Below are 56,099 nucleotides of genomic sequence, written 5' to 3' on the forward strand. Positions count from 1 at the left end.
AAACAGTAACTCCATCGTTTTGTGTGCGTAACTCGCTCGACCGTGTTGCCTGATCGCGCATCTGCAAGCGACCGCGACACCGCTTCGCCGCATCGATCGCCGACCCGCCGCCGCCGCGATGCAACGCAAACGGCGATTCAAAAACATTCGATGAAATAAGGATTTTTTGCGGGTCGTGCGCCGCTCCGATTTCGATCGGCGATAAAATACTTTTGTGCGCGGCGCGCGTCGGAAAGCGTGCGCGAATGGACGAAGACGGTGTCATTGCGCTGTGAAAAAATTTTCAGCGAAAACGCCCGTGCAACGGTATCGACAAGCCGAAATCGATCAAAAACGTGCGAATCGGGGTCCGGTGATTCGCGCCGGCGCGCCTCTTCGCATGCTCGACGGGACGTCGAATGCGTCCGTGTGCGATGCCGCGAACACGTGTCGCGACATCGATGGACGACTTTGGATGCACCGCGGTGAACGCGCGCACTGACCGATCGACCCGCGCGTTATCCGCCGTGCATCACAAACCGAGTTTGGTTTTTAGGAGGTCGTTAACCGCTTGCGGGCTCGCCTTACCGCCAGACGCCTTCATCACCTGGCCGACGAACCACATCATCGCTTTCGGATTGGCCTTGGCCTGTTCGACCTTGTCCGGATTCTTGGCGACGAGGTCATCGACGATGCCGCCGATGGCGGAAAGATCGGTCACCTGCGCCATGCCGCGCGCCTTCACCACCTCGCGTGGGTCGCCGCCTTCGGTCCAGATGATTTCGAACAAGTCCTTGGCGATCTTGCCGGAAATCGTTTTGTCGCCGATCAGGTCGAGGATACCACCGAGCTGCGCGGCGGACACCGGTGAGGATACGATGTCGTGGCCATCCTTGTTGAGGCGGCCGTTGAGTTCGTTGATCACCCAGTTGGCGGCGAGTTTGGCGTCACGCCCGTTCGCCACGGCCTCGAAATAGTCGGCGGTGTCGCGCTCGGCGACTAGATGGCTCGCATCATAGGCCGACAGGCCGAGTTCGCGGATGAAGCGCGTCTTCTTTTCGTCCGGCAGCTCCGGCAGCGCCGCCTGCAGCGTGCCAACCATGTCCTCGCTCAGTTCCAGCGGCAGCAGGTCCGGATCGGGGAAGTAGCGGTAATCATGTGCCTCTTCCTTGGACCGCATCGAGCGCGTCTCGCCCTTGCCCGGATCGAACAGCCGGGTTTCCTGGTCGATCGTGCCACCGTCCTCGATGATCTCGATCTGCCGGCGGGCTTCGTGCTCAATCGCCTGGCCGATGAAGCGGATCGAGTTCATGTTCTTGATTTCGCAGCGCGTACCGAACGGCTCGCCGGGGCGGCGCACCGAGACGTTGACGTCGGCGCGTAGCGAACCCTTCTCCATGTCGCCGTCGCAGGTGCCGAGGTAGCGCAGGATCGAGCGCAGCTTGGTCAGGAAGGCCATGGCCTCTTCCGACGACCGCAGGTCCGGCTTCGACACGATCTCCATCAGCGCGACGCCGGAGCGGTTGAGATCGACCGCCGACATCGACGGATGGCGGTCGTGAACGCTCTTGCCGGCGTCCTGCTCGAGATGCAGGCGTTCGATACCGATGCTGACCGCCTCGCCGCTGTCGAGATCGACGACGACCTCGCCCTCGCCGACCACCGGCTGCTTGTACTGGCTGATCTGGTAGCCCTGCGGCAGGTCCGGATAGAAGTAGTTCTTGCGGTCGAACACCGAGCGCAGATTGATCTTCGCCTTGAGGCCGAGACCGGTCCGCACCGCCTGGCGCACGCACTCCTCGTTGATCACCGGCAGCATGCCGGGCATCGCGGCATCGACCAGCGACACGTGGCTGTTCGGCGCGCCGCCGAACTCGGTCGACGCCCCGGAAAACAGTTTGGACTTCGACGTGACCTGGGCATGCACCTCCATGCCGATGACGACTTCCCAGTCGCCGGTCGCGCCTTTGATGAGTTTGGACGTCGTCATGGTCACCACCACGGCTGCGCGACGAAACGGCCGGCAGCCTGCTCGATCACCTCGCCGAGTGCGAACAACGTTTCCTCGTCGAATGGCCTGCCGATCAGTTGCAGGCCGAGTGGTAGCCCCTGCGCGTCCGAGCCCGCCGGCACGGCGATGCCCGGCAGGCCCGCCATGTTCACCGTGACGGTGAAGACGTCGTTGAGATACATCTCGACCGGATCGGCGCCGCCCTTCTCGCCGATGCCGAACGACGCCGACGGCGTCGCCGGCGTCAGCATGGCGTGGACACCCTGGGCGAAGCATTGCTCGAAGTCGCGCTTGATCAGCGTGCGCACCTTCTGTGCCCGCAAGTAATAGGCGTCGTAGTAGCCGGCGGACAGCACATAGGTGCCGATCATGACGCGGCGGCGCACTTCGCCGCCGAAGCCAGCGGCGCGGGTCGCCTCGTACATGCCGGTGATGTCTTTGCCGTCGACGCGCAGGCCGTAGCGGACGCCGTCATAGCGCGCGAGATTGGATGAGGCCTCCGCCGGCGCGACGATGTAATAGGCCGGCAGCGCGTATTTGGTGTGCGGCAGCGACACGTCGACCAACTCGGCGCCGGCGGCCTTGAGCCATTCGCGGCCTTGTTGCCAGATCTTCTCGATCTCGGCCGGCATGCCGTCGAGCCGGTACTCCTTCGGAATGCCAATGCGCAGACCCTTCACCGAGCGGCCGATGGCGGCCTCGTATTCGGGAACCGGCAAATCGACACAGGTGGTGTCCTTGGCATCGGGCCCGGCCATCGAGCGCAGCATGATCGCGGCGTCGCGGACCGTCTTGGCCATTGGCCCCGCCTGATCGAGCGACGAGGCAAAGGCGACGATGCCCCAGCGCGAACAGCGGCCGTAGGTCGGCTTGATGCCGACCGTGCCGGTGAAGGCCGCCGGCTGACGGATCGAGCCGCCGGTGTCGGTTGCGGTAGCACCGAGGCAAAGCTGTGCGGCGACCGCCGCGGCCGAGCCGCCGCTTGAGCCGCCCGGCACCAGCGGCGCGTTCAAGCCCTTGCGGCGCCACGGCGACTGCACCGGGCCGAAATACGAAGTCTCGTTCGACGAGCCCATGGCGAACTCGTCATTATTGGTCTTACCCAGCATCACCGCGCCGTCGCGCCAGAGCTGCGACGTCACCGTGGACTCGTAGGTCGGCACGAAGTTGTCGAGGATGTGCGAGCACGCCGTGGTGCGCACGCCCTTGGTGCAGAACAGATCCTTGATCGCCAGCGGAATGCCTTCGAGCGGACCGCCCTCGCCTTTGGCAAGACGCGCGTCGGAGGCTTCCGCCATCGCGGTTGCCTGCTCCGGGGTTTCCAGTACGAAAGCATTCAGCGACCGCGCCTTCTCGATCGCGCTGACATGCGCGGCGGTGAGTTCGGCCGAACTCAACTCCTTCTTGCGCAGGCGGTCACGCGCCTCGGCGAGCGTCAACGTGGTCAGTTCGGTCATTTCGGGCTGTCGCACTCAAAGGACTTGTTGTTCAGCGCCGCGATTTCGGCCGGCGAGCGCTGGCGGATGAGCACCGTGCCGTCGGCCTGCGTCTCGCGATAGAGTTCGCCGGGCAATGGCAGGCCCATGGCGCGCAGATCGTCGGCGCTGTGGCCGTCAGGCAGCTTGCCGGTCGAGATGATGTTGATCATCTCCCAGCGCTGCTCCATCTCGGCCATTTCGCAGGCCTGGCACATTTACTCGATCACCTTCGGCACAAGGTAGAAGTCGTCTTCGCTCTTCGGCGCATTAGCCATGACCGCTTCCGGATCGCCCCCGTCGGTGACGACGTCCTTTCGGGTCTTCATCGCCATCGGCGTCACGGAAGTCATCGGCTCGACGCCCTCGACGTTGACCTCGCCGAGTTGCTCGACGAAGGCCAGGATGGCATTGAGCTCGCCGCGCAGGTGATCGACTTCGTCTTCGGCGACCGCGATGCGGGCGAGACGGGCAATGCGGCGAACGGTGCTGGCGTCAACAGACATTGAAATTGCTACGCTTTTTCTGGCGGCTCATGGGCTCACAGCCGCGAAGCGGCTGGCCCCGCGTATAGCAGAGGGGCGGATTCAACGGCAACCGGCGGCCCTGAGAGGCCGCGGCACGCCGGATCGGGCGATCGTCAGCCGGGCTGGCGCTCCACAACAGCCCAACCGAGCGCCTTGAGCTGACGCTTGGCCAGCGCGGTCGCCTGGCCGGTGATGCGGATTTCGCCGGTCGATTTCGCCACCAGTTGGTTGCGCGCCTTGGTGAAGGCCTCGAACCGTGTCGCGCTCTGCTGCGTCCACGACAGGGCGTCAATCGGCGCCACGGTCACGAAGCGGCCGTCCTTGGCGACGAGGAACGGCAGCCCGCCGAGAGTGACGATGTGTTCAAAGCCGCCATGCCGCTTGTATTCGGCCGCCAGCAGTTCAGCCTGGCGGCGCATGAAATAGGCGTTGGAGCGCTCGTCCGCGGCGGCGGCGGCGTCGAAGAACACCGCGCGGCCCCTCACCGTCTTCATATTGTCGATGGCCGCGACCATGGCCGCCATGTCGATCGGCGTGTAGTTGCGGTTGGCGAGCAGGCTCTCAGTCAATTCCTTCGACACGCCCATCTCGGTGAGCTTCTTGCGGTTGAGATCGAGAATCTGCGCCGCGCTGTACTGCCGGGCCACATCCTCGATCGACATATTGTTGAACCGATTGGCGGTCGACAGATTGGAGGCGACGATGCCGGCGGCGCCTGGTACCGCAATCAGCGCGCCCGTCACGGCCAGACCGCCGAGCGCTGCGGCTTCGGACAGTTGCTTGAGCTTGGCATCGAGCGGCGGGAAATCGGTGTACGGGTCGACGCCGTAAGTGGCGGCCAGCGTGCGGCGCTCGCTGGTGACGCCGATCAGGCTGCCGAGCGCACTGTCTTGCGTCTTGCCGGCGTTGTTGAGGCCGGAGCCGATGCGGTCGAACATGCTGCCGATGCCCGACAGCGTACCCTTGATGGTGCCGATCGGATTGCTGATCAGCCGCCCGGTGTATTTCAGCGGGTTGAGACCGGCATTGACCAGCGACTTGGCAAAGGTCTCCGAGCTCGCAACCTTTTCCAGCAGCGCCAACGCCCGCAACTCATTGATCCGCATCTGCGCGATGGCGTCGCCCTGGGCCGGCACCTCGCCGTAGGGCGTGGCGATGTCATAGAGACGCATCAGGCCATCGCTGGGCACCGGAGACTTGACGGTGTAGTTCTCACCGGACGGGGCGATGCCCTTGATCCGCGCCGCGTTAAAGGACGGTGGCGCCTCGAAGGCTTGCGCCATCACAGCCACCGGCAGAACGATGACGCCGAGTGGCATGAGCAGGCCCATCAGCCTGTTTGCGATAACCGTCATGATTTCCCCCAATACGACTCCGCCGACAGTTTTGCATTATCGGCACGCCGGACCAAGCGCCGATGTCGGCGCGGGACAATGGCGCTGCGTTCGCGCGCATGCTACGGCTCCCGGCATGCCCGCTGTGATCCTGCCACTGGTGGAAGCCGCGCCCTATTTCGGCGCGCGCGGCGCGTTGATCGGCCTCGATCTCGGCACCAAGACCATCGGCGTCGCCGCCAGCGACCCCGATCGCAGGCTCGCCACCGCTGTGGAAACCGTCGCCCGCAAACAGTTCACCGCCGACGCGCAGCGCGTCATCGCGCTTGCGGCCGAACGCAAGGCGACCGGCTTCGTGCTCGGCCTGCCGATCAACATGGATGGCTCGGAGGGACCGCGCGCGCAGTCGACGCGCGCCTTCGCCCGCAATTTCTCGAAGCAGACGGAGTTGCCGATCGCGCTGTGGGACGAGCGGCTGTCGACTGCCGCCGTCGAGCGCGACCTTATCGCTGCCGACATGCGGCGCGAGCGGCGCGCCGAGGTGATCGATCAGCACGCCGCGATGTTCATTCTGCAGGGCGCGCTCGACCGGCTGGCCGTGCTGTCGCGAACATGATGAAAAGGGCGGACCTTTTTTGGTCCGCCCTCTTCATCGTCATCCGTCAGTGAGCGGCTTAGTTACTGCCGCAGGGCACGTAATTCGACTTGCCCGGACTGCCACCGCAGGTCTTCTCGTAGGTATTACCGGTGCGATACCGATAGCGCGGCGCCGGGCCGTACACGGGAGCAGGCTCATAGGCGTAGTCGTCGGCATAAGCCGGCTGATACGCATAGCCCGGCTCATAGGCGTAGCCCGGCTCATAGTACCCGGAGCCGTAATAGCCGTTGTTCGCCGACGATACCGCCGCCGCGCCAACCAGGGCACCCGCGCCGAAACCGATCGCTGCCGCAGTGTTGCGGCCGTCACGCGCTTCACCCGGGGTCGCCGTCGCCAAAGCTGCGGCGCCAACCAGGGCGACCGCCACTGCAATCCTGCCAAAATTCTTCATAGATGCCTCCATCGCCCGCCTTTCGGGCATTCGCAGCTTCAACTCGTGAGACGGCGCGGAAGTTCCGGCAGAATACATTAACGACGGCGTGAGCGGGCCCTGTGGACGGGACGGAACCGGCCTTGCCGGGGCCCAGCCGCGCGCCTATAGAACTGCCTTTAATGACCAGCACGCCGAAATCCTCATTCGTTCTCAGCCATCGTCATTTGCTGGGGATTGAAGGCCTTTCGGCCGCCGAAATTACCGGCCTCCTCGACCTGGGCGAGGAATTCGTCGCCCTCAACCGTCAGATCGACAAGAAGCAGGCCTCGCTGCGCGGACGCACGCAGGTCAACATGTTCTTCGAGAACTCGACGCGCACCCAGGCCTCGTTCGAGCTTGCCGGCAAGCGGCTCGGCGCCGACGTCATGAATATGTCGGCCTCCTCGTCCTCCATGAACAAGGGCGAGACGCTGATCGACACCGCGATGACGCTGAACGCCATGCACCCCGACATTCTGGTGGTGCGCCATCACTCTTCCGGCGCGGTCGAACTGCTCGCCTCCAAGCTCGACTGTTCCGTGATCAATGCCGGCGACGGCACGCACGAGCACCCGACCCAGGCGCTGCTCGACGCACTCACCATCCGCCGCAACAAGGGCCGCATCGAAGGCCTGCTGGTCGTCATCTGCGGCGACATCCTGCATTCGCGCGTTGCGCGCTCGAACATCATCCTGCTCAACGCCATGGGCGCGCGGGTCCGCGTCGTTGCGCCTTCGACGTTGCTGCCGCCCGGCATCGAGCGCATGGGCGTCGAGGTGGCGCGCGACATGCGCGAGGGCCTGGCCGGCGCCGACATCGTGATGATGCTGCGGCTGCAGCGCGAGCGCATGAACGGCTCCTTTGTGCCGTCGGTCTCCGAATATTTCAATTACTGGGGCCTCGACGAAAAGAAGCTGGCCTACGCCAAGAAAGACGCGCTGGTCATGCATCCCGGGCCGATGAACCGCGGCGTCGAAATCGACTCCATCGTCGCCGACGGCGCGCAGTCCGTGATCCGCGAGCAGGTCGAAATGGGCGTCGCCATCCGCATGGCGGTGCTGGAAGCGCTGTCGAGGAATTTGCCGAATGCGTGAGGCGCGCCCCGTCCTGCTCGCCAACGCCCGGATCATCGATCCGTCGCGCGATCTCGACATCGTCGGCGACCTGTTGATCGCCGACGGCATCATCCGCGAGGCCAAGAAAGGCATCGGCGCGGCCGGCGTGCCGGAAGGCACCGAGGTGGTCGATTGCCGCGACAAGGTGATCGCGCCGGGCCTCGTCGACATGCGCGCCTTCATCGGCGAGCCCGGCGCCACCTATCGGGAGACCTTTGCCTCAGCGAGCCAGGCGGCTGCCGCCGGCGGCGTCACCACCATCGTTTGTCAGCCGGACACCTCGCCCGCGATCGACGATCCGGCGACCGTCGACTTTGTGCTGCGCCGCGCCCGCGACACCGCCATCGTCCATGTCGCGCCGATGGCGGCGCTGACCAAAGGTCTCGAAGGCCACGAGATGACCGAGATCGGCCTCTTGAAGGCCGCCGGTGCCGTCGCCTTCACTGACGGTGCCAGGAGCGTCACCAACGCTCAGGTCATGCGCCGGGCGCTGACTTACGCCCGCGACTTCGACGCGCTGATCGTCCATCACACCGAAGACCCGGATCTCAACGGCGACGGCGTGATGAACGAAGGCGAGTTCGCCGCCCGGCTCGGCCTGCTCGGCATTCCGTCCGCGGCCGAGACCATCATGCTCGAGCGCGACATGCGTCTCGTCGCGCTGACCAAAGGCCGCTATCACGCCGCGTCGATCACCTGTGCCCAGTCGCTCGCCGTGCTGCGCCAGGCCAGGGAAGCCGGCCTCGACGTCTCGGCCTCGGCCTCGATCAATCATCTAACGCTCAACGAAAACGACATTGGCTCCTACCGCACCTTCCTCAAGGTGACGCCGCCGCTGCGCACCGAAGACGACCGCAAGGCGCTGTTCGCCGCCCTCAACGAGGGCCTCATCGACGTCGTCATGTCGGACCACAACCCGCAGGACGTCGAGACCAAGCGGCTGCCGTTTGCCGAAGCCGCCGCCGGCGCCATCGGCCTGGAGACCATGCTGTCGGCGGGCCTGCGCCTGGTGCATTCCGGCGACGTGACGCTGCCCGTGCTGCTGCGCGCGATGTCGACGCGGCCGGCCGAGCGGCTCGGCCTGCCCGGCGGCACTTTGCGCGCCGGCGCGCCGGCCGACGTTATCGTCATCGACACCGATGTGCCGTGGATCGTCGATCCGAACGAACTCAAGTCGAAGTGCAAGAACACGCCGTTCGACGAAGCGCGCATGACCGGCCGCGTCGTGCGCACCATCGTCGCCGGCCGTACGATTTATGAGTCGCTATGAGCGCTCCGGTCGTCCTCCTCCTCGCCTTGGCCTTCGGCTATCTGCTCGGCTCGATCCCGTTCGGCCTGATCTTCACCAGGCTCGCCGGCACCGAAGACCTGCGCTCGATCGGTTCCGGCAATATCGGCGCTACCAATGTGCTGCGCACCGGCCGTAAGGGTCTCGCCGCCGCGACGCTGCTGTGCGATGCGCTCAAGGGCACGCTGGCCGTGCTCGCCGCGCAGCATGCCGCCGGCCACGACGCCGCGCTGATCGCGGGCCTCGGCGCCTTTCTGGGTCATCTCTTTCCGGTGTGGCTCGGCTTCAAGGGCGGCAAGGGCGTCGCAACGTATATCGGCCTGCTCATCGGGCTCGCCTGGCCGGGCGCGCTGATCTTCTGCGGCATCTGGCTCGTCGTCGCCTACCTGTCGCGCTACTCGTCGCTGTCGGCGCTGGTCGCCTCGGCGCTGACGCCGGTCGCCCTGCTCGGCCTCGGCGAACCCGGCCCGGCGGCGTTGTTCTTTCTGCTCGGCATTCTTCTCTGGATCATGCACCGGGCCAACATTCAGCGTCTGTTGAATGGCACGGAAGGCCGGATCGGGAAGAAGGCGTGAGCGGCATCCGCCGCTGCCCTCAACCGACCAATACAACCTCACCTAAACTTCTGATTGTAGGCTGACGCGCGGCGCGCGACACTCTCCCGGGATCTCTGGGGGCACCGTGCCGTCCAAAACCAAGCTGACCGACGAGCAGCGGCTCGACTGGCTGCGGCTGATCCGCAGCGACAATGTCGGACCGCGCACCTTTCGCGAACTGGTCAATGCCTATGGCGGTGCCAAGGGCGCGCTCGCCGCTTTGCCCGGCCTCGCCCGCCGCGGCGGTGCCGCGCGCACCCATATCTGTTCGCGCGAAGAAGCCGAAGCCGAACTCGACGCTTCGCGCGCCCGCGGCATCGATCTCATCGCGCTTGGCGAACCCGATTATCCGCCGCGCCTGCAGACCATCGACGACGCGCCGCCGCTGATCGCCGTGCGCGGCGACATCGCCGCGCTGTCGCGGCCGCTCGTCGCCATCGTCGGCTCACGCAACGCCTCGGCCGTCGGCCTGAAATTCGCCGCGACCTTGGCGCGCGATCTCGGCCAGGCGGGCTACGGCATCGTCTCGGGGCTGGCGCGCGGCATCGATGCTGCCGCGCATCGCGCCTCGCAGGACACCGGTACGGTCGCGGTGCTCGCCGGTGGTCAGGCGCACATTTACCCCGCCGATCATGGGCCCCTGCTCGAAGCGCTTCTGGCGCATGGCGCCGCCATTTCCGAAATGCCGCTGACCTGGGAGCCGCGCGCCCGCGATTTTCCCCGGCGCAACCGGCTGATCTCCGGGCTCGCGGTCGGCGTCGTCATTGTCGAGGCCGCCAAGCGGTCCGGCTCGTTGATCACCGCGCGGATGGCGGGCGAACAAGGCCGCGAAGTATTCGCCGTGCCGGGCTCGCCGCTGGATCCGCGCGCCGATGGCACCAACGGCCTGCTCAAGCAGGGCGCCATTCTGGTTACGGAGGCCGACGACGTGATCAACGCCATCGAGCCGATCCTCGGCCGCGGTATCGAACCGATCGAGGAGCCGTCGCGCGACGAGCCGCTGCCGCCGGATCACGAGCCTGCGGCCAACGAACGCGACCGCGTCGTCGGCCTGCTCGGTCCCGCACCGATCTCGATCGACGACCTGGTCAGGCTGTCCGGAGCGTCCCCGGCCATCGTCCGCACGGTGCTGCTGGAGCTCGAACTGGCCGGCCGCCTCGAACGCCACGGCGGCGGCCTGGTGTCGCTGGTGTAGAATGCCCGCAGCCGAATCGAACCGCCGGATGGTGTCTTGGCCCTCGCCCGCGCCTTGCTGATCGCACTCCTGACGCTGGCGGCGATGCCATTGGCGCACGCGCAAAAGGCCGCCGACGATCCGTCCTTCGCCGCTTTCGTCAAGGCGCTGTGGCCGGACGCGCAGGCCAAAGGCGTCACGCGCGCCACGTTCGACACTGCGATGGCCGGCGTCGCGCCCGACAAACGCGTCATCGCCGCCACGCAGCGCCAGCCCGAATACGGCAAGCCGGTCGGCGAATACATCAGTGCCCTGGCCTCGCCCGGGCGCATCAAGCGCGGCCTGGCGAAAGCCGACGAGTGGTCGAAAACGCTCAACGACGTCGAAAAGAAATTCACGGTCGAGCGCTGGATCCTGGTGTCGCTGTGGGGCATGGAAACCGACTACGGCGCGGCGAAAGACAAATGGGATGTGTTCCGCTCGCTGGCGACGCTGGCCTACATCAAATATCGCCATCCCTATTTCCGTAACGAGCTCATCGTCGCGATGGGCATCATGCAGAAGAACGGCTTTGCCCGCCCGCAAATGGTGTCGTCATGGGCCGGCGCCATGGGCCAGAGCCAGTTCATGCCGTCGAACGTGGTCGATTACGCCATCGACTTTTCCGGCGATGGCCGCGCCGACCTGTGGAACAACGTGCCCGACGTGCTCGCTTCCACCGCCAATTATCTGCACGCCTGGAAGTGGCGCAGCGATCTGCCCTGGGGTTTCGAAGTGACGGTGCCGAACGGCTTCGACACGATGAAGAGCCGCGCCAGCTTCGCCGAATGGAAGCGCCTCGGCGTGCGCCGCGCCGACGGCAAGCCGTTCCCGCGAGACGATCAGACGGCGATGCAGCCCGTGCTGTTCTTTCCCAGCGGCGCCAAGGGGCCGGCCTTCGTCGTCACCGAGAACTTCCTGGTGCTGAAGGAGTATAACAACTCCGATGCCTATGCGATTGCGGTCGGTCACCTCGCCGACCGGCTGCACGGCGGCATTCCGATCCGCACCGCCTGGCCCAAAGACGATCACCCGCTGTCGCGTGACGCGCGCATTGCGCTGCAGAAGAAGCTCGCTGCGCTCGGCTACAAGGTCGCCGACTTTGAAGGCCACATCGATTTCGACATTCGAGACTTCATCCGCGCTGAGCAGAAGAAACATGGGCTCGTGCCGGACGGCAATCCGACCACCGCGCTGCTGGAGAAGCTTTCGGTGACGCCGTCGCGCTGACGCGCTCTGGCAAATGCCCGCCCCTACCTCCGCCGACCATTGCCGTTGTGCCGGGTCAGCGTTTCCGCTTCGAGCCGGACCATTTCCAGGAGGTACCCCAGTGTATCGAGCCCGTTGCGGCGGGCGAGCGCGGCCAGATCGTTGGAAAGAGTGGCTACGTAATGGGCGACCGCCGTCCGCTGATCCGGCGTTGTTTCTGGCATGTCTCTCGTCCGCAGACCATTTCGCTTGGCTTCGCGTTAAAATGGCACGGGAACGTCGAAATAGTAATATTAATAATAGAGTACTTCATAAATACATCTTTAGGTTGCATTTCGGCGTGACTTTCGAACGTCCATTTTTGCGCCTGAATTCATTGATTTGACGCCTCCGTCAGCCTCGGCCGGCCGGTCCCCTATTTGACAGGGAGGACCTACTTCCCCATGTTCCGGCCAACGCTAACGGACGATTCAAGCCCAGTCCGCTACGGTCCGGGCGTGTAACCCATTGGATTCAAATGAAAGTTGTCGTTGTCGAGTCGCCTTCCAAGGCGAAGACGATCAACAAGTATCTCGGCTCGGGGTTCGAGGTTCTGGCCTCGTTCGGCCATATCCGCGACCTGCCGGCCAAGGACGGCTCGGTCGATCCGGACCACGGTTTCAAGATGCTTTGGGAGATCGACCCGCAGTCGCAGAAGCGGGTCAACGACATCGCGCGCGCTCTCAAGGGCGCCGACACTCTTATCCTGGCGACCGACCCTGACCGCGAGGGCGAAGCCATCTCCTGGCATGTGCTCGAGGCGCTGAACGAGAAGAAGGCGCTCAAAGGCCAGAAGATCGAGCGCGTCGTCTTCAACGCCATCACCAAGCAGTCGGTGACCGAGGCGATGAAGAAGCCGCGCGAGATCGACCATGCGCTGGTCGATGCCTACCTCGCCCGCCGCGCGCTCGATTACCTCGTCGGCTTCACTCTATCTCCTGTGCTGTGGCGCAAGCTGCCGGGCGCCCGCTCGGCCGGCCGCGTGCAGTCGGTGGCGCTACGCCTCGTCTGCGACCGCGAACTGGAAATCGAAAAGTTCGTCGCCCGGGAATACTGGTCGATCGTCGCCAAGTTGAAGACGCCGCGCGGCGACGAGTTCGACGCCCGCCTCGTCGGCGCCGACGGCCAGAAGCTGCAGCGTCTCGATATCGGTACCGGCGTTCAGGCGACCGACCTCAAGACCATGCTCGACGGCGCCAGCTTCACCGTGACCTCGGTCGAGGCCAAGCCAGCGCGGCGCAATCCGCCGCCGCCTTTCACCACCTCGACCATGCAGCAGGAAGCCTCGCGCAAGCTCGGCTTCGCGCCGGCCATCACCATGCGCCTGGCCCAGCGCCTATACGAAGGCGTCGAGATCGGCGGCGAGACCGTCGGTCTCATTACCTATATGCGTACCGACGGCATCGACATGGCGCCGGAAGCGATCACCGACATCCGCTCGATGATCGGCAAGAACTACGGCAAGGAGTACGTGCCGGGTTCGCCGCGCACGTATCAGAACAAGTCGAAGAACGCCCAGGAAGCGCACGAAGCCGTGCGCCCGACCTCGGCCGGCCGCACCCCGCAGGAAGTCGCCAAATACGTCGATCGCGACCAGGCCCGGCTTTACGAGTTGGTCTGGAACCGCGCCGTCGCCTCGCAGATGGAATCCGCCGAGCTCGAACGCACCACGGTCGATATCGTGGCCAAGAACGGCTCGCGCGTCGCCGAGCTGCGCGCCTCCGGCCAGGTGGTGAAGTTCGACGGCTTCCTGACGCTCTACCAGGAAGGCCAGGACGAGACCTCCGACGACGATGAGTCCAAGCGCCTGCCCGCCATGAGCGAGAAGGAAGCGCTGGCGAAACAAGCCATTGAGGCGGCGCAGCATTTCACCGAGCCGCCGCCGCGTTTCTCGGAAGCCGCGCTGGTCAAGCGCATGGAAGAGCTCGGCATCGGCCGGCCGTCGACTTACGCCTCGATCCTGCAGGTGCTGCAGGACCGCGGCTATGTGCGTATCGACAAGAAGCGCCTCATTCCCGAGGACAAGGGCCGCGTCGTCGTCGGCTTCCTGGAAAGCTTCTTCCATAAATATGTCGAATACGATTTCACCGCCTCGCTCGAAGAGCAGCTCGACAAGGTCTCGAACAACGAGATCAACTGGAAGACAGTCCTCGAGAACTTCTGGACCGACTTCATTGGCGCCGTGAACGAGATCAAGGAAATCCGCATAACGCAGGTGCTGGATGCGCTCAATGATCTTCTCGAGCCGCACATCTTCCCGGCGAGAGCCGATGGCGCGCCTGTGCGGCAGTGCCCGCAATGCGGCAATGGACAATTGTCGCTGAAGGTCGGCCGCTTCGGCGCCTTCATCGGCTGCTCGAACTATCCGGAATGCAACTACACCCGGCAGATGACGCCGGGCGCCGCCAGCGCCCAGGCCACCAAGGTGCTGGGTCAGGATCCGGAGACCGGCCTCGACGTCACGTTGCGCGGCGGCCGCTTCGGCACCTATCTGCAGCTCGGCGAAGAGATCAAGGCGCCCAAGCGCAAGAAGGGCGAGAAGAAAGACCCGGACGCGCCGGAACCGGTCAAGCCGAAGCGCGCTTCGCTGCCGAAAGGCATCGCTCCGGACGAGGTCACGCTCGAACAGGCGCTGGCGGTGCTGTCGCTGCCGCGCGAAGTCGGCATCTCGCCGGAAGACGGTCAGCCGATCCTGGCCGGCATTGGCCGCTTCGGTCCTTACGTCAAGCACGACAAGACCTATGCCAGCCTCGAGGAAGGCGACGACGTTCTGACCATCGGTCTCAACCGCGCGATGCATCTGATCGCCGACAAGATCGCCAACCCGAAGAAGGGCCGCCGCTTCGGCCCTGCCCCCGGCAAGACGCTCGGCGATCATCCCGACAAGGGCGGCGCGATCGTCGTCAAGAACGGCCGCTTCGGCGCTTATGTGTCAAACAACGGCGTCAACGCCACGCTGCCGGCCGACAAGACGCCGGACACGATCACGCTCGATGAAGCCATCGTGCTGCTCGACGCCAGAGCCGCTGCGCTCGGCAATTCGCCGCGCGCCGCCAAGAAATCCGCCGCGGCCAAGAAAACCGCAAAGACCGCGACGAAGGCCGATACTGCCGGCGACAAGCCGGCGGTGACGGCCAAAGCCCCCGCCGCGCGCAAGAAGCCGGCCGCCAAGCCTGCGGCCAAGCCGAAGAAGCCGGCCGGCAAGGCGACGCGGAAAGTCTCGGCGGCGGAGTAACGACTCCGCCGCGGCCGGGCCCATATTCGGCGCGGTGGCAAAAACCGATAAAATCACTACATTAAACCCGTAGCGCCGCTTCGGCGCCGGACATGACTTTTGAAGAAACCAACTCAACACGATCCCGATACCCTTCCCTCCAAGGCCGCCATTCTCGACTTCATTGCCGCCAATCCCGGCAAGGTCGGCACCCGCGAAATCGCCCGCGCCTTCGGCCTCAAGAACAACCTGCGCGCCGAATTGAAGCGCCTGCTGCGCGACCTCGCCGATGAAGGCGCGGTGGCCCGCGGCGGTCACAAGGGCAAGAAACTGCATCACCCCGGCGCGCTCGCCTCTACCCTGCTCGCCGACATCGTCTCGCGCGATCGCGACGGCGACTTCATCGCCGTACCCGACGAATGGGATGAGGACGAGCACGGCGCGGCGCCGAAGATCCGCATTTTCTCGCCGCGCAAGCCGCGCCCCGGCGAAGCTGCCGGGCTCGGCGACAAGGTGCTGCTCCATGTCGATGAGGTCGAGCCTGAGGATGGCATCTCCCATCGCGGCCGCATCATCAAGATCGTCGAGCGGCCGAAGCATCGCGTGCTCGGCATCTTTCGCGCCAATCCGAAAGGCGGTGGCCGGCTCGAGCCGGTCGACAAGAAGATGCTCGGCCGCGAGATGCAGATCCCGCAGGGCGCCACCGGCGACGCCGAGGATGGCGACCTCGTCGCTGTCGAAGCTCAGCGCATCTCGCGCTTCGGTCCGCCGAACGGCCGCATCGTCGAGCGCCTTGGCTCGCTGAAGAGCGAAAAGGCGGTCAGCCTCATCGCCATTCACGCGCATTCGATCCCGGATGTGTTCCGCCGCGAGACCATCAACGAGGCGGAAGCCGCAAGGCCCGCAAGGCTGGAAGGCGGCCGCGAGGACTGGCGCAAGCTGCCGCTCATCACCATCGACCCGGCGGACGCCAAGGATCACGATGACGCCGTCCATGCCGAGGAAGACAGCGATCCCTCGAACCGGGGCGGCTACATCGTCACCGTCGCCATTGCCGACGTCGCGCATTACGTCACGCCCGGCTCGGCGCTCGACCGCGAAGCTCTGGTGCGCGGCAACTCGGTCTATTTCCCCGACCGCGTCGTGCCGATGCTGCCCGAGCGCATTTCCAATGACCTGTGTTCGCTCAAGCCCAACGAAGACCGCGCCGCACTCGCCGTGCAGATGATCATCGGCGCCGACGGCCGCAAACGCGACCACAAATTCCACCGCATCATGATGCGCTCGGCGGCCAAGCTCGCTTACGAGCAGGCGCAGGCGGCGATCGACGGCCGGCCCGACGATACGACCGGCCCACTGGTCGAGCCGATCCTCAAACCGCTCTACGCCGCTTACGAGGCGCTCAAGCGCGCCCGCGACGAACGTGGCCCGCTGGATCTCGATATCCCCGAGCGCAAGATCGTGCTCAAGCCGGACAGCACCGTCGACCGCGTCATCGTGCCGGCACGGCTCGATGCGCACCGTCTGATCGAGGAAATGATGATCCTCGCCAACGTCGCCGCCGCCGAGTCGCTGGAAAAGGCGCGCACGCCGCTGATCTACCGCGTCCATGACGAGCCGGGCATCGAAAAGGTCAACGCGCTGCGCGAGTTCCTTGCCAGCCTCGACATGCCGCTCGCCAAGGCCGGCGCGCTGCGCGCGTCGAACTTCAACGCCATCCTTGGCCGCGTCAAAGGCACGGAGCGCGAGACCTTGGTCAATGAAGTGGTGCTGCGCTCGCAGGCGCAGGCCGAATATTCCGCCGAGAACTACGGCCACTTCGGCCTCAACCTGCGCCGCTACGCGCACTTCACCTCGCCGATCCGGCGCTACGCCGACTTGATCGTGCATCGCGCTTTGATCCGCGCGCTGCACATGGGCAAGGACGGCCTGCCGGAAAGCTTCGCCCTCCCCGAACTGTCGGAGATCGCCGCGGAAATCTCTGCCACCGAGCGCCGCGCCATGCTGGCCGAGCGCGAGACCAAGGACCGGCTGATCGCGCATTTCCTCGCCGACCGCATCGGCGCCACCTTCGAGGCGAAAGTCGGCGGCATGCATCGCGCCGGCCTGTTCGTCAAACTCGCCGACACCGGCGCCGACGGCTTCGTGCCGGCGCGCACCATCGGTGACGAGTATTTCCGATACGACGAGGCCGGCCATGCGCTGACCGGCAGCCGGAGCGGCGAGAGCTTCCGGCTGGGTGACAGCGTCACCGTGAAGCTGGTAGAGGCTGCTCCGGTTGCCGGCGCACTGCGCTTCGAACTGTTGTCGCACGGGCGGCGCGGTACGCCGCCGGCCGATCGCGGGCGGCGTTTCGATCGCGAGCGGAGCGGCGGCAAGAAGTTCAAGGACTACGGCGCCAAAGGCCGGGATGACAAGGGACGAGACGCCAAAGCCGGCGCCTTCAAAAGCGATGCCGCCAAAGGGCACGACGAGAAAAAGCGCAGCGAAGAGCGCCGCCGCAAATTTGGCAAGAAGAACAGCCGCCACAAGGTTCGCAAGAACAAGGGCAAAAGAAAGTAACAAGAGAAAGTAAGGGCGGAAGTACGCGATGGGCAGCAATGATAGTGACCGCCTCCTCACCCGCATGAGCACGCAGGAGCGCGATCAGTCTTTCCCCGACTCGGAGCCGCGCGACGCTGCGACCATCATGCTGATCGACCGCGCCGGGCCTCAAGCCAAGGTGCTACTCGGCCGCCGCCATCACAGCCACAAATTCATGCCCGGCAAGTTCGTCTTCCCCGGCGGTCGCATCGAGGCGCACGACCGCACCATGCCGGCGGTCAGCGAACTGCATCCCGAAACGCAGGCCAAGCTCATCGCCGGCGTCGCCGGGGCGAGCCCCGATCTGGCACGCGGCCTTGCGCTGGCCGCGGTGCGCGAACTGGCGGAGGAGACCGGCCTGCTGCTCGGCGTCCAGGGCGACAAGCCGCCGGAAACGCCCGGCGAGATCTGGTCAGAATTCGCCAAGGCCAGCATCTATCCCGACCTCGGACAGTTGCACTTCATTGCCCGCGCCATCACGCCGCCGAAGCGGCCCAAGCGGTTCGACACCCGTTTCTTCACCGCGGACGCCACCGCGATCGCGCACCGCATCGAGGGCGTCGTCGGGCCGGATTCAGAACTGGTCGAACTGGTCTGGGCCCCGGTCGAGGAAGCCGCGCAGTTCGACATGCCGACCATCACCAGCGTCGTCCTGGAAGAACTGGCCGCGCGCGTTGCTGCCGGCATGGGCTACGGCCTGCCGGTGCCGTTCTACTACATGCAGGACCAGCAGTTTCATCGCGAGCTGCTGTAACCCGCAAACCATAGGACCGTAACGCGGCATCGCCGGGAGGTTCGCCATGATCGACCACGTCACGCTCGGCACTTATCTCGCGGTGCTGATCGGCTTTGTCTTCATTCCGGGGCCCGCGGTTGTATTGACGCTGACGCAGGCGTTGAGTTCGGGAACGCGCGTCGGCATTGCCACCGGACTTGGCATTGCCGTCGGCGACCTGGTGCACACGGCGATGGCCGTGTTCGGTCTTTCGGCGGTGCTGCTCGGCTCGGCGCTGCTGTTCGAGATCGTCAAATATGTTGGCGCCGCCTACCTCGTCTATCTCGGCATCCGCGCCATCCTGGCGCGCGACAGCGGCACGGTCCTGCAGCGGGCAAAGCCGATGTCGAGCGCGCGGGCCTTCCGTCAGGCCGTGCTGGCGGAGATGCTCAATCCCAAATCGGCTTTGTTCTTCCTCGCCTTCCTGCCGCAGTTCGTGCAGCCGCAGAATGGACTGGTGCCGCTGCAACTGACGCTGCTCGGCGCGATTTTTGTCGCCGTCGGCGCCTGCAGCACGATGGTCTACGCGTTTGCCGCCGGGCCGATCGGCCGTTGGCTGGCCCGGAACCCGGCCATCGCCCGCTGGCAGGGCAAGATGGTTGGCGCCATATACTGCGCACTGGGCGTGCGTTTGGCGCTTCAGGACCGCTGAATCGGCGCATAGCCGTTTCTTGACATTTGACGCGTTGTGGCTAGTTTCCGCGCCATGTGGTCGCAGCGCGACCCTCGATATCCCGATTCCAAGGACTAAAATCATGGCCAAGGCCGTCAGCCTCAAGATCAAGCTCGTGTCGAGCGCCGACACCGGTCACTACTACGTGACCAAGAAGAACTCGCGCACCCAGACCGACAAGCTGGTGAAGAAGAAGTACGATCCGATTGCCAAGAAGCACGTCGAATATCGCGAAGGCAAAATCAAGTAAGCCTGCGATTCCAGACGATCCTTTCGCAATGCCCGGCCCGCGCGCCGGGCATTTGCTTTTTGCGGACCAGCGCGCCCGCCGAGCATGGCTTTGCCAACACCCGCGCAACTTTGGAACAGCCGCGCTGCGCCCGGAATATTCAGCCTGCCGGTGACCTGATAGGATCGCGGCCCGGGAGACATTCATGACGATCCATCGCCGCGCCTTCACCACCGCCCTGCTCGCTTTGCCCGTTGCGCTGCCGCTCGTCGCGGCGCCGGCGCTGGCCAGCGACAAGCCGCATCGCCTCGCCCTGCAGATAAGCGACGGCGACGAGCACAAGATGAACGCCGTGCTCAACGTCGCCGCCAACGTGTCGCGCTACTATTCCGACAAGGGCGAGGAAGTCGAAATCCGCATTGTTGCTTTCAATGCCGGTCTCGACATGCTGCTGGCCGACCGTTCGCCGGTGCTGACGCGGCTGAAATCGTTCAAGCAGGGCATGCCGAACGTCACCTTCGATGCCTGCGTGAACACGCTGGACAGCCTCACCCGGAAGGAAGGCAAGGAGCCGCCGCTGGTCGAGAACGCGAACCGCGTGCCGGCCGGCGTCGTCACCTTGATCGAGCTGGGCGAAAAAGGCTGGACCATCGTCCGCCCGTGACCGAACGCGGGAGCGCCGCACGCGATGACGAAATATGACGTGATCGTAGTGGGCCTCGGCGCCGTCGGCGGCGCCGCGACCTGCCATCTGGCCAGGTCCGGCGCCAAGGTTCTCGGCATTGACCGCTTCTCGCCGCCGCACAGCCACGGCTCCTCGCACGGCGACACCCGCATCACCCGCTCGGCCATCGGCGAAGGCGTCGAATATTCCGAGCTGGCGCTGCGCTCGCATGCGCTGTGGCGCGAATTCGAAGCGCTGACCGGACAGACCCTGTTCGTGCGCAACGGCTGCCTGACCATTTCCGGGGCCGACGCCGTGGTGATGCACGACGTCGATGATTTCTTCGCCAATGTCGAGACCGCCGCGCAGCGCTTCAATATCCCGACGCGCACCTTCGGCGATGCGGCCGCCATCAGCGCGCGTTATCCGCAATTCGCGGTACAGCCCGGCGACAAGGCCATCCTCGATGAGGAAGCGGGTCTGCTCTATGTCGAGCGCTGCGTCACGGCCACGCTGGAGCTGGCGGCGCAGGCCGGCGCCCAGCTTATGCGGGACACGCAGGTGATGCAGATCGAGCCTTCTAGCTCGGGCGTCGAGGTCGCGACCGGCGACAACCAGCGCTTCACCGCCGACCGCGTTCTGATCGCTGCGGGGGCCTGGCTGCCCGGCTTCGTTGCCGCCGAACTGTCGCGCCACTTCACCGTGACGCGACAGGTGCTGCACTGGTTCGAAATCGAGAGTAACCCGGAGCGCTTCCGGCCGGAGAATTGCCCGGTTTTCATCTGGCAGTTGCCCCGCCGCGGCGGCGTCGCCAGCAGCATCTACGGCTTCCCGCTTGAGGGCGACGCCAGCAACGGGCTGAAGGTGACGCACGAGGAAAGCGGCCCTGCCACCGATCCCGATCACGTCAACCGCACGGTCGATCCGGTGACCGAAACGGAACGCACTTACCGCGCCTATATCGAGCCGTTTCTGCCCGACCTCGGCCCGCGTTGCGTGCGCACCGCGACCTGCCTCTACACCCGGGTCGATCGCTCGCGTTTCGTCATCGATCACGACCCGCGCAGCGAACGCATCCTGTTCGCCTCGCCCTGCTCCGGCCACGGCTTCAAGCACTCCGCCGCGCTCGGCGAAGCGCTGGCCGAGCAGCTCACGCGCGGCCAGCCGCAGCACGTCGATCTGTCGCCGTTCCGGCTGGAGCGTCTGGCCGCGTATTTGCGGTAGGCGCGCAATCAATAAATATTCCTAGGACTATTGACTCTGTCCCGGGCTTAGCCCTATATTCCCATCCATCCCGCCCCATGACGAGGGGTGTCTGTACAGCATCTTCAGATGCGGGGCGGGGAGCGGTGGCCGGGCAAGGGGCGTCGGAGATGCGACGCGGTTTCCCCTCCCCGGCGGTCCAAGCCGCGCCGGTCCCAGCATGCCTGACGCATGTCCGGGTCCTGACGGCCGGTACGGGATGGGGCTCGTCAGATGTCCCGCCCGGAGTGCCTGGCCCGATCGGTGGAGAAGTCGCGGTGACGCCTCAACTGGCAGACGCGAACGAAGGTCCGGCCACCGGGGACGGCGCGGAGCAAACCTAGAAACACCGCGTGCGGAACGCCGGAGGTCCGGCAATTCCGTGGTGACTAACTCGTGTGAATCTAACTCACACATCACACGAGGCTGCGGGGTCGTTCGGACCCCGGCGTTCCGCGCGCCCTCGTTAGGGGGCGAAAGCCGGGAATGCGAATTTGGGAATGCGGCCTGCCCGGGGCCGACCAAACAATGCGGGCGATGACGCGCGCCTGCACCTGACCGGCCTCATCCTGAGGAGCGCTGCGAAGCAGCGCGTCTCGAAGGATGAGGCCGCCCCATCCTTCGAGACGCGGCCTAAAGGCCGCTCCTCAGGATGAGGGCGGAGCGAATACCGCCGCGCTATCCCGCCGACTCGCTATAATTCCCGCAACGAACAAGACATCAGGGCAGAAACCCAAAGGGACGCAACCCATGTCCACCCTCTCCGGCAAAACCGATCCGGTGGTGCGGCCGATCACGGCGGGCGATATCGCCGAGGCGCTGGTCAAGGGCCTGCGCGATTTTCAAGGAGCGCCGCTGTATGGCCTCGCCTGCGGCGCGCTCTACGCCCTGGGCGGCGTGCTCATCCTGCTCTCGGTCACCGCTTTGGGCATGAGCTATCTGGCTTATCCTCTGGCCGCGGGCTTTGCGCTGATCGGGCCGTTCGTCGCCATCGGCCTCTATGAAGTGAGCCGGCGGCGCGAGGCCGGCGAGACGCTGGCATTCGGCGCCATCCTCGCCACGGTGAAAAGCCGCGGCGAAATCGGCTGGATGGCCTTCGTCACCGTGTTTATCTTCCTGATGTGGATGTACCAGGTGCGGCTGTTGATGGCGCTGTTTCTCGGCCTCAACGTGTCGTTCGCCTCGTTCGAACAGTTCATCGCCGCGGTGCTCACCACCAATGCCGGGCTGTTGTTTCTCGCCATCGGCAATCTCGACGGCGCGGTGCTGGCGCTGATCCTGTTCTCGCTCACCGTGGTGTCGTTTCCGCTGCTGCTCGAGCGCGACGTCGATTTCATCACCGCGATGATCACCAGCGTGCGCGCGGTGGTGGCAAGCCCGCTGCCGATGATCTCATGGGCCGCGGTCATCGTCGTGCTGCTGATCGTGTCGGCGCTGCCGGCCTTCCTCGGCCTCGTGATGACGCTGCCGGTGCTCGGCCATGCGACGTGGCATCTCTACCGGCGCATCGTGGTGCCGGTGGCGACGGACGAGGCCCGGCCGGCCTGAAGGGCTTGATCTTCCTCAAAGGCTCGGCCCGCTTTGCGGTTAACATATTTTAGTTTCTGCATCGAACGGCGCCATGACCTTGGCCGATTATCCTCTCCTGCTGACTCTTTTCGTGAGCATCCTCGCTATCCTCGGCGCGAGCGAGGTCGGCCGCCGTTACGGCCTGCGCAACAGGGGCCGCAGCCGGCAAAATGTCTCAACGCTGGAAGGCTCGATCCTGGGGCTCTTGGCCTTGATGATCGGCTTCACCTTCGCGATGGCCCTTTCCGGCTTCGAGGCGCGACGCAACGCCGTGATGTATGAGGCCAACGCGATCGGCACCACCGCGCTGCGCGCCCGCCTTCTCCCGGCCCCGTACAACCGCGAATCCGTCAGCCTGCTGCGCGACTATGTGCGGGTCCGGCTGGACCTCACGCAACACGTCCTTCGGTCAAAGGAGAGCATGGCCGCAATCGCCCGCTCGCGGGCTCTTCAGGAGGCGCTTTGGCAGCAGGTCAAGGCTGTCGCCGCGCAGGACAACGCGATGGTCCCGACCGGACTCTATATCCAGGCCTTGAACGAGATGTTCGACCGGCAGGAAGAACGCCACGCTATGCTGCTCAATCGCGTGCCGAACACGGTTCTGATTGCACTCTATGGACTGGCGATCGTCGCCAGCGCCTTTGCCGGCTATGCCGCCGGGCTGGATGCGCAGCGCTCGCGGCTGCCGATCTACACCATCGGCGTGCTGGTCGTGATCGTGATCTTCCTGATCCAGGATATCGACAAGCCGGGTCCCGGCCTCATTACGGTCAGCCAACAACCGATGATCGATACAGCGGCCTTCATCGCCGCCTTTCCCGACTGAGTGGCCCCATCGTGGTGCCGGTGGCGCGGCGTAGCTATTCGGCGATCCAGCGCTTGATCGGCCCGAGTTGCGGCGTCTTGTGATCGAGCTTGACCACGGTGTCGTCGATGTAGCACCAGCCCCAGCCTTCCGGCGGATCGTAGCCTTCGATGATCGGATGGCCGCTGGCTTCGAAATGAGCGCGGGCATGCTTGTTCGGCGAGTCGTCGCAGCAGCCGACATGGCCGCAGATCCGGCACAGCCGCAGGTGCACCCACCAGTCCCCGGTCTTGAGGCACTCCTCGCAGCCCTTGGCCGAGGGCGTCACGTCGCGGATCTCGGAGACATGCGTGCATTTCAGCGCCATGGTGGCCTTCCCTGTTGCAGCAGCAATGCTAAGGCGCGATCGCCGCGACGCCAACCTTTCGGTAACCGGCCCGCGCTTAACCTGCGCGCATGGGCAATGTCATCCCCCTCGGACGATCACGCGGCGCCTCGCGGCCGCCGCTGGCGCCGCGTCCGGTCCTGCGCCGCTATCTCGGCGTCATGCTGCTGGCCTGCTGCGCCGGCGTCATGGCGCTCGCCAACCTCCGGCACCAGGCCGCGACGGCGGCGGTGCCGCCGGCGTCCTTCACTGCGGTCCGCGCCGTCGATGGCGACACCTTGAGCGCACAGAGCGACGGCAAGGCCCAGCGCATCCGCCTCGCCGGCATCGACGCGCCGGAGCTGCGCCAGACCTGCCGCGACGCCAATGGCCGCGACTGGTCGTGCGGCGCCGCGGCGCGGCTGCGGCTCTCGGCCCTGGTGGCGCAAGGCGGCGTCGCCTGCACGCCGCGCGGCGAGGACCGCTATGGCCGCCTGCTCGCCACCTGCTCGACGGGCGCCGTCGCCGATCTCGGCGCCGCGCTGGTGCGCGACGGCTACGCCGTCAATTACGGCCGCTATACCAGCGACTATGCCGCGGCCGAGAGCGAAGCCCGCGCCGCCCGCCGCGGCATCTGGCAAGGCACGTTCGACAATCCGGAAGACTGGCGCCACGGCAAGCCGCGGTGAACGGCTGCCATGCCGCGGCCCATATCGGCGCGCAGCATCGGCGCACTGCTGCCGCGTATGAAAGACGACTGATGCCCCGCCTGCCCTCGATGCTGATCCTCGCCGCGCTCCTTGTCATTCCGGCCGGCGTGACGGCGGCGAGCGCTTCGGCGCACGAGGCGACACAGGTCAAGCCGGTGAAAAAGCAGCACCACGTCCGCCGCATTCCGCGCGGCGTCGGCTTCCTGCCGGGCTATCGCACGCCGGCGCAGATCGAGCGTGACCGATACAAAGCGTGGCTGCGCGATCGCCGAGCCTATGAGCGCAGCGGCAGCCCGCCCGTTTATTATTACTACTGGGGCTATCCCCAATCGCGATTCTATCGCGGCCGCTGGAACGGCGGCTCGTTCGGCCCGTGCTGGACCGTCACGCCGATCGGCTACCAATGGAATTGCGGGCGGTAGCGGGCGTTTTTGCCCTACGCGGTCTCTTTTTCGCGCGCGTCGTAGACTTTCACCTTGGCGCCGGCGTTCTCGCGCTTGAGCTTGAGCCCCGCCGACAGAGCGGCAGTGAGCGAACCGAACTGCGAAATGCATTTGCCGCCGACTTCGACGACATAGTGCGGTTCGGTGGCGGCGGCGCTGGCGCGGACGATGGTATCGGACATTGGGGCCTCAACTTTCACGCGGTTCCTTGCCTTCCGGTCGTGTCGAAAGGTTTGGCAAGGCCGGCGCTGTGCGCGCTTCACCCCCGGACGGCGGCATCATTCCGCCAGCCCGTTAAAATTTGCTGAAAATGCCAATTCGCGAGGAAAATCAAGCGTGTTGGCGGTCGGAGTCGATCGGGATCACCTGCCCGGAGATGGTTTTGGCGGCTGGAGATGCCAAGAATACCGCCAGAGCCGCGATATCCTTCGGATCGACGAATTTCTTGATCGAAGTGTAGGCGAAGGACTCGTCCTGCACTTCCTTCACCGACTTGCCGGAGATCTGCGCTCTGCCCTGGAACACGCGCTGGATACGGTCGCCCTCGACCTGCCCCGGTGCGATGGCGTTGGCGCGGATGCCCCAGGCGCCGAGTTCGACCGCCAGCGTCTTGGTCAGTCCGATCACACCCCATTTGGTTGCCGCGTAGGGTGAGCGGTTGGCAAAGCCGAAACGCCCGGCGATCGAGGTCATATTGATGATGACGCCGGCCTCCGACTCCTTGAGCGCGGGAATGGCGAGCCGCGTGGTGTCGAACATGCCGGTGAGGTTGATGGCGACCACCTTATCCCAGTCGTCCGGCGGATACTGATCGACAGGCAGCGTCATGCCGGAGACCCCGGCATTGTTGATCAGCACGTCGAGCCCGCCGAGCGCGGCGATCGCCTCAGGCACCATCTTATCGATCTCGGCGCGCTGGCTCATGTCGCAACGCCTGGCGACGAGCCCGGGAATTTCCCGCGCCATATCGGCGAGGCCCTTGTCGTCGATATCGCAGATGAAGACCTTGGCGCCGGTCTTAGCGAAAGCGCGCGCGAATTCGCGGCCAATGCCGGCGACGCCGGCGGTGATCAGAACTTTTTGCGGCATGCGTTTTCTCCCCAATGAGCCGAGCATAGGCGGAGAACAGCGCCGGCCGCTACTCCTCCTTCTCCGTGGTGAAATAGAGCGGATAGCCGTTCATCTTTCCAAGGTCGGTCGCCTCCTTGGCCTTGGTCTCGGCAACGTCGCGGGTATAGACGGCGATCACGCAGGCGCCTTTCTGATGCGCGGTCATCATCACCCGGTAGGACTGCGATTCATTGAGCCGAAATACGGCCTTCAGGACCTGCACGACGAACTCGCGCGGCGTGTAGTCGTCATTGAGCAGGATCACCTTCCACAACGGCGGCCGGGCGATCTTCGTCTTCGCCTTGGTTCGCGGTTTCGTCGTCGTGCCGGGATTGTCGATCGGGCTCATGAGGGCGTTCCGTTGGTCTCGCGCCGCGCCGGAATCCTGTTACCGGCGGGGCTCCCCCGATTGCCTATCATCGCAAGTCCGGCCTAGAAGCAAAAGCCCTGAAAAAGTCGGGGCCGGACCAACCAGAGACGCCGTTGCGGGGGAACCTCGATGCCGACCGTCCTGCTCACCCACACACCCGATATGCTCGCCAATTACTACGGCGAACGCGCGCTGTCGGCGTTGCGCGCTCTGTGCGACGTGCGACTGAACGAGACCGGCAAGGTGCTCGACGCCGCGGCGCTCGCCAAGGCGGCGCAAGGCTGCGAGATCATCGTCTCCGATCGCCAGACGCCGGGGCCCGCGGAATTCTTCGCTCAGGCCCCGTCGTCTCTGGCGGCATTCCTGCGAGTTGCCGTCGACATCCGCAATATCGACGTGCCGGCCGCCTCGAAGATCGGTGTGCTGGTGACCCATGCGACGCCCGGCTTCATCGCATCGGTCGCCGAGCAGGCGATCGGCTACATGATCGATCTCGGCCGTCACACGCTCGACTATACAAACCAGTACCATGCCGGCCGCGACCCGGAGCCGCGCATGGGCAGGCAGTTGTCCGGCGCCACGCTCGGCATCCTCGGCTACGGCGCAATCGGCCAGCATCTGGCGCGCATCGGCGTCGTACTCGGCATGAAGGTACTCGTCGTCGATCCTTTCAAGACGATCACCGAACCCGGAGTCACGCAGGTATCGTTCGAGGATGCCGTCGCGCAGTCGGATTTCCTGGTCTGTCTGGTCGTCGCCAATGAGCAGACCGAGAACCTGATGAACGCAGCCACCTTCGCCCGCATGAAGAAGACGGCCTTCTTCATCAATGTCTCGCGCGGCAATCTTGTTGACGAGAAGGCGCTCGAGCACACTCTTGACGCCAAATTGATCGCGGGTGCGGCGATGGACGTCGGCCGCGCGCCGGATCAGAAACCGTCGCTATTCCTTGCCAAACGCGCTGACGTCATCGCGACGCCCCACACGGCCGGCCTCACCCCCGACGCCGCGGAGCATCAGGCTTTCGACACAGTCAATCAGGTCAAGGAGTTGCTGGCCGGTCGCCTGCCCCCGGGTGCCGCCAACGCCGATGCGGCGCAGCGGCTGAGCGTATTTCGCAACTAACGCCAACGACTCCAGGGGCTTATGCGATAATGGAACAATGTTCCCTGTCGCGTGTTGAGAGGCATGCATCATGCATGGGGGTGATATGCCTATCAATCGCAACGTCCTGGTTATTGCTGTGGCCATCCTGTGCGTCGCCGTCGGCGCACTCGGCTACAAACTCTACGAGCAGAATCGTGAGCCGAAAGGCGTCCAGCTCAACATCGGCTCCGGTGGCATTTCAGTCGAGAAGAAGTAGCACTAACAACGTATTGACGAGTCGTTTTGCGAGGCTCGCGGCATCACCGCGGGCCTCGCGCGCGCATGCCTGAATTTTGAACTGAAACAAATCGCGCCGCTCGCACCGCAATGCCCGCGCGCTCCTTTCACAATTCGTGATCGTATACGTCAGCCTTGCTGCTTCATTTGCGTGGCTGCGCCGATAGCATTCTGTCCACGGGGAGCGTGGGACAAAGCCGCGCGGTAAGCACGCCGGGGAAACGCCCGGAAAATTCGTGCACCGCGTACCAGGACAGGAGGTACGTGATGAGCCCGCACGCTCGCAGCGAAATCGATCTGCTCAGGAGGTCAATGCGCTATCGGCCGGCTCATGTCTGTGCCCAGTGCGGCGAGGCACTCTATTTGCCGGAGTTCTCCGAGTGGCTCGATACAGGCAGCGCGCGACATCTGTGGCAATGCGATGCCTGTGGTTACACGTTCGAAACGACCGTTCAGTTCGCAGCGGCGTAGTGCGCGATCCCGATCGCCGGCCCCGGGCCCGGCCCGACGCGGCGGATGGGCTTTCGGCCATCGCGAACACGCAAGGAAGGAGTCGGCTTAGGCGCACGCGTCCTCGCCCCTAGTGCAACCCAGCGGCGCTGATGCGTTAAGTCGGCTCCTTTCGCTGCGCCCGGTTGCTGCCCGTAAAAAATCAGGCGGCCGCAGCGTCGCGCTCCTGCACCGCGCCTTCGCCCAGCGCATCCATCGCTTCGACGAGTTTGAGAAACGCGCTACCCGGCAGTGGCGGCGCAAAGACATAGCCCTGCGCCGCGCGGATGCCGATCTCACGCAGATGCATCACCTGTTCGAAATTCTCGACGCCTTCGGCGATGACGTCCATGCGCATATTGTGCGCCAGATCGACGAGCGTCTCAACGATCGTAGCCGAGTTGCGATCGGTGCCGATCGAGTCGATGAACATCTTGTCGATCTTGATGATGTCCACGCCCAGCTTGAGCATATAGGAAAGACCGCTGTGGCCGGTACCGACGTCGTCGATGGCGATCCGTACACCCAGCCCTTGCAGCGCCGAGACGATCTGACGGGTCACAGCGAAATTCTCGATCGGATCGCGTTCCGTGACCTCCAGCACCAGCTGGGACATCTTGATCGGCGACTTGGCGAAGATCGCATAGACGTCCTGAACGACTGCATCGTCCGCGAACAGTTTGCTAGCAAAGTTGAAGGACACCTTCAGGCCCAACCGCTGCCCGATGGCCGGGCCGATCTCGTCGCTGACGCGCCGCATCAGATCATAGGTCATCGCGCGGATCAGCCCGCTCGACTCGGCCAGCGGTATGAATGAGCCCGGCAGCACCAGCGAGCCATCGGGCTTCTTCCAGCGCACCAGCACTTCGGCGCCGCGCAACTGGCCGGTCGCGATGTCGACAATGGGCTGGTAGTACGGCACGAATTCGCCAGCGGCGAGCGCGCGTTCGATATCGGTCACCGGATTGTCCGGCTCGCGGTGACTGAGAAACGCCACCAACAGCCCCACGATCACGACGACGGCGAGCGTGACGAGGAATCCGAGCCATCGGATCTGCCACTGGCGGTGGACCAAAAGCGCCCGCGGCACCATCATCTCAGCGTGGAGCCCGAATTGCTGGGAATTGCTGTTGCCGATGAACAGATCGCCGGCGTCCGCCTCCGGGCGGTGCCCGATCTCGCCGAGCATCGCGCCATTCCGCGTCTCCATCCGGGCATAGATGCCGGAGCTCCGACCGTCTTCGTTTGCACCAGCGAAGGCCCCTGCTGCGTGCGCGTCGAATAGCTCGACCGAGTACTGCGGCAGCAGCAGCATGGTCGGCACTAACGCCGCGATTTCGTTGGTGCCGTTGGCGACCGGCCGGCGCAGCCGTATCATTCGCTGGCCGGTGCCTACGGTCAGCACGTCGATCGCAAAGCCCTGACTCTTGGAGAGCGGCTCGCTCGAGTAGACCCGACGGATGGCCATGTCCTCAGCGACATCGGCGGCCTGCGGGCAAATCGAATGCCCGGCACTGTCGAGAATCGTAATTTCCTTGACTGGCGGTGTTTCGAACGTGGCGCGCTGCATGGCGCTGCGCTCTGCGGCATCACAGGTCCCGATGCCTGCTGCCGCCAGGGCGTTGAGCGCGTTGGCCGCGAGCGTGAGACGGTATTCGGCCCGCACGATGGCGTTGCGGGCCGACAGCTCGATCTCTTCTTGGCCAATCCGATTGGTGACGCCACTCAGCCAAAAATTGAAAACGACGAGCGGCACACAGGCAACGAAGACGCCAACCGCAATCGCAACAATGTTTTGACGCGTGAAGCCGCGCGCAAAGAATTTCATCCGTCTCACCGTTCTGGTGTGACCCGCAGTGAGCCATCACGCCGTAAAAGGCGCCTTAAGCCTAAGCCCCCGGATTCATGGAAAAATCGGTCGCCGTCGCCTCATCGCCCGCATGGTTAACAGCCGGCAAAAATGGAACCTCGCCGGGCATATTAAAATCGCCGGTGCGGTCCTCCCGCACCGTTTTGGGCCGTCGCAGGGCCGGGCTAGAGTTACCCAGCGTGAGCCGTCATTCGCAGCCGCCCAAGGAGACGCTAATGAGTTTTTTTCCCGGCCAAGACCCGCAAGCGGGCGACGCCTATAGCTGCGATGCCATCGCCCATGTCGTGGTGCCGCGCACGGTCGATCTCGGCGACGGCTTCGCCGTGCGCCGGGCCCTGCCCTCGGCGCGCTCGCGCATGGTCGGACCCTTCGTCTTCTTCGATCATTTCGGGCCGGCGGAATTCCGCGCCGGCACCGGCCTCGACGTGCGGCCGCATCCGCACATCGGGCTATCAACCGTGACTTATCTGTTCGACGGCGAAATCGTGCATCGTGACAGCCTCGGCACGGCCCTGGCGATCCGCCCCGGCGAGATCAACTGGATGACCGCGGGACGCGGAATCGTCCACTCCGAGCGCACCGACGGCGCCCTGCGTACCAGCGGCAGCCCAATCCATGGCCTTCAGATGTGGGTGGCGCTGCCTGCGGCGAGCGAGGAGATCGCGCCTGGCTTCGCCCATCACGATACGGGGGAATTCCCCGTCATCGAGGATGGCGGAAAGACTGTGCGCGTCGTGGTCGGTTCGCTTTATGGCGCGGCATCGCCCGTGCCGGTGCTGCACGAGACCATGTTCGGCGATTTCGTGCTCAAGGCCGGCACGTCGGTGCCGATCGATGCGAGCCACGAGGAGCGCGCGATCTATATTCTCGACGGCATCATCGATATTGCCGGCGACAAATTCGAACCGGGGCGTCTGCTCGTGTTCAAGCCGGGCGACCGCCTCACGGTGACAGCGGCGACCGACGCGCATTTCGTGCTCTGCGGCGGCGCGCCGATGGACGGGCCGCGCCACATCTGGTGGAACTTCGTATCGTCGCGCAAGGATCGCATCGAGCAGGCCAAGGCCGACTGGAAGGCCGGTCACTTCGACAAGGTGCTCGGCGACGAGATCGAATTCATCCCGCTGCCGGAGAAGTGACAGACGATCGTCGTGACGCGTTGGTGGCTACTCCGCCGCCACCGCGCGTCCGGGCGCATTCCAGTCCGTCGCCTTGGCGCCGATATCGCGCACGTCGAACGGCGTCGTCTGGTAGATCTGGTTGATCCAGTTGCCGAACAACAGATGGGCGTGGCTCCGCCAGTGGTTGAGCGGCGGCACGTCGGGATTGTCACCCGGGAAATAGTTCTTCGGCACATCGACGGCGACATTGGACCCGCGATCGCGGAAATACTCGTCCGCCAGCGAGTTACTGTCGTATTCGATGTGGTTGAACATGTGCAGCGCGCGATGCGCCGGATCGTCGATCAGGCACACGCCTGCCTCGTCGGACTCCATCAGCACCTTCATGCCGCTCTCCGATGGAATATCGGCGCGGCGGACTTCGGTCCAGCGCGACACCGGAATAGCGAAGTCGTCGGAGAAACCGCGCAGGTAAGGCGAGGTCCGGTCGAGAATGCGGTGGCGATAGACGCCGAACATTTTCTTGTCGAGCGCGTATTTCGGCATGCCGTAGAAGTGATGGACCGCAGCCTGCGCGCCCCAGCAGATCGTCATCAGGCCGTGAACGTTGGTCTGCGTCCAGTCGAAGATGCGTTCCAGCTCGCTCCAGTACGTCACGTCTTCGAACGGCAGCGTCTCAACCGGCGCGCCGGTGACAATGAAGCCGTCGAACTTTTCGTCCCGGACATCTTCCCAATTGCGATAGAACGAGACGATGTGATCGGCCGAGGTGTTGCGCGGCACGTGCTCGGTCATCTTGACCAGCGTCATCTCGATCTGCAGCGGCGAGGCTCCGAGCAGACGCGCGAACTGCGTCTCGGTCTTGGCCTTGTTGGGCATCAGGTTGAGCAAACCGATCCGCATCGGCCGGATGTCCTGCCGGACCGCGTCCTTCTCGAGCATGACGCTGACGCCCTCCGCCTCGAGAATGGAGCGGGCGGGCAGATTATTCGGGATCTTGATCGGCATGGTTACGATCGGTCCTCAACCTCGTGAGCACAACCGACTGTGACTGAGCCCGTTTAGTTGCCGGTTCGGCCACATCCTCCCTTTCGGGGAGCGCCACCTTGCTCGGGAAGCAGGTTGGCGTCGGGCGATGCCCAACTCTTGATGTTGGCCAATAAATATACGCTCGCGGCCCGGTTCGCAAGCGGCCGAACCGGACCCCCGCAGGGCCGGGCCGGAGGCGCCCAAACCGGGCGAATACCGTCGCCGGAACGATAACGGGCCGCGCGGGTTCCCCAAGCAACCCGCCCCCGCAATTACTCCTCGAACTGGAGCGCCATTTGATCCCGCGCCTGCTGACAATCTGGGACAATATCCGCACCAGCCTGTGGGCTCTGCCTTTGGCCATGGTTGTGATCGCCTCCGGCCTTGCCATCCTGGCGCTCAACGCCAATCTCGATGTCGGCAACGATCCGGTCTGGTTTCTCTACAGCGGCAGCGCCAGCCAGGCGCCGCAGTTTCTCGGCAATCTGGTCAGCGCCATGATTACGATGGCGACCGTAGCCATCTCCATCACGATGGTGGTGCTCACACTGGCCGCGCAGCAACTCGGACCGCGGCTCATCCGCAACTTCATGAGCGACCGGCAAACGCAGGCATCGCTCGGCCTTTTCGTTTCAACCGTCGTGTACTTGCTCCTCGTGCTGCGCGGTATTTACGGCGACGGCGACCGGGTCGCCAACCTGGCGATCACGGTCGGCACAGCGCTGGTGCTGGCAAGCATCGCCGGCCTCCTGGTGTTCGTTCATCACCTCGCGCGGGCTATCATAGCCGACAACATCATCGATCGTGTCGGGGAGTCGCTGGATCGTGACATCGTCCGTCTGCTGCCGGAAAAGGATGCCGACGGGCCGCGGCCGATACCGGGTGACGATATCCCGAGCGCCACGGTGCCGCTCGTCTCTGGCGGCTATGTGCAAGCCATCGACATCGATAGCCTGGTGCTCCGCGCTGCCGAAATCAACGCTCTCATCGAACTGCAAATCCGTGCCGGGCAACATGCGCTGACCGGCTCAGTCCTGGCGCGCGTAACGCCGCGAAACGCGCTCGACAGTCTCGTCGAGCCGGTACAGTCCGCCTTCATCGTCGGCCGCACCCGAACCGCGGTGCAGGATCTGGAATTCTCCGTGCATCAGTTGGTCGAGGTGGCGCTGCGCGCGCTTTCGCCCGGCATCAACGACCCCTTCACGGCTATCGCCGTGCTCGACCGGCTCACCCAATCCCTGCGTCTGGCGATGACGCGAGGCGCGGCGCGCTCACGGTTTGCCGATGATCGCAACATTGTCCGGGTCGTCGCGTCGATCTCGACGTTTCAGGGGCTGACAGACGCAGCATTCAATCAGATCCGCCAGGCAGCCAGCACCAACCCCGCAATTCTGATCCGCATGGCCGACAATATCGGTCAACTGCTGCGTCAGGCCGAAGACACACAGGCGCCCGCGCTCGAGAAGCACCTGCGGCTTGTCGTCAATGCCGGCAGCCGCGGCATCGCGGACGAAGACGACCGCAACGACCTGAAGGCCATCGTCGATGCCGCGCGCCGCACCGCAGCAGACAGCGCAATCCGGCCCGAAGCATTACCGGGCTAATCGACCTTCACCGCGCCGAACAGCCGCGCCGCGTTGCCCCAGGCAATGCGCTGCGCCTGATCGCGGGGCAGTTGCTTCAGCCAGCCGCGGTATTCGCTCATGGTGTCGTCATAGGACGCCCAGCGCTCGTTGATCCAGGTGTCGGAACCGAGCAGGAAGCGATCGGAATAATGCGCGAACAGGTCCCGCCATTCGGCCGTTAGTGCGCGCCCCGGTCCGGTAATGCCGCCCCGGTACGATAACTCGCCCCACAGCGCCGGATATTTGTCGAACAGTTCTGCCACCCGCTGCGGCGGCGTCGAGAACCCGGTATGCGCCCAGATGATCCGAGCCTTCGGATTGTGCTCGAACAGGATCAGCAGCGCCTCCTCGTCCGAATGCGCGTGCAGATAAAGATCGTTGGCCACGGCGAAATCGACGATCTTCTTCACGATCGGATTCCAGGCCGACTTGCCGTAGAGATGGAATTCGCCGATGCCGCGATAATACCCGCGCTTGTACTCCTGCTCGATGAGATCGATGCTGAGCGGATCGCCGAACCAGGTCTGGATGTCGGCGCGCACGCGGTACGGCCGGATGAACGGCACCACCCACAGCCCCTGCGCCTTCGCTTCCATCAATTGGTGCGTGCCCTTGTTAGGTCGGCTCGTCGCGAGCACGCCCTTGACGTGATTGCGGCCAAAGACCTCGATCACCTTGTCGAGCGAATAGAACGGATTGGGCTCCTGATTATAGTGCATGTGGGCATCGAAGATCGGCATCACCGCCGCTTCGCTTGCGCCGATCTGCGCCTGATCCTGCGCGCGTCCGGGCCGGCTCATCAGCACGAGCCCCGCAAGCGCCAGCGCCGCCAGGAAAATGAGTCGTTCAAACCGCACGCATCCCTCCCGAGCACGGCCAATTTACCATCGGACCGCCCCCGCGAAAGCGGGAACGAACGCGGAAACGGCTGAACGGGAATCTCCGCTTGCGCGGGATAAGCGGAGTTCAGGTCGAGGGGCCTGGAAGCGGCCGCTATTTCTTCGGCAGATCGAGGCGGATGCTCAGTTCCTTGAGCTGCTTGGGCGTCACTTCCGCCGGCGCGCCCATCATCAGGTCTTCCGCCTTCTGATTCATCGGGAACAGCACGACCTCGCGCAAGTTCTGCTCGCCAGCCAGCAGCATCACGATACGGTCGATGCCGGGCGCGATGCCGCCATGCGGCGGCGCGCCGAGTTCGAAGGCGTGCAGCATGCCGCCGAATTTTTCCTCAAGCACCGTTTCCGGATAGCCGGCGATGGCGAAGGCCTTTTTCATCACGTCGGGGCGATGATTACGAATGGCGCCCGACGACAATTCGACGCCGTTGCAGACGATGTCGTACTGGAAAGCCTTGATGGCCAGCAATTTGTCGTTGTCGCTCGGATCCAGCTTGAGGAAATCCTCGACCGGCATGTTCGGCATTGAGAACGGATTATGGGAGAAGTCGATCTTCTTCTCCTCCTCATTCCACTCGAACATCGGAAAGTCGACGATCCAGCACAGATCGAAGCGGTCCTGCGCGATCATGTTCAGTTCTTCGCCAACGCGAGTGCGCGCAAGGCCGGCGAACTTGACGAAATCCTTCGGCTTTCCGGCGACGAAGAACACTGCATCGCCGACGCCAAGACCCATCTGGTCGGCGATCTGCTTCGTTCGTTCGGGCCCAATGTTCTTGGCGAGCGGACCAGCGCCGCCCTCCTCGCCCTCGCGCCAGAAGATATAGCCGAGGCCGGGCTGGCCTTCGCCCTGCGCCCACGAATTCATACGATCGCAGAAGGCGCGGTTGCCGCCGCCCTTGGCCGGGATCGCCCACACGGCGTTGCCCGGCGTCTCGAGAATGCGGGCGAAGATCTTGAAGCCGGATTCCTTGAACGCGGGACTGACGTCCTGCATCACCACGGGGTTGCGCAGGTCCGGCTTGTCGGAGCCGTATTTCGACATCGCTTCGGCATAGGGGATCATCGGGAATTTCGGCGTGACCTTCTTGCCCTCGCCGAACTCCTCGAACACGCCCCGGATCACGGGCTCGACGGCATCGAACACGTCCTGCTGCGTGACGAAGCTCATCTCGAGATCGAGCTGGTAGAACTCGCCCGGCGAGCGGTCGGCGCGCGCGTCCTCGTCACGGAAGCACGGCGCGATCTGGAAGTAGCGGTCGAAGCCGGCGACCATGATCAACTGCTTGAACTGCTGCGGCGCCTGCGGCAGCGCATAAAATTTGCCCGGATGGATGCGCGACGGCACCAGATAATCGCGCGCGCCTTCCGGCGACGACGCTGTCAGGATCGGCGTCTGGAATTCGAAAAAGCCGCCGTCCTTCATGCGCTTGCGGATCGAGTCGATGACGCGGCCGCGCAGCATGATGTTGTTGTGCAGCTTCTCGCGGCGCAGATCGAGGAAGCGATACTTGAGCCGGATTTCTTCTGGATATTCCTGATCGCCGAATACCGGCATCGGCAACTCGCCGGCCGCACTCAGGACTTCGATCTCGGAGACGTAAACCTCGATCTGGCCGGTCGGCAAATCGGCGTTCTCGGTGCCTTCGGGGCGCTTGCGCACCTTGCCGTCGATGCGGATCACCCACTCCGAGCGCAGTTGTTCGGCCTGCTTGAATGCCTTGGAGTCTGGATCGCACACCACCTGGGTCAGGCCGTAATGGTCGCGCAGATCGATGAAAAGCACGCCGCCATGGTCGCGGATACGGTGGCACCACCCCGACAGGCGCACGTCCTTGCCGATATCCGTCTCGCGCAACGCGCCGCAGGTGTGGGAACGATAGCGATGCATGGTCATTCGGGCGGTTCCGGCAAGCACTTAGGCGAGCGATTCAGGGGTGGGTGGAGGCGCGCGAAAAACGCATGGGGGGTGTCCTTTGTCAAGGCGAGGGCCTGTTTTGGCGCATAGCTGGCGCAATTCCGGCGATTCCGCGCCTCGACAGACTCGAACCAATCTGCACACTCGGGCCGACAGAGGTACCGCGTTCGATGCCAAAAACCGCCGCCCAGAAGCACCCACGGAAGGCTCCCAAAAAGGCCAAAGCGGAGGTCAATGAGCTCACCACGGCCGAGGCCACGGTGGAGACCCTGCTGAGCCACGGCATCCGCACCGTCTACGCCCTGCCCGGCGTCCACAACGACTACCTTTTCGACGCCTTCGCCCGCGCCAGTGACCGCCTTTCGGTGATCCACACCCGTCATGAACAGGGCGCCGCCTATATGGCGCTCGGCGCCGCGCTCGCCACCGGCAAGCCACAGACCTATTCGGTGGTGCCCGGCCCAGGTCTTCTCAATTCCGGCGCGGCACTGCTGACGGCCTACGGCATGTACGCGCCGGTCCTGGCCATGATCGGCCAGATTCCTGCCCAGGCCATCGGCCGCGATCAGGATCATCTGCACGAGATCAAGGATCAGGCCGGCATCATCGCCCGGCTGGTCGATCATGCGGTGCTGATCAAAGGCGCGGCCGAGGCGCCGTCCAAGGTCGCCAAGGCGATCCGCTCGATGGCCGAGGGCCGGCCCGGCCCGGCGGCACTCGAATGCGCCATCGACGTCTGGGGCCAGCGCGGCCCGGTCGGCCCTATCCCGGATCCGATGCCGCCGCGGTTGCCTCGCCCGGACGAGGACAAGGTTCGCAAGGCGGCAAAGCTCTTGGGCAAGGCCAAGCGTATCCTAATCGTCGCCGGCAGCGGCGCCTGGGGCGCCTCGCCGGAAGTAACCCAGTTGTCGGAAATGCTGCAGGCCCCCGTCCTGTCGTACCGACGGGGACAGGGTGTCTTGGATGGACGAAGTCCGTTCTCGGTCAATCTCCCCCTCGGTCATGAACTGTGGGGCGAGGCCGACGCCGTGCTGGCGGTCGGCACGAGGCTGTTCGCCCCTCTCCAGCAATGGGGCGTCGACCGCGACCTCAAAATCGTCAACGTCAGCGCCACCGCGGACGGCGCCGGCAAGCTGCACAAGCCGGACGTGGCGCTGATCGGCGACGCGGCGCCGTCGCTGCGCGCCCTGATCGCGGCGCTGGAGCGCACCAACGAGAAGCGCGCCTCGCGCGCCGACGAGATGCGCGAGCGCCAGGCCCGGATGCGGGCCCGGATCGCCAAACTCGGTCCGCAACTCGCCTTCCTCGAGGCCATCCGCGCCGAACTGCCCGAAGACGGCATCCTGGTCGACGAGGTGACGCAGGTCGGCTTCGCCGCCCGCCTCGCCTTCCCGGTCTACAAGCCGCGCACGTTCCTGTCGCCGGGCTACCAGGACAACCTCGGCTGGGGCTACGCCACCGCGCTCGGGGCCCAGCATGCCCGGAGCGACGTGCCGGTGCTGTCGATCAACGGTGACGGCGGCTTCATGTTCACCGCCAACGAACTGGCGACCGCGATGCGCCACCGCATCCCGCTGACCGCCATCGTCTTCGCCGACGGCGCCTTCGGCAATGTCCGCCGTATTCAGCAGGAACAGTTCGGCAATCGGGTCATCGCCTCGGACCTCGCCAACCCCGATTTCGTGAAATTCGCCGAGAGTTTCGGCGCCCGCGGGCTTCGCGCCCGCAACCCGCAGGAATTACGCTTTGCCTTGCGGGAGAGTTTTGCGATACGCGAACCTACCGTCATCGAAGTCCCGGTCGGCGCGATGCCGAGCCCCTGGGAGTTTATCCATATGCCGCGGGTCCGCGGCAAGACCAAACGTTAGCCCCCGCGTGCGTGCTGAACGCACACCAAAAAGTTAGGTGCCTGCCCGAATGTCTCCCTTGATCACGACGACCGCCGACCTCGCCGCCGTTTGCGAGCGCATGGCGGGCCACGAATTCGTCACCGTCGATACCGAATTTCTGCGCGAGACCACCTACTATCCGCTGCTCTGCGTCGCCCAGATGGCGACCGACGACGAGGCGGTCGTCATCGACGCCCTGGCCCCGGGCATCGATCTCACGCCGTTCTTCAAACTGATGGCGGACGAGAAAGTGATCAAGGTGTTCCACGCCGCGCGGCAGGACATCGAAATCATGTGGAACATGGCCAAGACCATTCCGCATCCCATCGTCGATACCCAGGTCGCGGCCATGGTGCTCGGCTACGGCGACTCGATCTCTTACGACCAGCTCGTGCAGCGCATCACCGGCGACGTGCTCGATAAATCGAACCGCTTCACCGACTGGACGCGGCGCCCGCTGACCGACGCGCAGGTCTCTTACGCGCTGTCCGATGTCACGCATCTGCGCGCCGTCTACGTCAAGCTTGCCGCCGATCTCGCCAAGCGCGGCCGCGCCAATTGGGTCGAGGCCGAGATGGGCATTCTCACCTCGCCCGAGACCTATCGCATGGAGCCGGAGCGCGCCTGGGAACGGTTGCGTACGCGCGCGCGCAAGCCCAAGGAACTTGCGGTGCTGATGGAGGTCGCGGCCTGGCGCGAACGCGAGGCACAGACGCGCGACGTGCCCCGCTCGCGCGTCCTCAAGGACGATGTTGTCGGCGATATCGCGACGCAGGCGCCCACCACCATCGAACGCCTCGGCCAGTTGCGATCGCTGCCCAAGGGCTTCGAACGCTCGCGCTGGGGCGAACAGATTGTCGAGGCGGTTCAGCGGGGCGTGGCGCGTGACCCGAAGACCCTGCCGCGGTTCGAACGCTCACGGCCGGCGCCGAACGGCGCCGCCATCGTCGAACTGCTCAAGGTGCTGCTGCGCATGACCTCCGAGACCCATGCCGTTGCTGCCAAGGTCATCGCCACCGTCGACGATCTCGATCGCATCGCCGCCGACGACGACGCCGACGTGCCGGCGCTCAAGGGCTGGCGCCGCGAACTGTTCGGCGACAAGGCGCTGGCGCTCAAGCACGGCAAGCTGGCGCTGGCGGTCGAGAAGAGCCGCGTCGTCACCGTCGAGAAGAACTGACGCGATGGGACTGGCCGAGCAATCCGGTCCGGACGCTGGTGATTGGTGGGACGATGAGCCAACGCGTAGCGACCTTGAACGAAAGTGGTTACGTCACAACACCGAACCTCGGTGATGGCGAAGTCACACAAATATCGTTCCACTATCCGAATGCATCGATCACCGTCGCGCTCGTCAATGGCGGCGCGTGCACGATTGAGATCGTCGGCTGCCGTTACCTGTCGTGCGCGACGCGGCACACCCAGAACGTCATCGACAGCGTTTTGATCACGTCCGACATCGACGACCTGGCGCCACTCGACGATGCTGCACGACAGCAGATCAAGGACATCATCTCTGTCAAACCCGGCAGATTCGTCCAATTGGTGCCGATCACCGGCCCGGATTTGGTTGGCGTGGGTGATGACGTTAGGGTGACTTATTGAAAGACCGTGCCAATGCGATCTGAAGATTTGCCATGACCCTAACGATCGACATCAATGGCGACGCCGGCGAAAGCTACGGCCGCTGGACGCTCGGCGACGACGCTTCGTTTCTGCCCCATGTCTCCTCGGTCAACATCGCCTGCGGCTTTCATGGCGGCGATCCATCGACCATGCGCTCCACGGTGCGGATTGCGAAGCAAGCCGGCATCGCCATCGGCGCACATCCGTCGTTTCCTGACCTCATGGGTTTCGGCCGGCGCATGATGAGCATCGCCCCAGACGAAATGGCCGATTACACGCTCTATCAACTCGGCGCGCTGGCCGCGATCGCGCACAGCGAAGGCATGACCATCGCCCACGTCAAACCCCACGGCGCTTTCTACAAGGCGTGTTCGCTTGACATGAATCTGTCGAAGGCGATCGGCGCGGCGATTGCCGCCTATGACCCAAAGCTGTTTCTCGTGCTGCTGGCCGGTCCGGGCGCCGACGCCGCGGAAGCTGCCGGCGCACGCGTTGCCCGCGAAGCTTTCATCGATCTCGATTATGACGCCGACGGCGGCCTGATCATCGAGCGGATCGCCCGGCCGCGCGAGCCGTCGCTGGTCGCGGCCCGCGCGCTGCGTGTCGTGCGCGAAGGCAAGCTGACCAAGATTGACGGCGCCGACATGAACGTTGCGGTTTCGACCTTGTGCCTGCATGGCGACCGGCCGAACTCCGCCGAGGTCGCGCGGGTCGTCAAGGAGACACTGCAGGCGAAGGGGGTCGCGGTGACGCCGCTGCGCTGAGGAAGTGCCGCTTGCGGCGTTCGGTGAAGACCAGGTCCCGCACCCGGCTGAAACCGAGCGCCCAGCCGAACACCGGCTGGATCAAGCGCGGATAGATCAGCCAGCGCGGGCGCTTGCCGCGCAAGAGCGGCGCGACGATCGCATCGTAATCGCGGCGGTAAAGCGTCAGCGCCTCGGTGCCGGCCCGCGCCAGACTCGCGGCGACGGCCCGCCCTGCCGCAGCGCCGGTCCAGAGCGCGAAGGGAATGCCCTCGCCCGAGATCGGCTCGACCGCGCCAGCGGCATCGCCGCACAGCAGAATGTTGCCGCGTCCCGGCTCACGCCGGATGTCGCCGGCTGGCAGGAACTGCCCTTTCACCTTGAGGTCGCCCGCGCGCAAACCCTTGGTCGCGACATAAAAATCGAACCGCTGCCGTAACTCCGGATTGAGACGATGCAGACCGCCGACGCCGATGGTCACGGTCGTCGGCTTGGGAAACACCCAGCCATAGCCCCAGCGCGCTGCGCTGAAATCGAATTCGACGATGTCACCCTGGAGCGGCAGCATCGCGCGCGGCACTTCCGTCTCAAGCGCAAAAGCTGTTTTCGCCAGATCGAAGGCCCGCCCGTACAGGGTTTTCGCCACGACGCTGTTGACGCCGTCCGCGCCGACGAGACATTCAAAGGCAATCTCCTCGCCCGAGCGCAAGCTGACGATCTTGCGTTCGATATCGATCGCGGCGACGGACTCACCGAGTCTGAGCTCGGCGCCCGCCCGCTCCGCAAGTTGCACGAGATATTGATCGAACGCCGCGCGCATCATGAAGTCGATCGGCGTGCCGCTGCGGAAAGCGGCGATGAACCGCCCGCGCGAATAGAAATGAACATCGCGCGACGTGTTGAATAGATCCGCCCGCCATGGCTGCCCGAACGTCTGCTCGAAGGCGCGCTTGGCGCGGAACGTCAGGCCGCCGCCGCACAATTTGTCGCGCGGGAATTGCGCCTTGTCGATGAGACAGACTTGTCGGCCTGCGGCGGCGAGCGTATAAGCCGCGGCCGCCCCGGCAGGGCCGCCGCCGATCACCACGGCTTCGTAGCGTCCGCGCTTCATCGCCTGTTTATAAACAATGGACGAGATGCTGTCATGAATTTTGCCAGCGACAACACGGCGGGCGTGGCGCCCGAGATCATGGCGGCGCTGACGCGCGCCAACCAGGGGTTTGCGCTCGGCTATGGCAACGACGACTGGACGCGGCGCGTCGAGAAGAAGTTTTCCGAACTGTTCAAGCGCGACGTCGCCGTGTTCCTCGTGCCGACCGGCACCGCAGCCAATGCGCTGGCGCTCGCCCATGTCACGCCGCCCTGGGGCGCCGTGCTGTGCCACCAGGATGCGCATATCGCCGTTGACGAATGCGGCGCGCCGGAATTCTTCGGCGGCGGCATCAAGCTCGTTACCCTGCCCGGCGCCAATGGCAAGCTCGAGTCCGCCGCGATCAAGCCGTTGCTCGGCAACAAGTCGCAATGGGGTCCGCCGCATCACGTCACGCCGGCGGCGCTGTCGATTTCCCAGGCCAGCGAAGCCGGCACCATCTATCGACCGCAGGAGATCCGCGACCTGGCCGACGCCGCCCATGACCACGGCCTTGCCGTGCACATGGATGGCGCGCGCTTCGGCAATGCGCTGGTCCGCATGAACGTGTCGGCGGATGAAGCGACCTGGCGGGCGGGCGTCGATGTGCTGTCGTTCGGAGCCACCAAAGGCGGCGCCATGGGTGCCGAGGCCGTCATTTTCTTCGATCCCAAGCGCGCCGAGCACATGTCGGCGCGGCGCAAGCGCGGCGCGCAGCTAGCCTCCAAGCACCGCTTCATCGCCGCGCAGATGGAAGCCTACCTCGATGACGATCTGTGGCTGCGGCTGTGCCGCCATGCCAACGACCTGGCGGACCGTTTGAGCGGCGGCCTGAGCAAGGTCGGCTTCACACCGAAATGGCCGGTCGAGGCCAATGAAGTCTTCGTCGCCCTTCCCGTCGCGCTGTGCGACCGGCTGCAGGCCGCCGGCGCTGTGTTCTATCGCTGGGATGCCGATGCGTCGGGGAGCGTCGTCGCACGGCTGGTAACGTCGTTTGCGACGACGGCTGAAGAAGTGGATCGGTTTGTCGAGCTCGCCCGCGTTGCCTAGCGATTTGCTCCGTTCGTCCCCGCGAAAGCGGGGACCAGAGGGGCCAAGCACGTCAGGCAATAGCTGGATTCCCGCTTGCGCGGGAACGAACAGAGTGTGTGGCAGCCGTTAGGGACGCGCTTTACGCCTCCACCACCGCCTCGCGGCCGATGAGCCGCGCCAGTTGGCGCACGCGGCCGGACACGCGATCGGTAGCGAGTTTCTTGTAGTCGCCGGTCAGCTTGAGCACGAGCCGGCCGCCGACCACTTGCAGCGGCACGCGCGGCAGCACGCCGTCCTGGCCTGCCGTGAGGATATAGGCGACGCGCATCGCCGCCCCTAGCACGCGGGCGCGATCGAGGATGTACGGCGTCGCCAGTTCGCGTATCCGCGACGGCAACTCCTCCTCGTTGAGGCCGGTATGGCGCAGGAACACCGACAGGGCCATGTAGGTGCGCGATGGATGATCGACGGCGACGAACGGACCATGGGCAATGATATTCATCGCCTGCTCGCCGCGGTAATCGGGATGGGCGCGCCAGCCGATGTCAGCGAGCAGACAGGCGGCGTGACGTAGCCGCTTCTCGTCGGCGCTTTCCTTCAGGCCCGACGAGGCGATGAAGCGGTCGGTCCAGGCGATCAGTTCCTCGCCGTGCTTCGGCGCGCGCGAGCGCAGCACGTTGAGATCGGCCGCTGCCGCGATCAACGGGTCGCGCGCCCGCTCCTTTTCGCTGAGCAGCGAGTACAACAGCCCCTCGCGCACGCCCATCGCCGAAATGATGACTTCCTTCGGCTTGATGCCGCGCACCAGGTTTTCCAGCACCAGAGCCGCGTAGGCCAAGAGAGGACGGCGCGCGGCATTGACGACTTCGATCTTCGACAAGGTTTCGGTATCGACGCGATGCACCAGTCGCGAGAACTCTAGCGTCTCGCGCGCCGAAATCCGGTAGTTGTGCATGACGTGGAACGGATAGCCGGTCTGCCACATGTGCAGCCGCGCCAGCGCACGCCAGGTGCCGCCGACGGCATAGAGGGTCCGCCCCTCGCCGTCCTCGAGAATGTCGAGATCATCGAAGGACTTCTCGACCAGTTTTTCGGCTTTCTTGATCGAGCGGCCGGTCAGGTCTTGCAGGGCCAGACCACCGAGCGGCAAGGTCAGGCCGTGGCGCACGCGGGCGCCGCGGACGTCGACCAGCTCGAGCGAACCGCCGCCGAGGTCGCCGACGATGCCGTCGGGATTGTGGATACCGGAAACGACTCCGTACGCCGTAAGCTGCGCCTCGCGCTTGCCGGACAGAATCTCGATCTTGGTGCCGCAAATGCGTTCGGCGGCGGAGATGAAGGCGCGACCGTTGCGGGCGTCGCGGCAGGCCGCGGTGGCGATCGCATAGATACGATCGACATGCTGGATGTCGCACAGCGCCTTGAAACGCACGAGTGCGTTGAGCGCGGTATCGATGGCGTCCTGCGCCAAGAGCCCGGTGGTCTGCACCTGGCGGCCGAGACCGGCGAGCACTTTCTCGTTGAAGATCGGCGTCGGCGAACGCGTCAGCCCCTCATAAATGACGAGGCGCACCGAGTTCGAACCGATGTCGATAACGGCGATGGCGGGGCCGTGATCCAGCCGGCCTTTGACGGTTTCCACCTGGCGCACTTTTGTCGTCGCCTTACGCGCCTTCGATGAGGCGGCGGATGAGGCTGCGCGGTGAGGAATCTTTGAGCGATTTGCCACGGCCCGACAAGCTCGGATTTGTCATGAAGTACTTGTGGGCGTTGAAGGGTTCCTCGCCCGGCCCGGCCTTTATGCGCGTCGAGCCGCCGTCCGGCAAGACCTTCCAGCTCTGCTCGTTGTCCCTGAAATTGGCGACCATGATCTGGCCGAGCACCTGTTCGTGCACCGTTGGATTGACGATCGGGCACAGCACCTCGACGCGGCGATCGAGATTGCGCGGCATCATGTCGGCGGAGGAGAAATACAGCGCCGCCTTCGGATGCGGCAGCGGATGGCCGTCGCCGAAGCAATAGATGCGCGCGTGCTCGAGAAAGCGGCCGACGATCGACTTGGCGCGGATATTCTCGGACAGGCCGGGTACGCCGGGCCGCAGGCAACAGATACCGCGCACGACGAGATCGATCGGCACGCCGGCGGCCGAGGCATCGTATAGCGCGTCGATGATGCCAGGATCGACCAGCGAATTCATCTTCATCCAGATCGCCGCCGGCTTGCCGGCCCGCGCATTGGCGGCCTCGCGGGCGATGTGGTCAAGGATGCGCTTGCGCAGCGACACCGGCGACATCGCCATGCGCTCGAGCTCGGCCGGCTCGGCGTAGCCGGTGATGTAGTTGAAGATGCGGGCGACGTCGCGCGCGATCACCGGGTCGGCGGTGAAGAACGACAGGTCGGTATAGATGCGCGCGGTAACCGGGTGATAGTTGCCGGTGCCAACATGGCAGTAGGTCGCCAGCGTGCCGCCTTCCCGGCGCACCACCAGTGACAGTTTGGCGTGGGTCTTGAGCTCGATGAAGCCGTAGACCACCTGGGCGCCGGCGCGCTCGAGATCGCGGGCCCAGCGGATATTGGCCTCCTCGTCGAAGCGCGCCTTGAGTTCGACCAGCGCGGTGACCGACTTGCCGGCTTCCGCCGCCTCAACCAGGGTCTTGACGATCGGGCTCTCCGCCGAGGTGCGGTACAGCGTCTGCTTGATGGCGACGACGTTCGGGTCGCGCGCCGCCTGCTGCAGGAACTGCACCACGACGTCGAACGATTCGTACGGATGGTGGACGATGAGGTCCTTCTGCCGGATGGCGGCGAAGGCGTCGCCGCCATGGTCGCGGATGCGCTCCGGGTAGCGCGGATTGTACGGCACGAACTCGAGGTCGGGCCGGTCGACCCGGGTGAGCTGCGCCAGATCGTTGATCGCCAGCACGCCGTCGACGTTGAACACCTCGTCGTCGGCCACCGCCAGCGCGTGCTGGACGAAATCGCGCAGTTCGACCGGCATCGCGGCGTCCAGTTCGAGGCGGATCACCGAGCCGCGGCGGCGCTGTTTCAGCGCGGTCTCGAACTCGCGCACCAGATCCTCGGCTTCTTCTTCGATTTCCAGATCGCTGTCGCGGATGACGCGGAACGAGCCGGCGCCCTTCACCGTGTAGCCGGGGAACAGCTTGCTGACATGCAGCGCCGTCAGTTCCTCGAGCGTGATCAGGCGAATGCCGCCGCCACTGCCGGCCGGCAGCCGGATGAAGCGATCGATCTTCTGCGGCATGCGGATCAGTGCGTTCATCGTCTTGCCGTCGCGGACCCGGGCCAGTTGCAGGGCCATCGAGAAGCCGAGATTGGGAATGAACGGGAACGGATGCGCCGGGTCGATGGCCAGCGGCGTCAGCAGCGGGAAGATGTGGGTGAGGAAATGGTCCTCCAGCCAGCTCTGTTCGCTCTTCGACAGCTTGGCGCCGTCGACCAGGGAGACCCCGGCCTCGGCCAGGTCGTCGCGCAGTTCGAGCCAGCGGTGCTGCTGGTCGTAGGCCAGACGCGACACCGCCTCGTTGATGCGCAGGAGCTGCTCGGCCGGCGTCAGCCCTTCCGGGCTGCGGGTGGTGATGCCCTGGCGCACCTGACCCTTGAGGCCGGCGACGCGCACCATGAAGAATTCATCAAGGTTGTTGGCGGAAATCGACAGGAAGCGGACGCGCTCGAGCAGCGGGTGGCTCTCATTGGCGGCCTCTTCGAGAACCCGCCGGTTGAACTGGAGCCAGGAAATCTCGCGGTTGATGAAACGGTCCGGCTGCTCACGGATCGCCGGTTCGGCCGGTTGGGGTTCCGCGGCCGACAGCTTCTTCACCTCGTCCGCAAACAGAGTTTCTTCTGAAGGAACAGAGGTTTCGGCGCGTTCGTTCATGATAAGGCATAACCTGAGAAGATGTGTGCGCGGCCGCTTGCCGGACTTGGCGCGGGCGTCACAGGGACAATTCGGCGCCGAAGCCCGGGTTGCGTCAAGACCTTAGGGATACGGCGTTAAGTCGCCCTGAACAGCTCGGCCGCCAGCGCCCGCGTTGCCGGCCGGTGCAGGCGGAGCGCCTCCTCGTCCAGCTGGGCCACGGCCCGGTGCGCCCCGGTGAAGGACCGCTCGATCCGGTTGGCGAGGTAGTTGACCACGGCTTCGTCCACGGCGAGCTGCCGGTCGGCGGCCAGCTTGACGATCAGCGCCCGCAGCAGCGCGTCGTCCGGCGCCTCGAGTTCGATCACCGGCAGCATGCGCAGCCGGGACTGCAGGTCCCGAATGCGGACGGTGAGCGACGGCGGCGATACCCGCGCGGTGAAAAGAACGTCCGCCCCCTCCTCGCGCGCCAGGTTGATCAGGTGGAACAGTGCCCGCTCATCGAGGTCCGGCGTGTCGATGTCCTCGACCACCAGCGCGCCCGTGGCAAACGCCGACGGCAGATCGATGTCGCCGAGGTGCTTGGCCGCGATCACCCGCGCGCCGCTCGCCGAAGCCCAGATGGCGGCGAGATGGCTCTTGCCCGAGCCCTCCGGGCCGATAAGCGCGATCAGCCGGCTCGGCCAGTCCGGCCAGCGCTCGATCAGCGCCAGCGCCTTGGCGTTGGACGGCCCCTCGAGGAAATCCTCGCGCGCATAGCTGATGGCGTGGTCGAGCGCGAGCACGAGCTGGCGCGGCGGCGCCGCGCGTTCGAGCTCATCGCTGTCGTTACGCATGGACATGACCGCGCTGCTACTTGATGGGTTCGCCCGTGTAGAACGAGCTTTCGAGATATCGGCGGAGCGCAAAGCGCGTCAGCACCCCGATGGTGGCGGCAAGCGGCACCGCGATCAGGAGGCCGACGAAACCAAACAGATAGCCGAAGGCGAGCAGCGCGAAGATCAGCCACACCGGGTGCAGGCCGACGCTTTCTCCGACCAGCTTGGGCGACAGCACGTTGCCCTCGAGGAACTGGCCGACCAGGAAGATGCCGAGCACGATCAGGATCGAGGTGTACTCGGGCCAGAACTGCGCCACCGCGACACCCAGCGATAGAATGAGGCCGGTCATCGAGCCGACATAGGGAATGAAGGTGATGAGGCCCGAGATCAAGCCGATCAGCAGGCCGAAATTGAGGCCGCTCACCGTCAGCGCCGCCGCATAGAAGGTGCCCAGGATCAGGCAGACCGCGGTCTGGCCGCGCACGAAGCCGGCGATGGCGGCGTCGGTTTCGCGCACGAGCCGATGCACCGTGTCGCGCTGCCTCACCGGAATCCAGCTATCCGCGGTGTCGACCATCTTGTGCCAGTCATAGATCAGGTAGAACGCGACCACCGGCGTCACCACGATCAACGAGAACAACGACACCAGCGCCCGTCCGCCGGACCACAGCGACTTCAGGAACGTCGTCAGCCAGCCGGCGCTCTGGGTCAGCAGGTCGCTGATGCCCTTGTCGCTCCCGAAACCGTTGCCGATCAGGTTCTTCAGCCACGGCCATTCGGTGTTGCTGATCAGCGAGCGAAGCTTGGTGACGTAGGTGGGAATGTTCTCGATCAGCGAGGCGAGCTGATTGCCCAGCAGCGGCAAGATCAGCAACAGAACCAGCACGATCAGCAGCACCACAAGCGAGATGATCGCCAGCGCCGCAATCAGACGGTTGACGCCCATGCGCTCGAGCCGGTCGGTCAGCGGCGTCAGGAAATAGGCGATGGCGAGGCCGGCGATGAACGGCAGCAGAATGTCCGCCAGCAGCCACAGCAGCAGAATGAAAATGGCGAGCGCCGCCAGCCAGAACACCATCTGCCGCTGCAGGGCGAAACCGCCCGGCCTTCCGTCTGGCGGCGGCACTGGCTGACCCACCTGCTGTGCGCTCACGAGCCGGCCACCGGGGAATTCATATGCCGTACCCATTCGGCCAGATACGCGGCGATCGACAACAGCGTCAGCACCGCGACCAGTCCCATCAGCACCAAGGTCAGGTTCGGCACTGCGATTTTGAAGCCGAGCGAGCCGAGCACCACGCAGGCAAAGGCGATCTGCGCCGTGGTGTTGAGCTTCGACACCCAGAGCGGTTTGATCTTTAGCGGGTTACCCAACAACCAGGACAAGATGATGCCTCCAACGATCAGGATATCCCGCGACACCACAAGGATCACCAGCCAACGCGGGATGTCCCCGTTGATCCCAAGGGTCAGATAAATCGAGACGATCAGCGCCTTGTCGGCCAACGGGTCGAGATAGGCGCCCAGTTCCGTGGTCATGTGGAAGCGCTTGGCCAGAAAGCCATCGACGGCGTCCGAGACGCCGGCAACCAGAAAAAGGACGAAGGCGATCCACATCGTATTGGAGGCGATCGCCCAGACCACGACGGGCACCATGAAGATGCGCGCCAGGGTGATCAGGTTTGGAATACTCAAGGCAGTCCCGGCTCGTGGCAAAGCCCCCGGCATGGGGCCTGTTTGGGTAGATTTGCGGATCAGTTTCGGGTCGGATCGGTCCGACCGAAGATAGAGTATAACGGCGTCCGCGCCATTGCACGAACGGCCTTTTCGACGTACGAGGCGGCACTTATTGCCGCCGGCGCGCCTTTTTTGTGTCGGTGCGAAGCGGGCGACGAGGGGTCCACATGGCGGATCAAGAGCGCGGTCTGACCTACGCGCAAGCAGGCGTCGATATCGACGCCGGCAACCGGATGGTGGACCTGATCAAACCCCTGGTGCGCGCCACCGCACGCCCGGGCGCCGACGCGGAAATTGGCGGTTTCGGCGGCCTATTCGATCTCAAGCGGGCCGGCTACAAGGACCCGATCCTGGTCGCCGCCAATGACGGGGTCGGCACCAAGGTCAAAATCGCCATCGAGACCGGCCGCCACGACACCATCGGCATCGATCTGGTCGCCATGAGCGTCAACGATCTAGTGGTCCAGGGCGCCGAGCCCCTCTTCTTCCTGGATTATTACGCTACCGGCCGGCTTTCGCCCGAAGTCGGCGCCGCCGTGGTCGCCGGTATCTCGCTCGGCTGCCGGCAAGCCGGCTGCGCCCTGATCGGCGGCGAAACCGCGGAAATGCCCGGGCTCTATCAAGGCGAGGATTACGATCTCGCCGGCTTCGCCGTCGGCGCCGTCGAACGCGGCGACGTCTTGCCGCGGCCCGACATCGGCGAAGGCGACGTCATCCTCGGCCTCGCCTCCTCCGGCGTGCACTCAAACGGCTATTCCCTGGTGCGCAAGGTCGTGGCCAAGAGCGGCCTGCTGTGGAGCACGCCGGCACCCTTCGCCGACGATGTGTCGCTCGGTGAAGCGATCCTGACGCCGACCCGCATCTACGTGAAATCCTGCCTCGCCGCGATCCGCGCGACCAAGGCGGTGAAGGGCCTCGCCCACATCACCGGCGGCGGCTTTCCCGACAACATCCCGCGCGTGCTACCGAAGGGTCTCGGCGCGCGCATCGACCTCGCCAAGGTCAACGCGCCGCCGGTGTTCCGCTGGCTGGCAGAAGTCGGCGGCATCGCGCCGAAGGAAATGCTGCGCACCTTCAACTGCGGCGTCGGCATGATCGTCGTCGTCGCGCCGAAGGATGCAGCTGCCGTCACCGCGGCTTTCGCCGAGGCTGGCGAAAAGGTCACGACCATCGGCAGCGTGATCCGCGCCGGCGCTGAGGAGCGCGTCGTGTATGACGGCGCGCTCGATCTCAAGCTGTAAGCCGATGGCGAAAAAGCGCGTCGCCGTTTTGATCTCCGGCCGCGGCTCCAACATGGCGGCGCTGATCGAAGCGGCCAAGGCGCCCGGCTATCCCGCTGAGATTGTGCTGGTGTTGTCGAACAAAGCGGACGCCGGCGGCCTCGACACCGCGCGCAACAACGGCATCGAAACCGCCGTCGTTGACCACAAGATCTACGGCAAGGACCGCGCCGCCTTCGACCGGGCGATGCATCAGGTGCTTCTCGCGCACAAGATCGACCTCGTCTGCCTCGCCGGCTTCATGCGCCTGCTGACGCCGGAATTCGTCGGCCTGTGGAGCGAGCGCATGCTCAACATCCACCCGGCCCTGCTGCCGGCGTTCAAGGGGCTCGATACGCATCAGCGCGCGCTCGATGCCGGCGCGAAAGTCCACGGCGCGACCGTGCATTTCGTGGTTCCGGAAATGGATGCCGGCCCGATCATCATGCAGGGCGCGGTCGCCGTGCGCAGCGACGACACCGAAACCACCCTGGCGGCACGCGTGCTTAAGGTCGAGCACAGGATTTATCCGGCGGCTCTCAGACTCGTCGCCGACGGCCGCGTGACGCTGGTCGACGATCGATGCCTTATCGATGGTTCGGCAGTGCCTGACGCCTCGACCTTGACGCCGGAATAGCGTTTCGGGATCACAACTTCGGGAATAAGCCTCCCCTGACGTTGTTATTCCAAACAGGCCTTTCTATGAATCGGCCTGAGGAACACAGGGGGTGCCTTCATATGTTCGAAACTTCAAATCACTCAAGACTGCATTTTCCCGGTCTTGCAGGCTTCTACACTTGGGCCGAACCACTTGTGTACGCCCTGCTCCGTTTCACCATCGGTGTCGTGATCTTCGTCCACGGCTACACGAAAGTCGTCGGCCCGGGCCCGACCGGCGTTACCGGCATGTTCACGCGAATGGCGTTCCCGGCGCCGGGCGCAATGGCTTACGTCGCGATCTTCTTCGAGACCATCGGCACGCTTTGCGTCGCGCTTGGCTTGTTCACGCGCTTCTTTTCGGCGGCGCTGGCGATCGAAATGCTGGTGATCCTGATCACCGCGCATTGGGCCAAGGGCTTCAGCGTCGGCGCGGGCGGCTATGAATACGTGCTGCTGCTCGGCATGGTGTACTTCTACATCGCCATCCGCGGCGGCGGCCGTTACTCGCTCGACGCCAAGATCGGCAAGGAATTGTGAGCCGATAGGCGGGCGCCGCGTTCAAGTTTTCGCGAGCGCGGCGCTCGCACCCAAGTTTCTCCACAAAGTACTCTGCTTCTGCCTTGAGCGCGCGGCCTGTCGCCGCGTGCTTTTGGTCATTGCAGAGGTCCTTTGATGCTTGCGCGAACGCCTGCCGACACCCGATTGCTCATCCCCGGCCTCGCCGGCTTTTACGCGTGGGCGCCCGAGGTGGGTTACCTGCTGCTGCGGGTGGTGATCGGCTACATCCTTTTCATGCATGGCTGGGCCAAGGTCCAGGCCGGCTTCGGCGCCGAGGTCGGCTTCTTCGTCAAGGTCGGCTTTGCCATGCCCGTGCTCTGCGCCTTCGCCGTGATCTTTCTCGAGACGGTAGCCGCCGCCTGCGTCGCGCTTGGGCTGTTCACGCGCTTCTTCGCCGCCGCGCTGGCCGTCGAGATCGGCGTGATGTTCGTCGCCATTCACGGCCCGAAGGGCTTTTCGGCCAGCAAGGGCGGCTACGAATACGTGCTCCTGCTCGGCATGGTGATGTTCTTCATCGCGCTCGCCGGCGGCCGGCGCTATTCGCTCGACCGCATGATCGGCAAGGAGCTATAGGAATCACGCGGCGCGGCGGATCCACACCTTGTTGTCGTGGAACGCCGCGCCGCCGAACGGTGCCACCGCGTCGGCTCCGGTGAGCGTGTTGATGCCCTTGCCGTCCGCATAGGCCGAATTCGGCCAGATCGATTCCGCGATCAGTACGCCGCGCCGCACGCCGTCGAAGACCTTGGCGTGCAGGCGGACCTCGCCGCGCCCGTTGCCCAGCAGGACCTCGTCGCCGTCACCGATGCCCTGCGCGGCAGCGTCATCCGGGTGGATCATCACCGTCGGACGCTTCTCATTGGCGAGCGAGGTCGGCGTTTCGTTGAAGGTGGTGTTGAGGAAGCCGCGCGCCGGCGAGGTCGCCAGGCGGAACGGATGCTCGGCGTCTGCCGCCTCCACCACTGCCCAGTGATCGGGCAGCGCCGGCATGGCCTCGACCGGCCCCGACGTATAGGGGCTGCGGAACGGCACCGTGGGCCAGTCCGGCTTGAAGCGGAACTTGCCGTCCGGCCAGTTGAAGCCGTCGAGATAATGCGCCTTCTCGAACGGCGGCTGACAATCGATCCACTTGTTGGCCTCGAGGTCCGCCAGCGTCCCGCGGCTGGAGCGACGCAGCAGGTCGTCGATCAGTTCGCGCGGGCTCATCGAAAAACCCGGATGCTCGGCGCCGAGGCGTTTGGCCAGCGCCGCCACCACCTCATGATTGTTGCGGCACTCGCCCGGCGCTTCGACCAACTTCGGCCCGAGCAGAATGTACTGGTGGCCGCCGCCGCGATAGATGTCATCGTGTTCGAGGAAGGTCGTCGCCGGCAGCACGATGTCGGCGACCTGCGCCGTTTCGGTCATGAACTGCTCGTGGACGCAGACGAACAGGTCGTCGCGGGCAAAGCCGCGCTTCACCACCGTCTGGTCCGGCGCCACTGTCATCGGATTGGTGTTCTGGATGAACAGCGCATCGACCGGCGGGCCGCCGCGTAGCGCGTCGCGGTCGCCGGTCAGGATCGCACCGATCCGCGACTGGTCGAGCACGCGCACCGACGGGTCGAAGGCATCGATGCCCTCGATCAGCATCTTGTTGAACCCGAAAATGTCGTTGTTGTTGTGGAAGGCGCCGCCGCCTTCATACAGCCAGGCGCCGGTCACCGCGGGAATCGACAGAGCCGCGTGCATGTTGGCGGCGCCGTTGCGCGAGCGCGCAAAGCCATAGCCGAGGCGAAAGTACGCGCGCTTGGTATCGCCGATCAGCCGGGCGAACTCTTCAATCGTCTCGACCGGCGTGCCGGTGATCGCCGACGCCCATTGCGGATCGCGCGTCTTCAAGTGCGCCTCGAGTTCGCGCGGCGCGTCGGTGTACTTGTCGAGATAGGCCCAGTCGGCCTTGCCGTCGCGGAACAGGCAATGCATCACCGCGCAGGCCAGCGCGCCGTCGGTGCCCGGTTTGACGAGCACCGGCAGATCGGCCTGTTTCATGGTGCCGTTCATGTAGACATCGACGGCGGCGATCCTGGCGCCGCGCTCCTTCCGCGCCCGCGCCGCATGCGTCATGACGTTGACCTGAGTGTTCACCGGATTGGTGCCCCAGATCACCACCAGATCGGACTTGACCATCTCGCGCGGATCGCTGCCCGCGATCTTGCCGGTGCCGGCGGCAAAGCCGGTCCACGCCGGATTGACGCAGATGGTCGAGTGGAAGCCGGAGTACTTCTTGACGTGGCGCAGCCGGTTGATGCCGTCGCGCTGCACCAGGCCCATGGTGCCGGCATAGTAATAAGGCCAGACGCTTTCCGCGCCGTGCCGCGCCTCGGCTTTCAGAAGGTGCTCGGCCACGATGTCGAGCGCGTCATCCCAAGCGATGCGGCGGAATTCGTTCGAGCCCCTGGCGCCGACGCGCTGCAGCGGATGCATCAGCCGGTCGGCATGATGCTCGCGCTCGGCATAGCGCGCGACTTTGGCGCAGACGACGCCGGCGGTGTAATCGTTGTCGGCCGAGCCGCGAATGCGGCCGATGGTGCGCTCGTCGAGTAGTTCGACGTCGAGCGCACAGGTCGACGGGCAATCGTGCGGACAGGCCGAATGCCCGATCCGGATGCCCTGCTTCGGAGGCCGGACGGTCTGGTTCATGCCGCCGACTATACCGGCGGAGTCGCGGCTTGTCGCTGCGGCCGGCTGCAAGCTCGAGACTTGCCGCCCGCCCCCGACGTCCTCTTAGACTTCGCTTTCCTTCGGCATCCGCGAACGCCGCCACAGGCCGCCGATGATCAGCACCAGAACCGCGCCCGCCGCCGCGGCCGCGTATTCGACCATGTGCGCCGTGCCGGAACCGTACTGGGCGAGATAGCCGGTGATCACCGGATCGGTGGCGATGACCTCACCCGAGATCCAGCCGAGCAGCGCGGAACCGGCCCAGACCAGCACCGGGAAGCGATCGAGCAGCGCCATGATCAGCGCCGCGCCGGCCACGATCAGCGGGATCGAGATGGCAAGGCCGAGGATGAGCAGCGCCATGTTGCCGCCTGCCGCGGCGGCAATGGCAATGACGTTGTCCAGGCTCATGATGATGTCGGCGAGCGCGACGATGCGCACGGCGCGCCACAGATGTTGAACGGCTTCGCCGTGATCCTCGTCCTGCTCGTCGGGCACCAGCAGCTTGGCGGCGACGTAGAACAATGCCAGTCCGCCGGCGATCTTGAGCCACGGCAGTAGCATCAGGGTCGCGACGATGCCGGTAAAAACGATGCGCATGCCGACGGCGACGCCGGCGCCGAGGATCATGCCCCATTTGCGCTGTGCCTCCGGCAACCCGCGGCAGGCCATAGCAATGACCAGCGCGTTGTCGCCGGACAGAAGAATGTTGATCCAGATGATTTTGACCAGCGCGACCCAGAATTCGCCGCCGCCCATCTCGCCCCAGCCCGAGCTGATCATTGCGCTCCAGGTGGACGGATCAAGCATTCCTGTCATTGCGTCGCCTCCCCAACATTATGCCCGCATCTTGTTGCGCGGATTGATTTGTGCGGACACCTCGTCCGGCTCGCAACGGGCCGCTTCTGCAGCGAAGCGGCCCGTTGCCTGTTCTCGTCCGTCCGCTGCGCGGGCGAATTAGCCGACGATTTCGTTGCCGGAGAAGAACTGGCTGATCTCGATCGCGGCGTTCTCGGGCGAATCCGAGCCGTGCACCGAGTTCTCGCCGATCGACTTGGCGTGCGTTTTGCGGATGGTGCCGTCAGCCGCCTTCGACGGATCGGTGGCGCCCATCACGTCGCGGTACTTG

At 64.9% G+C, this 56,099-nt stretch carries 56 protein-coding genes and 1 riboswitch (1 of these 57 cut by a window edge); of the genes, 31 read left to right on the forward strand and 25 right to left on the reverse strand.

Annotated elements, in window-relative coordinates; all coding sequences use genetic code 11:
* From ASD45_RS23910 to ASD45_RS10465, 6 genes are all read right to left on the reverse strand, one after another.
* A partial coding sequence (locus ASD45_RS23910; RefSeq protein ID WP_210168893.1) for a hypothetical protein occupies positions 1 to 265 on the reverse strand: 265 nt, incomplete at its 3' end.
* 246 nt (positions 266 to 511) lie between these two features.
* Entirely contained in the window at positions 512 to 1,969 is a 1,458-nt protein-coding gene (gatB, locus tag ASD45_RS10445) for an Asp-tRNA(Asn)/Glu-tRNA(Gln) amidotransferase subunit GatB (RefSeq protein WP_056912707.1), read from the reverse strand.
* 2 nt (positions 1,970 to 1,971) lie between these two features.
* Positions 1,972 to 3,447 carry an Asp-tRNA(Asn)/Glu-tRNA(Gln) amidotransferase subunit GatA gene (gatA, locus tag ASD45_RS10450; RefSeq protein ID WP_056911422.1) on the reverse strand — a complete coding sequence of 492 codons (1,476 nt, stop codon included), beginning with the start codon at positions 3,445 to 3,447 and terminating at the stop codon, positions 1,972 to 1,974.
* Positions 3,444 to 3,683, reverse strand: coding sequence for a hypothetical protein (locus tag ASD45_RS10455; RefSeq protein WP_056911423.1), 240 nt, complete (start codon positions 3,681 to 3,683; stop codon positions 3,444 to 3,446). Before ASD45_RS10455 ends, gatA begins: the two co-directional genes overlap by 4 nt.
* Complete coding sequence (gene gatC, locus ASD45_RS10460; protein ID WP_056911424.1) at positions 3,684 to 3,971, reverse strand: Asp-tRNA(Asn)/Glu-tRNA(Gln) amidotransferase subunit GatC; 288 nt, start codon at positions 3,969 to 3,971, stop codon at positions 3,684 to 3,686.
* Between the two features lie 134 nt (positions 3,972 to 4,105).
* Complete coding sequence (locus ASD45_RS10465; RefSeq protein ID WP_156380798.1) at positions 4,106 to 5,347, reverse strand: hypothetical protein; 1,242 nt, start codon at positions 5,345 to 5,347, stop codon at positions 4,106 to 4,108.
* A gap of 115 nt (positions 5,348 to 5,462) precedes the next feature.
* On the opposite strand from ASD45_RS10465, the gene ruvX reads away from it, so the two are divergent.
* Positions 5,463 to 5,942, forward strand: coding sequence for a Holliday junction resolvase RuvX (gene ruvX, locus ASD45_RS10470; RefSeq protein WP_056911426.1), 480 nt, complete (start codon positions 5,463 to 5,465; stop codon positions 5,940 to 5,942).
* Positions 5,943 to 6,000: 58 nt separating this feature from the next.
* Here the strand turns inward: ruvX and ASD45_RS10475 are convergent, their stop codons facing one another.
* Positions 6,001 to 6,375 (reverse strand): hypothetical protein, encoded by a 375-nt coding sequence (locus ASD45_RS10475; protein WP_056911427.1) that lies wholly within the window; start codon positions 6,373 to 6,375, stop codon positions 6,001 to 6,003.
* Positions 6,376 to 6,536: 161 nt separating this feature from the next.
* On the opposite strand from ASD45_RS10475, the gene ASD45_RS10480 reads away from it, so the two are divergent.
* The 5 genes from ASD45_RS10480 (at position 6,537) to ASD45_RS10500 (ending at position 11,838) form a co-directional block, all read left to right on the forward strand.
* Entirely contained in the window at positions 6,537 to 7,490 is a 954-nt protein-coding gene (locus ASD45_RS10480) for an aspartate carbamoyltransferase catalytic subunit (RefSeq protein ID WP_056911428.1), read from the forward strand.
* Entirely contained in the window at positions 7,483 to 8,781 is a 1,299-nt protein-coding gene (locus ASD45_RS10485) for a dihydroorotase (protein ID WP_056911429.1), read from the forward strand. The genes ASD45_RS10480 and ASD45_RS10485 overlap by 8 nt, the downstream gene beginning before the upstream one ends.
* On the forward strand, positions 8,778 to 9,374 hold the full coding sequence (plsY, locus tag ASD45_RS10490) for a glycerol-3-phosphate 1-O-acyltransferase PlsY (protein WP_056911430.1): 597 nt from the start codon (positions 8,778 to 8,780) through the stop codon (positions 9,372 to 9,374). The genes ASD45_RS10485 and plsY overlap by 4 nt, the downstream gene beginning before the upstream one ends.
* Positions 9,375 to 9,480: 106 nt before the next feature.
* Complete coding sequence (gene dprA / locus ASD45_RS10495; RefSeq protein ID WP_056911431.1) at positions 9,481 to 10,590, forward strand: DNA-processing protein DprA; 1,110 nt, start codon at positions 9,481 to 9,483, stop codon at positions 10,588 to 10,590.
* A gap of 36 nt (positions 10,591 to 10,626) precedes the next feature.
* Entirely contained in the window at positions 10,627 to 11,838 is a 1,212-nt protein-coding gene (locus ASD45_RS10500; protein WP_244485290.1) for a lytic murein transglycosylase, read from the forward strand.
* Positions 11,839 to 11,861: 23 nt separating this feature from the next.
* Here ASD45_RS10500 and ASD45_RS10505 read toward each other — a convergent pair whose 3' ends face one another.
* Positions 11,862 to 12,041 (reverse strand): hypothetical protein, encoded by a 180-nt coding sequence (locus ASD45_RS10505; RefSeq protein WP_056911433.1) that lies wholly within the window; start codon positions 12,039 to 12,041, stop codon positions 11,862 to 11,864.
* 293 nt (positions 12,042 to 12,334) lie between these two features.
* On the opposite strand from ASD45_RS10505, the gene topA reads away from it, so the two are divergent.
* The 9 genes from topA to ASD45_RS10550 all read left to right on the forward strand — a co-directional run bounded on the left by topA (position 12,335) and on the right by ASD45_RS10550 (position 23,631).
* On the forward strand, positions 12,335 to 15,091 hold the full coding sequence (gene topA, locus ASD45_RS10510; protein ID WP_056911434.1) for a type I DNA topoisomerase: 2,757 nt from the start codon (positions 12,335 to 12,337) through the stop codon (positions 15,089 to 15,091).
* Positions 15,092 to 15,190: 99 nt separating this feature from the next.
* Positions 15,191 to 17,632 carry a ribonuclease R gene (gene rnr / locus ASD45_RS10515; protein ID WP_056911435.1) on the forward strand — a complete coding sequence of 814 codons (2,442 nt, stop codon included), beginning with the start codon at positions 15,191 to 15,193 and terminating at the stop codon, positions 17,630 to 17,632.
* Positions 17,633 to 17,660: 28 nt separating this feature from the next.
* Positions 17,661 to 18,407: an NUDIX hydrolase gene (locus ASD45_RS10520; RefSeq protein ID WP_082540771.1), complete on the forward strand. Its 747-nt coding sequence runs from the start codon at positions 17,661 to 17,663 to the stop codon at positions 18,405 to 18,407.
* A gap of 46 nt (positions 18,408 to 18,453) precedes the next feature.
* A complete protein-coding gene (locus tag ASD45_RS10525) occupies positions 18,454 to 19,080 on the forward strand; it encodes a LysE family translocator (RefSeq protein WP_056911437.1) in 627 nt (208 codons plus the stop codon).
* Between the two features lie 103 nt (positions 19,081 to 19,183).
* Entirely contained in the window at positions 19,184 to 19,351 is a 168-nt protein-coding gene (gene rpmG, locus ASD45_RS10530) for a 50S ribosomal protein L33 (RefSeq protein WP_056911438.1), read from the forward strand.
* Between the two features lie 184 nt (positions 19,352 to 19,535).
* Positions 19,536 to 19,994, forward strand: coding sequence for a hypothetical protein (locus tag ASD45_RS10535; protein WP_056911439.1), 459 nt, complete (start codon positions 19,536 to 19,538; stop codon positions 19,992 to 19,994).
* Positions 19,995 to 20,018: 24 nt separating this feature from the next.
* Positions 20,019 to 21,218, forward strand: coding sequence for an N-methyl-L-tryptophan oxidase (gene solA, locus ASD45_RS10540; RefSeq protein ID WP_056911440.1), 1,200 nt, complete (start codon positions 20,019 to 20,021; stop codon positions 21,216 to 21,218).
* 768 nt (positions 21,219 to 21,986) lie between these two features.
* Positions 21,987 to 22,784: a DUF2189 domain-containing protein gene (locus ASD45_RS10545; RefSeq protein WP_056911441.1), complete on the forward strand. Its 798-nt coding sequence runs from the start codon at positions 21,987 to 21,989 to the stop codon at positions 22,782 to 22,784.
* Positions 22,785 to 22,857: 73 nt separating this feature from the next.
* Entirely contained in the window at positions 22,858 to 23,631 is a 774-nt protein-coding gene (locus ASD45_RS10550; RefSeq protein ID WP_056911442.1) for a hypothetical protein, read from the forward strand.
* Between the two features lie 34 nt (positions 23,632 to 23,665).
* Here the strand turns inward: ASD45_RS10550 and ASD45_RS10555 are convergent, their stop codons facing one another.
* A complete protein-coding gene (locus tag ASD45_RS10555) occupies positions 23,666 to 23,977 on the reverse strand; it encodes a UBP-type zinc finger domain-containing protein (protein ID WP_056911443.1) in 312 nt (103 codons plus the stop codon).
* A gap of 89 nt (positions 23,978 to 24,066) precedes the next feature.
* Between ASD45_RS10555 and ASD45_RS10560 the strand changes: the two genes are divergently transcribed.
* Together ASD45_RS10560 and ASD45_RS10565 are read left to right on the forward strand one after the other, a co-directional pair.
* Positions 24,067 to 24,663 (forward strand): thermonuclease family protein, encoded by a 597-nt coding sequence (locus ASD45_RS10560; protein ID WP_056911444.1) that lies wholly within the window; start codon positions 24,067 to 24,069, stop codon positions 24,661 to 24,663.
* Positions 24,664 to 24,734: 71 nt separating this feature from the next.
* Positions 24,735 to 25,106, forward strand: a complete 372-nt coding sequence (locus ASD45_RS10565; RefSeq protein ID WP_156380799.1) for a hypothetical protein — start codon at positions 24,735 to 24,737, stop codon at positions 25,104 to 25,106.
* A 14-nt stretch (positions 25,107 to 25,120) separates the two neighbouring features.
* Here ASD45_RS10565 and ASD45_RS10570 read toward each other — a convergent pair whose 3' ends face one another.
* From ASD45_RS10570 to clpS, 3 genes are all read right to left on the reverse strand, one after another.
* Positions 25,121 to 25,309, reverse strand: coding sequence for a hypothetical protein (locus tag ASD45_RS10570; protein WP_056911446.1), 189 nt, complete (start codon positions 25,307 to 25,309; stop codon positions 25,121 to 25,123).
* 148 nt (positions 25,310 to 25,457) lie between these two features.
* Complete coding sequence (locus ASD45_RS10575) at positions 25,458 to 26,216, reverse strand: SDR family oxidoreductase (RefSeq protein WP_156380800.1); 759 nt, start codon at positions 26,214 to 26,216, stop codon at positions 25,458 to 25,460.
* Between the two features lie 49 nt (positions 26,217 to 26,265).
* Complete coding sequence (gene clpS / locus ASD45_RS10580; protein ID WP_056911448.1) at positions 26,266 to 26,586, reverse strand: ATP-dependent Clp protease adapter ClpS; 321 nt, start codon at positions 26,584 to 26,586, stop codon at positions 26,266 to 26,268.
* A 150-nt stretch (positions 26,587 to 26,736) separates the two neighbouring features.
* Here clpS and ASD45_RS10585 point away from each other — a divergent pair, with 150 nt between their 5' ends.
* The 3 genes from ASD45_RS10585 (at position 26,737) to ASD45_RS10590 (ending at position 28,461) form a co-directional block, all read left to right on the forward strand.
* Positions 26,737 to 27,732 (forward strand): NAD(P)-dependent oxidoreductase, encoded by a 996-nt coding sequence (locus ASD45_RS10585; protein ID WP_056911449.1) that lies wholly within the window; start codon positions 26,737 to 26,739, stop codon positions 27,730 to 27,732.
* An 85-nt stretch (positions 27,733 to 27,817) separates the two neighbouring features.
* Complete coding sequence (locus ASD45_RS23800; protein ID WP_164488356.1) at positions 27,818 to 27,970, forward strand: hypothetical protein; 153 nt, start codon at positions 27,818 to 27,820, stop codon at positions 27,968 to 27,970.
* Between the two features lie 287 nt (positions 27,971 to 28,257).
* Positions 28,258 to 28,461 carry a hypothetical protein gene (locus ASD45_RS10590; protein WP_056911450.1) on the forward strand — a complete coding sequence of 68 codons (204 nt, stop codon included), beginning with the start codon at positions 28,258 to 28,260 and terminating at the stop codon, positions 28,459 to 28,461.
* 181 nt (positions 28,462 to 28,642) lie between these two features.
* Here the strand turns inward: ASD45_RS10590 and ASD45_RS10595 are convergent, their stop codons facing one another.
* Positions 28,643 to 30,307 carry an EAL domain-containing protein gene (locus tag ASD45_RS10595; protein ID WP_056911451.1) on the reverse strand — a complete coding sequence of 555 codons (1,665 nt, stop codon included), beginning with the start codon at positions 30,305 to 30,307 and terminating at the stop codon, positions 28,643 to 28,645.
* Between the two features lie 257 nt (positions 30,308 to 30,564).
* Between ASD45_RS10595 and ASD45_RS10600 the strand changes: the two genes are divergently transcribed.
* Entirely contained in the window at positions 30,565 to 31,488 is a 924-nt protein-coding gene (locus ASD45_RS10600; RefSeq protein WP_056911452.1) for a pirin family protein, read from the forward strand.
* 27 nt (positions 31,489 to 31,515) lie between these two features.
* Here ASD45_RS10600 and metA read toward each other — a convergent pair whose 3' ends face one another.
* Complete coding sequence (metA, locus tag ASD45_RS10605) at positions 31,516 to 32,478, reverse strand: homoserine O-succinyltransferase (protein ID WP_056911453.1); 963 nt, start codon at positions 32,476 to 32,478, stop codon at positions 31,516 to 31,518.
* Positions 32,479 to 32,521: 43 nt separating this feature from the next.
* Positions 32,522 to 32,628: riboswitch (SAM-I-IV-variant riboswitch) on the reverse strand.
* Between the two features lie 167 nt (positions 32,629 to 32,795).
* Here metA and ASD45_RS10610 point away from each other — a divergent pair.
* The gene (locus ASD45_RS10610) at positions 32,796 to 34,103 is read left to right on the forward strand and encodes a DUF2254 domain-containing protein (RefSeq protein WP_056911454.1); all 1,308 of its coding nucleotides are present in this window, start codon (positions 32,796 to 32,798) and stop codon (positions 34,101 to 34,103) included.
* Here the strand turns inward: ASD45_RS10610 and ASD45_RS10615 are convergent.
* Positions 34,100 to 34,981, reverse strand: a complete 882-nt coding sequence (locus tag ASD45_RS10615; protein ID WP_244485292.1) for an amidohydrolase family protein — start codon at positions 34,979 to 34,981, stop codon at positions 34,100 to 34,102. The genes ASD45_RS10610 and ASD45_RS10615 overlap by 4 nt on opposite strands.
* A 136-nt stretch (positions 34,982 to 35,117) precedes the next feature.
* Positions 35,118 to 36,911, reverse strand: coding sequence for an aspartate--tRNA ligase (gene aspS, locus ASD45_RS10620; RefSeq protein WP_056912709.1), 1,794 nt, complete (start codon positions 36,909 to 36,911; stop codon positions 35,118 to 35,120).
* 197 nt (positions 36,912 to 37,108) lie between these two features.
* On the opposite strand from aspS, the gene ASD45_RS10625 reads away from it, so the two are divergent.
* Genes ASD45_RS10625 through ASD45_RS10640 form a run of 4 tightly spaced genes read left to right on the forward strand, consistent with a single transcriptional unit; the run spans position 37,109 to position 41,217 of the window.
* Positions 37,109 to 38,806, forward strand: coding sequence for a thiamine pyrophosphate-dependent enzyme (locus tag ASD45_RS10625; protein WP_082540772.1), 1,698 nt, complete (start codon positions 37,109 to 37,111; stop codon positions 38,804 to 38,806).
* Positions 38,807 to 38,855: 49 nt separating this feature from the next.
* The gene (gene rnd / locus ASD45_RS10630) at positions 38,856 to 40,007 is read left to right on the forward strand and encodes a ribonuclease D (RefSeq protein WP_056911455.1); all 1,152 of its coding nucleotides are present in this window, start codon (positions 38,856 to 38,858) and stop codon (positions 40,005 to 40,007) included.
* Positions 40,008 to 40,060: 53 nt separating this feature from the next.
* Positions 40,061 to 40,432 carry a hypothetical protein gene (locus ASD45_RS10635; RefSeq protein ID WP_056911456.1) on the forward strand — a complete coding sequence of 124 codons (372 nt, stop codon included), beginning with the start codon at positions 40,061 to 40,063 and terminating at the stop codon, positions 40,430 to 40,432.
* Positions 40,433 to 40,464: 32 nt separating this feature from the next.
* Positions 40,465 to 41,217, forward strand: coding sequence for a 5-oxoprolinase subunit PxpA (locus ASD45_RS10640; RefSeq protein WP_056911457.1), 753 nt, complete (start codon positions 40,465 to 40,467; stop codon positions 41,215 to 41,217).
* Here ASD45_RS10640 and ASD45_RS10645 read toward each other — a convergent pair.
* Positions 41,168 to 42,307 carry a geranylgeranyl reductase family protein gene (locus tag ASD45_RS10645; protein WP_056911458.1) on the reverse strand — a complete coding sequence of 380 codons (1,140 nt, stop codon included), beginning with the start codon at positions 42,305 to 42,307 and terminating at the stop codon, positions 41,168 to 41,170. The two genes, ASD45_RS10640 and ASD45_RS10645, sit on opposite strands and share 50 nt — an antisense overlap.
* 33 nt (positions 42,308 to 42,340) lie before the next feature.
* On the opposite strand from ASD45_RS10645, the gene ASD45_RS10650 reads away from it, so the two are divergent.
* Positions 42,341 to 43,375, forward strand: a complete 1,035-nt coding sequence (locus ASD45_RS10650; RefSeq protein WP_056911459.1) for a low specificity L-threonine aldolase — start codon at positions 42,341 to 42,343, stop codon at positions 43,373 to 43,375.
* 121 nt (positions 43,376 to 43,496) lie between these two features.
* Here ASD45_RS10650 and ppx read toward each other — a convergent pair whose 3' ends face one another.
* The 5 genes from ppx to ASD45_RS10675 form a co-directional block, all read right to left on the reverse strand.
* Positions 43,497 to 45,008 carry an exopolyphosphatase gene (ppx, locus tag ASD45_RS10655; protein ID WP_056911460.1) on the reverse strand — a complete coding sequence of 504 codons (1,512 nt, stop codon included), beginning with the start codon at positions 45,006 to 45,008 and terminating at the stop codon, positions 43,497 to 43,499.
* A gap of 13 nt (positions 45,009 to 45,021) precedes the next feature.
* Positions 45,022 to 47,253, reverse strand: coding sequence for an RNA degradosome polyphosphate kinase (locus ASD45_RS10660; protein WP_082540774.1), 2,232 nt, complete (start codon positions 47,251 to 47,253; stop codon positions 45,022 to 45,024).
* 116 nt (positions 47,254 to 47,369) lie between these two features.
* The gene (locus tag ASD45_RS10665; RefSeq protein ID WP_244485294.1) at positions 47,370 to 48,074 is read right to left on the reverse strand and encodes a DnaA/Hda family protein; all 705 of its coding nucleotides are present in this window, start codon (positions 48,072 to 48,074) and stop codon (positions 47,370 to 47,372) included.
* A 10-nt stretch (positions 48,075 to 48,084) separates the two neighbouring features.
* The gene (locus ASD45_RS10670; protein WP_244485296.1) at positions 48,085 to 49,206 is read right to left on the reverse strand and encodes an AI-2E family transporter; all 1,122 of its coding nucleotides are present in this window, start codon (positions 49,204 to 49,206) and stop codon (positions 48,085 to 48,087) included.
* A complete protein-coding gene (locus ASD45_RS10675; RefSeq protein WP_056911462.1) occupies positions 49,203 to 49,748 on the reverse strand; it encodes a CDP-alcohol phosphatidyltransferase family protein in 546 nt (181 codons plus the stop codon). Before ASD45_RS10675 ends, ASD45_RS10670 begins: the two co-directional genes overlap by 4 nt.
* Positions 49,749 to 49,957: 209 nt before the next feature.
* Here ASD45_RS10675 and purM point away from each other — a divergent pair, with 209 nt between their 5' ends.
* The 4 genes from purM (at position 49,958) to ASD45_RS10695 (ending at position 52,840) form a co-directional block, all read left to right on the forward strand.
* Positions 49,958 to 51,031, forward strand: a complete 1,074-nt coding sequence (gene purM / locus ASD45_RS10680) for a phosphoribosylformylglycinamidine cyclo-ligase (protein ID WP_056911463.1) — start codon at positions 49,958 to 49,960, stop codon at positions 51,029 to 51,031.
* A 4-nt stretch (positions 51,032 to 51,035) separates the two neighbouring features.
* Positions 51,036 to 51,686 (forward strand): phosphoribosylglycinamide formyltransferase, encoded by a 651-nt coding sequence (gene purN, locus ASD45_RS10685; RefSeq protein WP_056911464.1) that lies wholly within the window; start codon positions 51,036 to 51,038, stop codon positions 51,684 to 51,686.
* A gap of 176 nt (positions 51,687 to 51,862) precedes the next feature.
* Positions 51,863 to 52,246 (forward strand): DoxX family protein, encoded by a 384-nt coding sequence (locus ASD45_RS10690; RefSeq protein ID WP_056911465.1) that lies wholly within the window; start codon positions 51,863 to 51,865, stop codon positions 52,244 to 52,246.
* Between the two features lie 135 nt (positions 52,247 to 52,381).
* Positions 52,382 to 52,840: a DoxX family protein gene (locus tag ASD45_RS10695; RefSeq protein ID WP_082540778.1), complete on the forward strand. Its 459-nt coding sequence runs from the start codon at positions 52,382 to 52,384 to the stop codon at positions 52,838 to 52,840.
* 3 nt (positions 52,841 to 52,843) lie between these two features.
* Here ASD45_RS10695 and ASD45_RS10700 read toward each other — a convergent pair whose 3' ends face one another.
* The 3 genes from ASD45_RS10700 to ndk form a co-directional block, all read right to left on the reverse strand.
* A complete protein-coding gene (locus ASD45_RS10700; protein ID WP_056911467.1) occupies positions 52,844 to 54,949 on the reverse strand; it encodes a molybdopterin oxidoreductase family protein in 2,106 nt (701 codons plus the stop codon).
* Between the two features lie 84 nt (positions 54,950 to 55,033).
* Positions 55,034 to 55,753 (reverse strand): TerC family protein, encoded by a 720-nt coding sequence (locus ASD45_RS10705; protein WP_244485456.1) that lies wholly within the window; start codon positions 55,751 to 55,753, stop codon positions 55,034 to 55,036.
* 174 nt (positions 55,754 to 55,927) lie between these two features.
* Positions 55,928 to 56,099: the final stretch of a nucleoside-diphosphate kinase gene (gene ndk / locus ASD45_RS10710; protein ID WP_056911469.1), read on the reverse strand. It continues 251 nt past the right edge of the window; only the last 172 of its 423 coding nucleotides appear in the window; the start codon falls outside the window, past its right edge; its stop codon occupies positions 55,928 to 55,930.

This window comes from Pseudolabrys sp. Root1462, from assembly GCF_001426945.1.
In the GTDB taxonomy this organism is placed as follows: domain Bacteria; phylum Pseudomonadota; class Alphaproteobacteria; order Rhizobiales; family Xanthobacteraceae; genus Pseudolabrys.

Bases quoted from the DNA above. Each gene is read 5' to 3' on its own strand.
- gatB (WP_056912707.1), bottom strand. From the start codon at position 1,969: ATGACGACGTCCAAACTCATCAAAGGCGCGACCGGCGACTGGGAAGTC.
- gatA (WP_056911422.1), bottom strand. From the start codon at position 3,447: ATGACCGAACTGACCACGTTGACGCTCGCCGAGGCGCGTGACCGCCTG.
- ASD45_RS10455 (WP_056911423.1), bottom strand. From the start codon at position 3,683: ATGTGCCAGGCCTGCGAAATGGCCGAGATGGAGCAGCGCTGGGAGATG.
- gatC (WP_056911424.1), bottom strand. From the start codon at position 3,971: ATGTCTGTTGACGCCAGCACCGTTCGCCGCATTGCCCGTCTCGCCCGC.
- ASD45_RS10465 (WP_156380798.1), bottom strand. From the start codon at position 5,347: ATGACGGTTATCGCAAACAGGCTGATGGGCCTGCTCATGCCACTCGGC.
- ruvX (WP_056911426.1), top strand. From the start codon at position 5,463: ATGCCCGCTGTGATCCTGCCACTGGTGGAAGCCGCGCCCTATTTCGGC.
- ASD45_RS10475 (WP_056911427.1), bottom strand. From the start codon at position 6,375: ATGAAGAATTTTGGCAGGATTGCAGTGGCGGTCGCCCTGGTTGGCGCC.
- ASD45_RS10480 (WP_056911428.1), top strand. From the start codon at position 6,537: ATGACCAGCACGCCGAAATCCTCATTCGTTCTCAGCCATCGTCATTTG.
- ASD45_RS10485 (WP_056911429.1), top strand. From the start codon at position 7,483: ATGCGTGAGGCGCGCCCCGTCCTGCTCGCCAACGCCCGGATCATCGAT.
- plsY (WP_056911430.1), top strand. From the start codon at position 8,778: ATGAGCGCTCCGGTCGTCCTCCTCCTCGCCTTGGCCTTCGGCTATCTG.
- ASD45_RS10505 (WP_056911433.1), bottom strand. From the start codon at position 12,041: ATGCCAGAAACAACGCCGGATCAGCGGACGGCGGTCGCCCATTACGTA.
- topA (WP_056911434.1), top strand. From the start codon at position 12,335: ATGAAAGTTGTCGTTGTCGAGTCGCCTTCCAAGGCGAAGACGATCAAC.
- ASD45_RS10520 (WP_082540771.1), top strand. From the start codon at position 17,661: ATGGGCAGCAATGATAGTGACCGCCTCCTCACCCGCATGAGCACGCAG.
- ASD45_RS10525 (WP_056911437.1), top strand. From the start codon at position 18,454: ATGATCGACCACGTCACGCTCGGCACTTATCTCGCGGTGCTGATCGGC.
- rpmG (WP_056911438.1), top strand. From the start codon at position 19,184: ATGGCCAAGGCCGTCAGCCTCAAGATCAAGCTCGTGTCGAGCGCCGAC.
- ASD45_RS10535 (WP_056911439.1), top strand. From the start codon at position 19,536: ATGACGATCCATCGCCGCGCCTTCACCACCGCCCTGCTCGCTTTGCCC.
- solA (WP_056911440.1), top strand. From the start codon at position 20,019: ATGACGAAATATGACGTGATCGTAGTGGGCCTCGGCGCCGTCGGCGGC.
- ASD45_RS10545 (WP_056911441.1), top strand. From the start codon at position 21,987: ATGTCCACCCTCTCCGGCAAAACCGATCCGGTGGTGCGGCCGATCACG.
- ASD45_RS10550 (WP_056911442.1), top strand. From the start codon at position 22,858: ATGACCTTGGCCGATTATCCTCTCCTGCTGACTCTTTTCGTGAGCATC.
- ASD45_RS10555 (WP_056911443.1), bottom strand. From the start codon at position 23,977: ATGGCGCTGAAATGCACGCATGTCTCCGAGATCCGCGACGTGACGCCC.
- ASD45_RS10560 (WP_056911444.1), top strand. From the start codon at position 24,067: ATGGGCAATGTCATCCCCCTCGGACGATCACGCGGCGCCTCGCGGCCG.
- ASD45_RS10565 (WP_156380799.1), top strand. From the start codon at position 24,735: ATGCCCCGCCTGCCCTCGATGCTGATCCTCGCCGCGCTCCTTGTCATT.
- ASD45_RS10570 (WP_056911446.1), bottom strand. From the start codon at position 25,309: ATGTCCGATACCATCGTCCGCGCCAGCGCCGCCGCCACCGAACCGCAC.
- ASD45_RS10575 (WP_156380800.1), bottom strand. From the start codon at position 26,216: ATGCCGCAAAAAGTTCTGATCACCGCCGGCGTCGCCGGCATTGGCCGC.
- clpS (WP_056911448.1), bottom strand. From the start codon at position 26,586: ATGAGCCCGATCGACAATCCCGGCACGACGACGAAACCGCGAACCAAG.
- ASD45_RS10585 (WP_056911449.1), top strand. From the start codon at position 26,737: ATGCCGACCGTCCTGCTCACCCACACACCCGATATGCTCGCCAATTAC.
- ASD45_RS23800 (WP_164488356.1), top strand. From the start codon at position 27,818: ATGCCTATCAATCGCAACGTCCTGGTTATTGCTGTGGCCATCCTGTGC.
- ASD45_RS10590 (WP_056911450.1), top strand. From the start codon at position 28,258: ATGAGCCCGCACGCTCGCAGCGAAATCGATCTGCTCAGGAGGTCAATG.
- ASD45_RS10595 (WP_056911451.1), bottom strand. From the start codon at position 30,307: ATGAAATTCTTTGCGCGCGGCTTCACGCGTCAAAACATTGTTGCGATT.
- ASD45_RS10600 (WP_056911452.1), top strand. From the start codon at position 30,565: ATGAGTTTTTTTCCCGGCCAAGACCCGCAAGCGGGCGACGCCTATAGC.
- metA (WP_056911453.1), bottom strand. From the start codon at position 32,478: ATGCCGATCAAGATCCCGAATAATCTGCCCGCCCGCTCCATTCTCGAG.
- aspS (WP_056912709.1), bottom strand. From the start codon at position 36,911: ATGCATCGCTATCGTTCCCACACCTGCGGCGCGTTGCGCGAGACGGAT.
- ASD45_RS10625 (WP_082540772.1), top strand. From the start codon at position 37,109: ATGCCAAAAACCGCCGCCCAGAAGCACCCACGGAAGGCTCCCAAAAAG.
- rnd (WP_056911455.1), top strand. From the start codon at position 38,856: ATGTCTCCCTTGATCACGACGACCGCCGACCTCGCCGCCGTTTGCGAG.
- ASD45_RS10635 (WP_056911456.1), top strand. From the start codon at position 40,061: ATGAGCCAACGCGTAGCGACCTTGAACGAAAGTGGTTACGTCACAACA.
- ASD45_RS10640 (WP_056911457.1), top strand. From the start codon at position 40,465: ATGACCCTAACGATCGACATCAATGGCGACGCCGGCGAAAGCTACGGC.
- ASD45_RS10645 (WP_056911458.1), bottom strand. From the start codon at position 42,307: ATGAAGCGCGGACGCTACGAAGCCGTGGTGATCGGCGGCGGCCCTGCC.
- ASD45_RS10650 (WP_056911459.1), top strand. From the start codon at position 42,341: ATGAATTTTGCCAGCGACAACACGGCGGGCGTGGCGCCCGAGATCATG.
- ASD45_RS10660 (WP_082540774.1), bottom strand. From the start codon at position 47,253: ATGAACGAACGCGCCGAAACCTCTGTTCCTTCAGAAGAAACTCTGTTT.
- ASD45_RS10665 (WP_244485294.1), bottom strand. From the start codon at position 48,074: ATGTCCATGCGTAACGACAGCGATGAGCTCGAACGCGCGGCGCCGCCG.
- purM (WP_056911463.1), top strand. From the start codon at position 49,958: ATGGCGGATCAAGAGCGCGGTCTGACCTACGCGCAAGCAGGCGTCGAT.
- purN (WP_056911464.1), top strand. From the start codon at position 51,036: ATGGCGAAAAAGCGCGTCGCCGTTTTGATCTCCGGCCGCGGCTCCAAC.
- ASD45_RS10695 (WP_082540778.1), top strand. From the start codon at position 52,382: ATGCTTGCGCGAACGCCTGCCGACACCCGATTGCTCATCCCCGGCCTC.
- ASD45_RS10700 (WP_056911467.1), bottom strand. From the start codon at position 54,949: ATGAACCAGACCGTCCGGCCTCCGAAGCAGGGCATCCGGATCGGGCAT.
- ASD45_RS10705 (WP_244485456.1), bottom strand. From the start codon at position 55,753: ATGATCAGCTCGGGCTGGGGCGAGATGGGCGGCGGCGAATTCTGGGTC.